This window comes from Bifidobacterium sp. MSTE12 (assembly GCF_000513015.1).
In the GTDB taxonomy this organism is placed as follows: Bacteria; Actinomycetota; Actinomycetes; order Actinomycetales; family Bifidobacteriaceae; genus Bifidobacterium; species Bifidobacterium dentium.
Genome location: NZ_AZYA01000035.1, coordinates 57,672 through 115,342, shown reverse-complemented (window position 1 = coordinate 115,342; position 57,671 = coordinate 57,672). Strand labels below are relative to the sequence as shown.

Annotated in this window: 42 protein-coding genes (2 of these 42 cut by a window edge); 11 read left to right on the top strand and 31 right to left on the bottom strand. The window is 59.6% G+C overall.

All coding sequences use genetic code 11. The features are described 5' to 3' along the window. On the bottom strand, positions 1–796 hold the start of the coding sequence (gene dnaX / locus HMPREF1494_RS08520; RefSeq protein ID WP_034522101.1) for a DNA polymerase III subunit gamma/tau. It extends 1,760 nt beyond the left edge of the window; only the first 796 of its 2,556 coding nucleotides appear in the window; it begins with the start codon at positions 794–796; its stop codon lies beyond the left edge, outside the window. Positions 797–1,052: 256 nt separating this feature from the next. Between dnaX and HMPREF1494_RS08515 the strand changes: the two genes are divergently transcribed. The 4 genes from HMPREF1494_RS08515 to HMPREF1494_RS08500 all read left to right on the top strand — a co-directional run bounded on the left by HMPREF1494_RS08515 (position 1,053) and on the right by HMPREF1494_RS08500 (position 6,165). Then, a complete protein-coding gene (locus HMPREF1494_RS08515; RefSeq protein WP_034522097.1) occupies positions 1,053–3,317 on the top strand; it encodes an alpha-galactosidase in 2,265 nt (754 codons plus the stop codon). A gap of 142 nt (positions 3,318–3,459) precedes the next feature. Continuing rightward, entirely contained in the window at positions 3,460–4,338 is an 879-nt protein-coding gene (locus tag HMPREF1494_RS08510) for an AraC family transcriptional regulator (RefSeq protein ID WP_034522090.1), read from the top strand. A gap of 202 nt (positions 4,339–4,540) precedes the next feature. Beyond that, positions 4,541–5,140, top strand: coding sequence for a TetR/AcrR family transcriptional regulator (locus tag HMPREF1494_RS08505; protein ID WP_003837739.1), 600 nt, complete (start codon positions 4,541–4,543; stop codon positions 5,138–5,140). A gap of 38 nt (positions 5,141–5,178) precedes the next feature. Then, on the top strand, positions 5,179–6,165 hold the full coding sequence (locus HMPREF1494_RS08500; RefSeq protein WP_003837742.1) for a DUF5692 family protein: 987 nt from the start codon (positions 5,179–5,181) through the stop codon (positions 6,163–6,165). Between the two features lie 163 nt (positions 6,166–6,328). On the opposite strand, the gene HMPREF1494_RS08495 is transcribed toward HMPREF1494_RS08500, so the two are convergent. From HMPREF1494_RS08495 to HMPREF1494_RS08415, 17 genes are all read right to left on the bottom strand, one after another. Next, complete coding sequence (locus tag HMPREF1494_RS08495) at positions 6,329–6,919, bottom strand: hypothetical protein (protein ID WP_231495385.1); 591 nt, start codon at positions 6,917–6,919, stop codon at positions 6,329–6,331. Continuing rightward, a complete protein-coding gene (locus tag HMPREF1494_RS08490) occupies positions 6,919–9,438 on the bottom strand; it encodes a glycoside hydrolase family 2 TIM barrel-domain containing protein (RefSeq protein WP_034522081.1) in 2,520 nt (839 codons plus the stop codon). The genes HMPREF1494_RS08495 and HMPREF1494_RS08490 overlap by 1 nt, the downstream gene beginning before the upstream one ends. A gap of 141 nt (positions 9,439–9,579) precedes the next feature. Further along, positions 9,580–10,038, bottom strand: coding sequence for a hypothetical protein (locus HMPREF1494_RS08485; RefSeq protein WP_003837747.1), 459 nt, complete (start codon positions 10,036–10,038; stop codon positions 9,580–9,582). 11 nt (positions 10,039–10,049) lie between these two features. Continuing rightward, positions 10,050–13,187 carry a glycoside hydrolase family 3 C-terminal domain-containing protein gene (locus tag HMPREF1494_RS08480; RefSeq protein ID WP_034522077.1) on the bottom strand — a complete coding sequence of 1,046 codons (3,138 nt, stop codon included), beginning with the start codon at positions 13,185–13,187 and terminating at the stop codon, positions 10,050–10,052. 163 nt (positions 13,188–13,350) lie between these two features. Further along, the gene (locus HMPREF1494_RS08475) at positions 13,351–14,649 is read right to left on the bottom strand and encodes an ATP-binding protein (RefSeq protein ID WP_034522074.1); all 1,299 of its coding nucleotides are present in this window, start codon (positions 14,647–14,649) and stop codon (positions 13,351–13,353) included. 43 nt (positions 14,650–14,692) lie between these two features. Beyond that, positions 14,693–15,409 (bottom strand): LytR/AlgR family response regulator transcription factor, encoded by a 717-nt coding sequence (locus HMPREF1494_RS08470; protein ID WP_034522071.1) that lies wholly within the window; start codon positions 15,407–15,409, stop codon positions 14,693–14,695. Between the two features lie 114 nt (positions 15,410–15,523). Further along, positions 15,524–16,747, bottom strand: coding sequence for a diacylglycerol/lipid kinase family protein (locus tag HMPREF1494_RS08465; RefSeq protein ID WP_034522068.1), 1,224 nt, complete (start codon positions 16,745–16,747; stop codon positions 15,524–15,526). 110 nt (positions 16,748–16,857) lie between these two features. Then, on the bottom strand, positions 16,858–17,262 hold the full coding sequence (locus tag HMPREF1494_RS08460; RefSeq protein WP_231495384.1) for an Rv3654c family TadE-like protein: 405 nt from the start codon (positions 17,260–17,262) through the stop codon (positions 16,858–16,860). Positions 17,263–17,306: 44 nt separating this feature from the next. Continuing rightward, positions 17,307–17,666: a TadE family type IV pilus minor pilin gene (locus tag HMPREF1494_RS08455; protein WP_034522065.1), complete on the bottom strand. Its 360-nt coding sequence runs from the start codon at positions 17,664–17,666 to the stop codon at positions 17,307–17,309. A gap of 6 nt (positions 17,667–17,672) precedes the next feature. Beyond that, positions 17,673–17,960, bottom strand: a complete 288-nt coding sequence (locus HMPREF1494_RS08450; RefSeq protein WP_034522062.1) for a DUF4244 domain-containing protein — start codon at positions 17,958–17,960, stop codon at positions 17,673–17,675. Between the two features lie 151 nt (positions 17,961–18,111). Continuing rightward, positions 18,112–18,627 (bottom strand): type II secretion system F family protein, encoded by a 516-nt coding sequence (locus HMPREF1494_RS08445; RefSeq protein ID WP_034522059.1) that lies wholly within the window; start codon positions 18,625–18,627, stop codon positions 18,112–18,114. Positions 18,628–18,673: 46 nt separating this feature from the next. Next, complete coding sequence (locus HMPREF1494_RS08440) at positions 18,674–19,486, bottom strand: type II secretion system F family protein (protein ID WP_034522173.1); 813 nt, start codon at positions 19,484–19,486, stop codon at positions 18,674–18,676. Continuing rightward, complete coding sequence (locus tag HMPREF1494_RS08435) at positions 19,483–20,472, bottom strand: CpaF family protein (protein ID WP_034522058.1); 990 nt, start codon at positions 20,470–20,472, stop codon at positions 19,483–19,485. The genes HMPREF1494_RS08440 and HMPREF1494_RS08435 overlap by 4 nt, the downstream gene beginning before the upstream one ends. Further along, positions 20,453–21,280: a P-loop NTPase gene (locus HMPREF1494_RS08430; RefSeq protein WP_034522055.1), complete on the bottom strand. Its 828-nt coding sequence runs from the start codon at positions 21,278–21,280 to the stop codon at positions 20,453–20,455. The genes HMPREF1494_RS08435 and HMPREF1494_RS08430 overlap by 20 nt, the downstream gene beginning before the upstream one ends. A 411-nt stretch (positions 21,281–21,691) precedes the next feature. Continuing rightward, positions 21,692–22,954 carry an MFS transporter gene (locus tag HMPREF1494_RS08425; RefSeq protein ID WP_003837781.1) on the bottom strand — a complete coding sequence of 421 codons (1,263 nt, stop codon included), beginning with the start codon at positions 22,952–22,954 and terminating at the stop codon, positions 21,692–21,694. Beyond that, a complete protein-coding gene (locus tag HMPREF1494_RS08420) occupies positions 22,951–25,113 on the bottom strand; it encodes a beta-glucosidase family protein (RefSeq protein ID WP_034522052.1) in 2,163 nt (720 codons plus the stop codon). Before HMPREF1494_RS08420 ends, HMPREF1494_RS08425 begins: the two co-directional genes overlap by 4 nt. A gap of 181 nt (positions 25,114–25,294) precedes the next feature. Then, positions 25,295–25,930: a TetR/AcrR family transcriptional regulator gene (locus HMPREF1494_RS08415; RefSeq protein WP_231495382.1), complete on the bottom strand. Its 636-nt coding sequence runs from the start codon at positions 25,928–25,930 to the stop codon at positions 25,295–25,297. A 620-nt stretch (positions 25,931–26,550) separates the two neighbouring features. On the opposite strand from HMPREF1494_RS08415, the gene HMPREF1494_RS08410 reads away from it, so the two are divergent. From HMPREF1494_RS08410 to upp, 4 genes are all read left to right on the top strand, one after another. Beyond that, the gene (locus tag HMPREF1494_RS08410) at positions 26,551–28,785 is read left to right on the top strand and encodes an RNA degradosome polyphosphate kinase (RefSeq protein WP_003837786.1); all 2,235 of its coding nucleotides are present in this window, start codon (positions 26,551–26,553) and stop codon (positions 28,783–28,785) included. An 81-nt stretch (positions 28,786–28,866) separates the two neighbouring features. After that, on the top strand, positions 28,867–29,964 hold the full coding sequence (locus HMPREF1494_RS08405; protein ID WP_034522047.1) for an NUDIX hydrolase: 1,098 nt from the start codon (positions 28,867–28,869) through the stop codon (positions 29,962–29,964). Between the two features lies 1 nt (position 29,965). Next, positions 29,966–30,682 (top strand): hypothetical protein, encoded by a 717-nt coding sequence (locus HMPREF1494_RS08400; RefSeq protein ID WP_034522043.1) that lies wholly within the window; start codon positions 29,966–29,968, stop codon positions 30,680–30,682. A 247-nt stretch (positions 30,683–30,929) separates the two neighbouring features. Next, entirely contained in the window at positions 30,930–31,571 is a 642-nt protein-coding gene (gene upp / locus HMPREF1494_RS08395; RefSeq protein ID WP_003837791.1) for a uracil phosphoribosyltransferase, read from the top strand. Positions 31,572–31,615: 44 nt separating this feature from the next. Here the strand turns inward: upp and HMPREF1494_RS08390 are convergent, their stop codons facing one another. From HMPREF1494_RS08390 to HMPREF1494_RS08330, 12 genes are all read right to left on the bottom strand, one after another. Beyond that, positions 31,616–32,680 (bottom strand): glycerophosphodiester phosphodiesterase family protein, encoded by a 1,065-nt coding sequence (locus HMPREF1494_RS08390; RefSeq protein WP_034522040.1) that lies wholly within the window; start codon positions 32,678–32,680, stop codon positions 31,616–31,618. Positions 32,681–33,037: 357 nt separating this feature from the next. Continuing rightward, a complete protein-coding gene (locus HMPREF1494_RS08380; RefSeq protein ID WP_034522035.1) occupies positions 33,038–34,780 on the bottom strand; it encodes an isopeptide-forming domain-containing fimbrial protein in 1,743 nt (580 codons plus the stop codon). A gap of 154 nt (positions 34,781–34,934) precedes the next feature. After that, a complete protein-coding gene (locus HMPREF1494_RS08375; protein ID WP_231495381.1) occupies positions 34,935–40,829 on the bottom strand; it encodes a Spy0128 family protein in 5,895 nt (1,964 codons plus the stop codon). 350 nt (positions 40,830–41,179) lie between these two features. After that, positions 41,180–42,166, bottom strand: coding sequence for a class C sortase (locus tag HMPREF1494_RS08370; RefSeq protein ID WP_034522028.1), 987 nt, complete (start codon positions 42,164–42,166; stop codon positions 41,180–41,182). A gap of 147 nt (positions 42,167–42,313) precedes the next feature. Beyond that, a complete protein-coding gene (locus HMPREF1494_RS08365) occupies positions 42,314–44,146 on the bottom strand; it encodes an ABC1 kinase family protein (protein WP_034522025.1) in 1,833 nt (610 codons plus the stop codon). Between the two features lie 70 nt (positions 44,147–44,216). Next, a complete protein-coding gene (locus tag HMPREF1494_RS08360) occupies positions 44,217–44,453 on the bottom strand; it encodes a phasin family protein (protein WP_003837802.1) in 237 nt (78 codons plus the stop codon). Positions 44,454–44,722: 269 nt separating this feature from the next. Beyond that, positions 44,723–45,481 (bottom strand): type 1 glutamine amidotransferase, encoded by a 759-nt coding sequence (locus HMPREF1494_RS08355; RefSeq protein ID WP_003837803.1) that lies wholly within the window; start codon positions 45,479–45,481, stop codon positions 44,723–44,725. Between the two features lie 18 nt (positions 45,482–45,499). Next, positions 45,500–47,074, bottom strand: coding sequence for a Mur ligase family protein (locus HMPREF1494_RS08350; RefSeq protein WP_034522020.1), 1,575 nt, complete (start codon positions 47,072–47,074; stop codon positions 45,500–45,502). Between the two features lies 1 nt (position 47,075). After that, a complete protein-coding gene (gene dnaB, locus HMPREF1494_RS08345) occupies positions 47,076–48,521 on the bottom strand; it encodes a replicative DNA helicase (RefSeq protein ID WP_034522018.1) in 1,446 nt (481 codons plus the stop codon). A gap of 495 nt (positions 48,522–49,016) precedes the next feature. Beyond that, positions 49,017–50,843, bottom strand: coding sequence for a nucleotidyltransferase domain-containing protein (locus tag HMPREF1494_RS08340; protein ID WP_003842854.1), 1,827 nt, complete (start codon positions 50,841–50,843; stop codon positions 49,017–49,019). A gap of 183 nt (positions 50,844–51,026) precedes the next feature. Continuing rightward, positions 51,027–51,365, bottom strand: a complete 339-nt coding sequence (locus tag HMPREF1494_RS08335) for a P-II family nitrogen regulator (RefSeq protein ID WP_003828096.1) — start codon at positions 51,363–51,365, stop codon at positions 51,027–51,029. Position 51,366: 1 nt separating this feature from the next. Next, positions 51,367–52,662, bottom strand: coding sequence for an ammonium transporter (locus tag HMPREF1494_RS08330; RefSeq protein WP_003842856.1), 1,296 nt, complete (start codon positions 52,660–52,662; stop codon positions 51,367–51,369). A 455-nt stretch (positions 52,663–53,117) separates the two neighbouring features. Between HMPREF1494_RS08330 and HMPREF1494_RS08325 the strand changes: the two genes are divergently transcribed. Further along, entirely contained in the window at positions 53,118–54,275 is a 1,158-nt protein-coding gene (locus HMPREF1494_RS08325; protein ID WP_012901806.1) for a cation:proton antiporter, read from the top strand. Positions 54,276–54,382: 107 nt separating this feature from the next. Here HMPREF1494_RS08325 and ftsY read toward each other — a convergent pair whose 3' ends face one another. Then, positions 54,383–55,579 carry a signal recognition particle-docking protein FtsY gene (gene ftsY, locus HMPREF1494_RS08320; protein ID WP_003837815.1) on the bottom strand — a complete coding sequence of 399 codons (1,197 nt, stop codon included), beginning with the start codon at positions 55,577–55,579 and terminating at the stop codon, positions 54,383–54,385. A gap of 264 nt (positions 55,580–55,843) precedes the next feature. Here ftsY and HMPREF1494_RS08315 point away from each other — a divergent pair, with 264 nt between their 5' ends. Next, entirely contained in the window at positions 55,844–56,599 is a 756-nt protein-coding gene (locus tag HMPREF1494_RS08315; protein WP_034522015.1) for a TetR/AcrR family transcriptional regulator, read from the top strand. Between the two features lie 223 nt (positions 56,600–56,822). Beyond that, positions 56,823–57,671, top strand: partial view of a glycosyltransferase family 2 protein gene (locus HMPREF1494_RS08310; protein WP_034522013.1) — the 5' portion only. 183 nt of this gene lie beyond the right edge of the window; the window shows 849 of its 1,032 coding nt (coding positions 1–849); it begins with the start codon at positions 56,823–56,825; its stop codon lies beyond the right edge, outside the window.

The following is a 57,671-nucleotide window of genomic DNA, read 5'->3' as shown; positions in this document are numbered from 1 at the left end:
ACGCTTCGCCGTTCTTGTCGATCACGGCATCGATCGCCTCGCCGATCAGCGCCTCGGGCGTGAAACCGAGCAATGCCACGGCGGAATCGTAGGGAATCACACCATCCACGGAACCGACCATGAGCTGGTCGAGCACGGACAGCGTATCGCGCACGGAGCCGCCGCCGGCACGCATGGCCAGCCGCAGCACACCCGGCTCGGCCTCGATATGCTCGTCGCTGCAGATTCGCTCCAGATAAGGCCCCATGACCTCCTGCGGCACCAAACGGAACGGATAATGGTGGGTGCGCGAGCGGATGGTGCCGATCACCTTGTCGGGTTCGGTGGTGGCGAAGATGAACATGACATGTTCCGGTGGCTCCTCCACGATTTTGAGCAGTGCGTTGAAGCCTTGCGGCGTGACCATGTGGGCCTCGTCGAGGATGAAGATCTTGTAGCGGTCGCGGGCCGGGGCGAAACCGGCGCGTTCGCGCAGTTCACGGGCGTCATCCACGCCGTTGTGCGAGGCGGCGTCGATTTCGACCACGTCGATGGAACCGGGACCGCCGGTGGCCAGATCGCGACAGCTCTCGCATTCGCCGCACGGATGCGAGGTCGGCCCCTTCTCGCAGTTCACGCATCGGGCCAGAATACGCGCGGACGACGTTTTGCCGCAACCGCGCGGGCCGGAAAAAAGATAGGCGTGCGTCAGCTTGCCTTCGTCAAGCGCGCGCATGAGCGGAACGGTGACCTGATCCTGCCCGATCACCCCGTCGAACGTATCGGGGCGATATCTTCTGTACAGTGCCAATGCCATAGCAAAATCCTTCCGCCGTAATGTCACTAGGCTACCGATTTCTTACGACACGATACGCCCCAGGCACAGTCCGTTTTCCAGCCGTCTCGCTCGACTCGCGGGCGAGCGCACCGACGAAGCGCGAGCCTCGCCACAAATCGTCATCGACAGCGCACAAACCGCCGGTTTCCGGCGCGGCATCGCACGCGTGCGCTCCCTACACTTGACCTCCAACCAATCCCAATCGACCATCAGCAAACGAACCAGCGAGGCCATCATGACCGACAACACCGCCGCCATCATCGTGCACGAGCATACTCGGCAGTTCCATCTGACCAACGGTCGGATCAGCTACGTCTTCCACGCCGACGGGCAGGGCAAGCTCATCAATCTGTATTTCGGCGCAGCCGTACCGGACCGTGAGGATTTCAGTTATCTGACGGAGGTGACGCATTCGCCCACCACCACATGCCGCATTCCCGGCAACCTCACCTACACGCTGGAAAGGATGCGTCAGGAATTCCCCGAATACGGTGGCGGCGACTACCGGCGGCCGGCGCTGGAAGTCCGGCAGGGCAACGGATCGACCCTCACCGATCTGACATACGCAGGCGGCTATCGCATCATCGCCGGCAAACCACGACTTGCGGGACTGCCGGCAACGTATGTGGAGCATGACGATGAGGCGACTACGTTGGAAATCGAGCTCATCGACCGGCCGACAGGTCTCACCGTAATCCTGCAATACACGATTTTCCGCGACCAGCCGGTCATCGCGCGCAGCGTGCGCATCACGAATGGCGGAGGCGAGCCGGTCAGCCTCGAACGCGTGATGAGTTTCAATCTCGACCTGCCCGACCGTAACTACACGATGACCGAATTCGCCGGAGCATGGGCCCGCGAGCGCCATCCACATACGCAACCGTTGCATTACGGTGTGCAGCAGATCGAATCGTTGCGCAATGCGAGCGGGCATTTTCTGAACCCGTGCGCGGTATTCGCGCGTCCGGCCACCACGGAGTCGCAGGGCGAGGCGATCGGCGTGGCCTTCGAGTATTCGGGCAATTTCGATCTGCATGCCGAAGTGGACACGTTCGACGTGACGCGCGTGCAAGTGGGCATCAATGATTTCGGCTTCTCATGGCGCCTTGCGCCGGGCGAGACGTTCCAGTCGCCGGAGGCGTTGCTCGCGTTTTCGGCCGAGGGCCTGACCGGCCTGAGCCATGCCTTCCACCGTACGGTGTTGGAGCATATCGTGCGCGGTCCTTGGAAGCGACGCGAGCGACCGGTGCTCATCAACAACTGGGAGGCGACGTATTTCGATTTCGATGAGGACAGGCTGGTCGACATCGCACGGACCGCACGGAATGCCGGCATCGAACTGTTCGTGCTGGATGATGGTTGGTTCGGCGCACGCAATGACGATACCGCAGGGTTGGGCGATTGGCGGCCGAATCCGCGGCGTCTGCCGAACGGATTGGCCTCGCTGGCCCGCCGCGTCAACGATCTGGGCATGCGTTTCGGCCTGTGGTTCGAGCCGGAGGCGGTGAATGCGGATTCCGACCTGTACCGTGCGCATCCGGATTGGGCGATTCGCACTCCCCACCGTAAGCCCAGCCATGGCCGTAATGAGTATCTGCTGAATTTCGCGGATGCCGCGGTGGTCGACAACATCTTCGAGCAGATGAGCGCGCTGCTGGGTTCCGCGAACATCTCATACATCAAGTGGGATATGAACCGTTTCGTCTCGGAAGGCTACGACCTGTCGCGCGATGCCGAACATCAGGGCGAGGCGTACCATCGCTACATTCTGGGCGTCTACGATTTGCTGGAGCGGCTGCTCACGGCCTTCCCGGAGCTCATCATCGAGGGTTGCGCGTCGGGCGGTGGCCGGTTCGACATGGGCATGCTGTTCTATACGCCGCAGATCTGGTGTTCGGATGATTCGGACGCCATCGAACGGCTGAAGATCCAGTATGGCACGAGCATGTTCTACCCGCTGAGCACGATGGGCGCGCATGTGTCGATCACGCCGAACCATCAGACGATGCGTTCGGCGCCGCTTGCCACGCGCGCGAACGTCGCCGCATTCGGCACGTTCGGCTATGAACTTGATCTGGGGCGTCTGTCGGCCGCCGAGTTGGATGAGGTCCACAGGCAGGTCGCATGGTTCAAGCGATACCGCGAAATACTGCATACCGGCGATTTCCACCGGCTGATCGCCCCGTACGGCAATGAGAAGGCTGCCTGGATGGTGGTTTCCCGTGATCGTCATACCGCGATCGTCGGCGATTACCGTCTGCTGATCACGCCGAACGGTGCGTTCACACGACTTGCGTTGCGCGGTTTGGATGCAGGACTGACATATAAGGTGGATTGCACCGGCGCTTCCAGCATTGCCGGCAGGTCGTTCACCGGTGCCGAACTCATGCGCATCGGTCTGGTCGATTCCGATGCCTCCTGCGGGCAGATGGATGACGTGAACCCGCTGGGCGTCACCACCGACTTCTCATCACGGTTGTTCGTGCTGACCGCCGACTGAGCGTCGCTGCCGGCTGTCGGCCGGTCAGTCGACCGGCGACCGACCGGTGGCCGGCACGGCAGGTCCGCCTATACTGTCTTCTACTGTCTTCAAACGGCCGGCAATCCGGTCGGCCGGCGCATTGAGACCGCAGGGAGGCGACATGGAGCACGCACAGGTCTACACGTTGCCCTCCTTCTGCCCGTTCACATCGGGCCATACGGACCCGCCCTCATCGGCGAATGGCGTATCGTTCGCGTTCTGCGGCATCTCGAGAACGGAACCGGGCCACGACGTAGGCCCGGCACTGCGCGATCACACCATCATCCATCTGGTGCTGTCCGGTAGCGGCGAATTGCACAGCCAAGGCGCGGTATTCCGGCTGAAAGCCCACGACGGGTTCATCATCCGGCCGGATTCGCCGGTCACCTATCAGGCTTGCGCAACCGATCCCTGGACCTACCTATGGCTGGGACTGGGCGGCAACGGCGTACAACGATGCCTGGCGGGAATCGGCCTGGCCCACGACCGCAACGCGTTCCATGTCGGCGACACCTCGGCGTTCCTGGCGTTGATTCAATCCTGTTTCGACTACACATCCGGCAGTTTCGCCGACGAGATCAAGCTCAACGCCATCACCCTGGAGTTCCTGCACCGGCTGGCGCTCGCCATGGCGACGGCGGGTGGCGCCACCACGCAATCACGGCCTGATGACGCGGGTGCCGGCGGTGCGCTCGCCACCGCCGCAGCGCAATACGTCGCCGAACATTATGCCGAATCCATCAATGTGGGCCGTGTGGCAGAGGCACTGCACACCGACCGCAGCCATCTGTCCCGCCGATTCAAAAGCGCGACCGGTTTGACGTTGAAGGACTATATCGACAACATCCGCATCGCTAAGGCCTGCGATCTGCTGAGCATGACCGACATGGAGGTGGCGCAGGTGGCGCGTGCCTGCGGCTTTTCCAGCCTCGAGGTCTTCTCACGCAAGTTCAAGATGGCGCGGTCGGTTTCGCCGGCCCGTTTCAGAAGCGGAACATGACACGCCGATAGACGCCGCACGACCCCTATGACCGACGGTTGCGTAACCTGTTGTCATACCAGTAATCGCCATGTGAGCGTCACCGACCCACCTCGGTTTGACACTGTGTCAATATTGGGCTTAGACTTGGTCGCGTCAAAAAATTGACAGAGTGTCAACGTGTCGCATCGATGGGACCGCCACTCAACGTGAGGAGAGCGCAATGAACGGACGGAACCAGATTTCCGTTGCAACGGCAGGAGACGCACGTCGCGCGCAAATCGTGCATGCGGCACGCGAAATCTGCCTGGAAAAAGGCTTCTCGAAGATTACGGTCAGCGATATCGCAGGCCGTGTCGGCATGACCCGATCGCTCTTCTATCACTATTTCCAAGACAAGGACCAGGTCGCCGACGCCGTACTGGACGACGTCATCGATGAAGTCATCACCGTTTTGGAGGAGTGGAATCGCAACCGCGAAGTGGGCAACATCTCGAAAGCACTCGACGACGTGGTGCGCCTGACGCGCGGCCTCATCAACGATGAGGGACCGTTCAGTCAGCGCATGATCGCAGACGGCAACGCGGAACTGTACATCAAGTTCATCGACCGCGCCGCCGATCGCATCGCCGAATACATCTGCGCCTCAACCGTGCGTGATTTCGAACGGTTGCACGGCATGCCGATCCGTAACGTGCATGAGACCTTCTACACGCTGATCGTCGGCCTGATTTCACTGATCAGGTTGCATCCCGACACCGATGACACCGTTGTCAGACAGGTTGCGGCGCAGACGCTGCACCTGGACCCGTACATTGAGTGAGCGGGGCTCACGCATGTACCCGAGTGAAAGGAAAAGCGATGTTGTTCCAAGTCTATGGCGACACCGCCGTATATCAGTGGATCGGCTGGATCCTTGTCTTCTGCTGCCTGATCGGCGCCAATGAGCTGGCCCGCCGCACCAAGACCGGCGGTATCGTGGCGTTCCTGGTCGTTCCTGCGATCCTGACCGTCTATTTCATCACCATCTATGTAGCCGCTGCCGCCGGCGCCGAATGGGCGCTGACCAACCCGACCTACGTGCACATGACCAGCTGGTTCCATTATGCGAAACTGTACGCAGCGACCGCGGGATGCATCGGCTTCATGGCACTCAAGTACAAGTGGGGCGCCATCGGCAAATCCGAATGGTTCAAATGCTTCCCGTTCGTAATCGTGGCCATCAACATCCTCATCGCCGTGGTTTCCGACTTCGAATCCGCGATCCGCGCATGGGGCACCACCTGGGTCTCCACCGAAGGCGTGACGCTCATGGGCGGCTGGCACAACGTGTTCAACGGCGTGGCGGGCCTCATCAACATCGCCTGCATGACCGGATGGTTCGGCATCTACGTGTCGAAGAGGAAGCAGGACATGCTCTGGCCCGACATGACGTGGGTGTTCATCGTAGCCTACGACCTGTGGAACTTCTGCTACACCTACAACTGCCTGCCCACCCACTCGTGGTACTGCGGTCTGGCGCTGCTGCTTGCACCGACCGTCGCCAACTTCTTCTGGAACAAGGGCGGCTGGATTCAGAACCGCGCCAACACACTCGCCATCTGGTGCATGTTCGCGCAGGTGTTCCCTGCCTTCCAGGACGAGTCCAAGTTCGCCGTGCAGTCGGTGAACAACCCGAACGTGAACCTGACCGTGTCGATCATCGCACTCGTGGCGAACGTGCTCGCATTCGGCTATATCATGTACCGTGCCAGGAAGCAGCACGTGAACCCGTGGCTGCAGGAGGTGTTCACGGGCACCAAGGACTTTGAGCAGGCCATGGCCCGCCGCGAAGATCTGGCGGCCTGAACCGTGCGGCCTGCATGGCGATAACGCCAATCCGACGACTGTACCCGAACTTCGCCTTGTCAATGGCGAAAGCGTCGGGTACAGTCCTTTCGCAGTCCGCTACAAGCTTCCGGTGCACATAGACGGACGCCATATCCGGCGCCTTCACCGACCGTCGAATCGGTTACTTCGCCTCACCCTCCGGAAAGATGATCTTGTAGATCGGAAAGTAAATCACCATCTGCACGCCGCCATTGATGACGGTAATGAGGATGTTGTACACGGCCGGCGCGAAAAACCGCTTGCACAACGGCACATACAGGCCCATCAGGAAGCTGCACACAATGGTGATGAGCACGAACGCCACCACATACCAGGCTATTTGGAACCACACGTTGCCATGTGATTTGAACGTGATGTTGCGCTGCATCGGAAAGTTCACGCACTGCGCCATGAACAGCGTGATGGCGAACGCCGCGAAATACCCCATGCCGCCCGTCGCATCACCAGTGACCGGATAGTCGAACACGTACGTATCGACCGGTCCAAGAGCCAGATGGATGAGTTGGCATGGTATATCGCACCAGTTGGTGTTCGCGTAGAACAGGTTGGGCAGGAACGTGAGCATCACGTACTGCAGTATGGTGACGAACAGTGAGAACGCATAGAACATCACGAACTGCGCGATCAGCCTATGCTTCGCCGCGAAGCGCCGCCACCACACGGCAATCGGACCGCCGTCGTGCCCACTGATGATTTCAGTCCGTTCGGGCATCATCCCTCCCACCTCGTCGAATCCGCACGATTCACGATGCCGATCGGCTCGACGCTCACCTGCGCCGATAGCCTGCCGTCGCTTATGTGCAGCACCGCCGTACCTTCTTGCGACTGCGGCATCCTCACCACGGCGAGCGCCTCGCCATAGTAGGTGCCAGTTTCGCCGGTGACGAAGCTGCCCTTGTTGCAAGGTGCGGCGCAACCGAAACCGAGCAGTTTCGCTCCGCCGACAGCTTCGTCAGTGTCTCCGCCGGCCCCGCCTCCCTTGCCGTCGGGACCGATCAGTGTCGCACGTAACGTGCCTCGCTCAAGTGGTTTGGTCACGCCGTGCCCATCGGTGTAGCGCACGCGCACGTACGCAAGTTCACGACCCGTATATTCCACGGATGCGCTCAATCGTGTTTCGGCAGAAGCGCTGACCAACTGATTGCGGCCGATTTCACGGCCGGATTCATCGTAGGCCACGGCTTCCAGCGTGCCCGGCTCGTATGTGCATGAGAAACAGGCGATGCAATCGTTGCGCATTGCCTTGCGTCCGATTTCACGGCCGTTGAGCACCAAGGAGACGGACGCGGCCCTCGCGTAGACCTCAACGTTCGCCTTGCGGCCTTCGCAGCCATTCCAGCTCCACGAGTCGATGGCGTTGCTCATCTTCCACGCGCTCGGCGAATGCTTGTCTCCCGTATGGTTCACCGGGCAGACAGCCAACCATGGTCCGGAAGCCTCCTCCAACGCCACACGCGTGTAATATGCCTCACCCAATGCGCGGCCGGTCAGGTCCACCCGTCCCGAACCGGCGGTCAGCCAACCGTATTCGATGTTCAAGGTCGCATAATCCTCGTACTCCCAGGCCCCCACGCCGGTTTCACCGATGTAATCCATGCCCGCCCATACGAAGTCGCCAATCAGCCGCGGTTCGCGTTTGGCGAGCTCGCGGAAGCGGTATGCATCGTTGCAGAAGGTTTCGGAGCCGAGAATCAGTCGATCCGGATACTTCTTCAGGTCGTGAACATATCGCTTGATGCCATAGTTGTAGCCGGCCACGTCCATCGCGGCGAACGCATCTCGCGTCACCCAATCGCAAAACGGCAGCGCAGCACCGGTCTTCATGAAATCGGCGCCCAGCACGCCGGCCATATTGTTGAAGAACTCACTGCCGACAGCCTTATGCTTGTCGGCGGCCTGTCCTGCGGCACGGCGCTTCTCGGCGGCCTCGGCCTCCTTCGCGGCCTTCTTGTCGGAATACTGGCCAAAGCCGATCGACGAAAGAAAATTGAAGAAGATGTTCACACCGCAGGTGACAGGACGGGAGTCGTCAAGCGCATGCAGATATTCAGTCATCGCACGCGTGAGCGCAATACCGCGCTTCTGCGCCGTTTCCGACACCTCATTACCGGTGGAGTACAGTATCACACTCGGATGGTTGCGATCCTTCATCACCATGTCGGCAAGATCACGACGCCACCATTCGTCGAAATAATCAACGTAATCATGCTGCGTCTTATGAATATACCAATGGTCGATATACTCATCCATCACCAGCACACCAAGTCGGTCACACGCCTCCAACAGTGCTTTCGAACACGGATTGTGCGCGGAACGGATGGCATTGTAGCCATTCGCCTTCATCAGACGAATCTTGCGCTCCTCGGCGTCGGCATACGCGCATGCGCCAAGCACGCCGTTGTCATGATGGATGCACGCGCCCTGGATGATCACGCGCTCGCCGTTGATCAGCAGTCCCCCGCTCCCCCATTCGAGCGTACGGATACCGAACGTGGTCGCAGCCTCGTCGGAATCCCCATGTTGCGTGGTGTAACGCGCGGTGCACACGTACAGTTCCGGACGGTTCACGGACCATGGTTTCGCGTCGGCAATGCCGAACTCATACCTGTTTACCCCAGCCTCGCATGGTTGCGTGACACTGGCTGCGATCCCGCCCGCCATGTCGGCGATTTCAATGTGCACACTGCCTGCCGCAGTCGTTTCTACCTCGACGCGGATACGTGCGGTGCCATTCGCCGGATCCGCGGCGATAGTACGCACGAAGAGACCGTCCACGGCGATATGCTCGGCGGGCGACGTCCACAACGTGACGGGACGGTAGATACCGGCTCCGGAGTACCAACGGGAATTCGGCTGATCGGCATTGCGTGCAATCACGCGAATCTCATTGTCTTCACCGAAACGAACGCGGTCGGTCAGATCAACGTAAAAATTGGTGTATCCGTACGGGCGAAACGCCGCCTTCTCACCGTTCACCCACACCTCGGCATGATGATAGACGCCCTCGAATTCAAGCAGCATCCGACTGCCGGCCATATCCCGTTCCGGCATGAAATGCTTGACGTATTCATAATCGCGACCTTCGAACCAGCCGGAATTCAATCCACTTGCCGCGAGCGCATGGCGCGGCTCATACAGCATCGCATCATGTGGAATCGTAACGGCGGTCCAATCCTCATCGGCGTCAAGATGGCGATAGGCCCAGCCTGCATTGAAATCTGCTGCCTGCATGATGATTCCTAAAATCTCCTCTGAAATTGCAACGTATGGCATGGCCACCGGCGACGTCTTTGCGAATCGCAATCACTGCGATCGGCGCTCGCCGCCGGATGGCCTGATGGTGGTGCCGCCCATGCGAACGGCATATGGTCGTTATTCGGCGGCCGGTTCCAGCATGACCGCCGTATGTTGTGCGTCCTTGGCGGTGAACGCCTTGACGACGAGCAGGAGGATGGCCACGAGGTAGCATGCCACACCGATCAGTGCGACATTGAGCGAGGTCTGCTCCGATGCCGGATAGTTAACCGGAATGAAGTAGATGTCGGCGGCAAGGCGCACGCGTTCAAGCACGAACTGCGCGAAGCTCACCAGTAACAGCACTTCGGCTCCGATCAGCAGTACGTCGTTCAGCACCGCCGGTAGACGGTTGCCTGCGAACGCACGGGCGGCGAGCGCCACGATCGCCACCACGCTCAGCGCGATGACCAGCGCGCTCAATCCTTGGCCGGCCATGTATCCGGTCGTCGAATTGACGAGGTAGACCATCAGTCCGATGAGCGTCGCCGCTGCGGCCGCAAGCTCGGAAACATGGGTTTTGATTGTCGTTGCCATGATCGTTCCTTTCACTTCGAAGCCGCCGTCGGACCGTTGGCCGCATTGCGGGCGGGACGGATGCGGGTCGTCGTATAACCGGCCAGGCCGATCAGGGTGACCACGCCGGAGGCGGCGATCACGCCGAGATAGACCGCACGCCACCACGTCATGACGTTTTCGGTGTGTGTGCTGGAGTTCACGCCGTTCATCGCGTTGGAGTTGGCGATGGCCCAGAGCGAATAGTGCATGTTCTGCTTGATGGCCAGGAGCATGTCACGGTCCTTGCTCAGCGTGGCGGCATCCCAATACTTCACGCCCTGATTGCCGAAGCCGCAGAAGGCTGATGTGCCTGCGAGCACGGATTCCTTCGGCGCCGCATGGGGCGAGACCGAGGTGAAGTCGGTGACGTTGTAGCCGGTGAAGCCCCACTCGTCGCGCAGGATGTTGACCATGACCGCGGCGTTGGCGCTGGAGGCGACCGCACCGATGCGGTTGTAGGAGGTCATCACGCCGAGCGCACCTTGGGTGTAGGTGTTTTTCTTGGCATCGTCGGATTCGAAGGAAGCCGGCTTGCCGTTGGCTTCGAAGGCCTGCTGGAAGTTGCGTAGTTCCATTTCGCGGGCTTTTTGCTCGCTCATGAACGTGGCTATGCCGGACCTGTTGATCTCCTGATCGTTGAATGCGAGATGCTTCACGTTCACCAGCACGCCCTTGGACTGCGCGCCCTGCACCACGGCGGAGCCGATGTATCCGGATAGGATCGGATCTTCCGAATAGTATTCGACGCCACGGGAGTTATAGGCGTGACGATGCAGATTCATGGCCGGTGCGATCATGATCGGCAGACGGAATACCAGGCTGCTTTCGCCCAGAATCACTTCGCCGTTGCGGTAGGCGAGCTCCTTGTTCCAGCTGTAGGCCAGGTTGGTGGGAGAAGGAGCCACTCGGGAGCTCTTGTCGGCGTAATCGTCGGCATCCGCATAGGCCTTCCCCTGATATTGACCCTCATTGAGATAATGGGAGTCGGATCCGCCTGGACCGTCATCCGTGGTCATTTCCTGCAGGCCAACGGAATCGATTGCGCCGATGGCGTGGAACGCGGTCTCCGCGAAATGCATGAACTCCTTGACGGAAACCTTGCTGGTCAGCTCGTCCCAACGCTCGTCATCGTAGGAAGCGCCCTTCATATCGTTGAGAGTCAGGCTGCTTGAGGTGTCGCCGATCGTGATGTCGGAGACGTCGCCGTCCGACTTCAGGTCGATGAAATCGTTGTTCAGCAGTTTGGAGACTTCCTCATTGGCGCTGATGCCGGAGTAGGTCTTCGGAAAGGTGCCGTTCCAGTCGGAACGGGTCAGATACGTGACCGCGCCCTTGTCAAAGGCGTTGTAATCGGTGGCGTACTTGCCGTCGGAGAGCTGGTTGGTGATCTTGGTTCCGGTGCTGGAGGTGGCGAAGGTATCGGCATCGACGTCGCCGTCCCACGACCACGTATAGGTCTTGGTCTTGTCTCCGGCGGCGGTCATGCCGTCGGATTCGGAGTATCCTTGCGCGGCAAGCACGTTGTTCAGGGCGTCATGCACGTCGTCGCCGATGGAGAAGTAGTAGTCACCCGGATCGACGATGTAGGTCTTGGCCTTGTTTGAGTCATAGCTGGCAAGGTTTGACAAGTCCACCGTCATGGTGATGGTCTGCGAGTCACCCGGCTTGAGGGCGTTGGTCTTCTCGAAATCCATGAGTTGGATCGCGGACTTCTCCACGCCGTTCTTCTTGTCGTAATCGGTGTATGGCACGGAAGCGTACAGCTGGATCACGGACTTGCCTTCCACGGAACCGGTGTTCTTCACGGTGACCGTGGCGACGGCGGTTTTCTTGTCGCCCTTGATCTCGACGCCGTCAAGCTTCTGTTCGAACGTCGTGTAGCTCAGGCCGTAGCCGAACGGATACACCACTTCGTTGGCGTAATCCCATGTACCATCCGCAGTCGCGACCGTGCCGTCGGAAGCGGCATAGGTTCCGGCCGAAGCCGTGTCACCGCCATTGCCCATGACGATGTCGGCGTAACGGGTTTCGTAGTAGCGGTAACCGGTGTAGATGCCTTCGGCCTCCATCAGATAGGAGTTGACGGCCGCATCTTCGGAAAAGTCGGAGGCGTTCTTCCAGGCCACGTTGCCATAGTTGCTCATGGCCGGCGCGACGGCACTGTTCTTGGCCATCACGTCACCCAGGTGGGCTGAAGGGGAAACCGTGCCGTTGAGCACGTCGGCCACACCATAGAAACCGTATGCGCCCGGATAGCCTATCCACATAATGGCATCGATGTCCGGATCGTCCTGCAGGTTGGCGATCTCCATCGGATTGGTGGAGTTGACGAGTACGATCACCTTGCTGAAATTGGCCTTGGCCTCGTTGACCAATGCCATTTCCTCATCACTCAGGGAAAGGATGTTGCCGGTCACGGTATTCACGCCGTCGGCCAGACCGTCCTGGCCCGGATAGTAGCCGTCGCCGTTCTCGCCAGCGGGACGGCCGACGACCACGATTGCGGCATCCTGATATTCGCCGTATTGCGACTTGTATTCGGGATTGAGCTTGGCCAGTTCGTCGAGGCTCAGCTCGCACGGGTCGTTGTACTTGGTGATGTCCTCATATTCGGGAAGGATGCCGCCGCCGAACTGCGGGGTGGTCCATTTCTTGTCTTTGAAATAATTCTGATAGGCCTTGAGCATGGAGGGATTGATCTGGAAGCCTTCCTCCTCGAACGCCTTGGTGATTTCGACGGTGGAATTGCCGTCGGTCACGGAACCGCCGGAGCTGCCATATACCGGGGCATAGCTGCGCACGCCGAACATGGTGATTTTCGCGCTCTTGGAAAGCGGCAGGGCGTTATCGCTGTTTTTCAGCAGCGCGTAGGTCTCCTGCGCCTCGTCCATGGCCGTCTTCTTAAAGCCCTCGTACGCTTCCTTGGCGGTTTTGTATTCGGATTTGTACGTCCAGCTATCGCCGCTGTCGGCGGACTGGTCCGTTACGGTTCTCTGGCTTCTGGTACCGACGAACGCGTCAAGGGACGTACGGTACGTCTCCATGATCGTTCCCGCCATGATGGCGACGGCGAGAAGCAATGCGCCCACAGCGGTGATACCGCGCCACAGGCCTGTACGCTCATGCATCTCTTACTCCTTGAGTTTCAGCATCTCTGCAGGAATCTTCGACGGTGAAAATCCCGTGCCTCCAGTGTGCTTGAACATTCGGCGGCGCATAAGCGTCACTTCGTGAACGGTCGACGAAACGCGCCGAACGACACCGCAGTCCGCGCATGGCCTGCAGACGGCGTTACTGAAGTGGCAGGATCACCGTCAATCTGAAGATGCCGTCGCGCGCGGAAATCGACATGTACCCGTGATATTGCCGGGCGATCATACGAATCGACCGCGTGCCGAAACCGTGATATTGCGTATCGCCTTTGGTGGTGACCGGCAATCCGTCGGAAAACGCAAGTTCCCCGGCAAACGGATTCTCGACGCGAATCATCGCCATCCCCTTGCTCTCGCATATCCGCACGGCAATGTATCTCTCCGCATCGTCCGGCAATGCCGATACCGCCTCCATCGCATTGTCGAGCGCGTTGCCGACCAGCGAGTAGATGTCGGAAGGTTTCATAAAGTCGAGCAGACCGCCGTCGACCATGCGGTCAAACGATATGCCGCGCTGTTCGCAAAGCAATGATTTGCTCGCCAACAGCACATCCAGCGTCTCATTGCCGGTACGCACGGAAGAATCGTAGATTTCAACAAGTTGCTGCAGCTCGCCCGCCTGCTCCTGCGAGATGGCGGGGCCAAGTTGCACGATCTGTTTTTTCAGATCATGCGTTTTCACATTGATCAGATCGATGGTCTCCTTCGTGCTTTCCATCTGCTGCTTCTGCTGTCGCAGCAGATGACGTAGCACCTCCCCTTCCGCATGGGCGCGCTGTTTGGAGACGAGTTCGATGGCGAGTTCGAGCATGAACACGCAGGTGACGAAATCGAACAGGCTGAACACGGTGAATGCCGCCGCGCCGGATGCCGGCGAGGCGAGGAAGTTGAACATGTTGGTGAATACGCTGACGCACAGCATCATGCCGACCATCATGGCGAACACCGATCGACCGCCCACCATCGAAATGTCCTTTTTCGCCATCGGTCGGGCGAATACGGCATAGGCAAGGCAGTAGAGCGGGATCTGCACGAACGAATACGCATAGGTGTCGATCCATGCACCATCCGGCCAGCAACGGTGCAGGCCCACCGACAACAGACGTGCACCGCGGTAGACGAGATGCTGCATGGCGCCGGACATGACGAAGTAGAACAACGCCTGACGGATGTTGACCTTCCAGCATTCACCGATCCACGCGATCAATAATGCGAACACGATGATGTTCTGCACGGTGACGGTCCACAGGTTCTCCGGCACATAGCCATGCCACAGCATCGATTCGACAAGCATCACGGCGGCACCGGTCAGTGCACGCCACCAGAACATGTCACGGCGTTCCAACCACCAGGTGAACAGCAGCGTGGAGACCATCAGCTCCACGACCATGCCATTGTCGGTGAAGAAAGCCAGTATCACGTCGATCGCCTGCACCATCGTTCATCCATTCCGTTGACCCGCGTCACACTGCAATATGCCTTTACATCACATTGCCATCGCCCATGCTTGCGGCGAGCGCCACCATGAAGGCCTTTCTGTATGTCCTGCCGATGGTCACGTTTTCACCGCCGGAAAGAGTCAGCCCGTTGCCTTTGACGGCGACGACATGACGACCGTTGACCACGAACGCCTTGCTGCAGCGCAGGAATCCACGGTCGCCGAGCTTGTCTTCCACATCCTGCAAGGTGCCGGTACCGGTCAGAATGCCGCGCTCGGTATGGTAGAGCAGATTATGATTCTTGACTTCGATATACTCGATGTCGCGTAGGAGCACACGTTGCGTTCCGGCTCGTTGCATGATCATGACGGACGCCGATTCCTCACCGCGAATGGCCACGGCACGGCGGAGCTTGCGTTCGAAGTCGTTGTAGGAAAACGGCTTGATGACGTAATCCAACGCATCCACCTCATACCCCTTGGCCGCGAACTGCGCCATGTTCGTCACGAACACCAGGGCGACCTGCCCGTCAAGGGCCCGAAGCCTGCGCGCGGCGGCCATGCCATCCATGTTCGGCATCTCGATGTCCATGAACACGACATCCCACACCGGCCGGTACCCCTCAAGCAGACGCGTCGGCTCCGAAAACACCGTCACATCGAACCGCACACCCGGATGATCCCGCGAATAACGCGCAAGACACGCCTCAAGCCTGCGCGCAGCATCGGCCTCATCCTCGACGACCGCCACCGTGAACATCCACACACCTCTTCGTTCGTACCGTCCGGAACCTCTCCCTGTTCACAGGATACCGTGTCTCCATATTCCGGTTCCGCGGGCGGCAGACGCTATCGGCATACCCATCAAGCCTTCCTAATCGAGAAAATTTCCGGTGAGGGGGTCACGATGGTCACGCGCAATGGCTTCGAGCGTCTGCTCTTCGCCGTCACGAGCCTGCGCCTCGGCGACCGCCGGCGGCACGAGCACACGCAATGCCCGGCTTTGCGCGGTGACCTTGACCGGCAGATGGCCGATGTATTCACCATCGGCCATGAACACCGGCGGCTCGTCACCGTCATCGGCACGACTGATCTCGATTTCGCGAATGCGCTGCCACCCAAATACCTTGCTGGCGAGAAGCCTGCCATTGTAGGCGTGCGAGATGGCCTCCGCGCATTCGACGAAGTTCGGCACATGATCCATCCATATCAGATCAAGCAAGCCGTCCGAGAATCGCGAATACGGCGAAACTTCGATGCCTCCGCCGATATGTCGCGAATTGGCGACCGTAAGCAGCGGAGAGATGATGTCACGCTCGTCCACCGAACCGTCGGCAAGCGTTGCCTTGATGTGGTAGCCATACCGTTTCATGTGGGTCAGTTCCACCAACACGGCCGCAAAATACCGTAGGGTACCGTTCGGCAGATGCGAATGGTTGGCACGATCGTTGATGCTGGCGTCCAGACCGCACGACAGCATGCCCGCATAGTAACGGTTGATATCGAGGCTGTTCGGCTCGCCTAGGTATTCGTCGGTGAAATCCAGTCCCATGTTCGATTGCAGCGGATCAACGGCCAGAAGGCCTCGTACGGTATGTGCGGTGACGGCTGCTTCCTGCACTCTCGGCAGTTCGTCACCGGTGCTGGAATCGACCGCATAGCCACCTGGCAACGATGTGACCAGACCCATGTCCACGTCGATATGCGAACCTCGCATCATGGCGCCGACGATGCCGTCGACGGCGGTTTCCACACGATTGACCGGCAGCTCGAGTCCACGCGCGAAGTCATTGCCGGAACCGGTAGCTACGATGCCCAGTGGCTTGCCGCTGCAACCGACCGCATTCGTACCCAGTGCGATCATGCCGTCGCCGCCGACCACCACCAGATAGTCGTATTCGTCCCGACGACTTTTCGCCTTAACCAAGGAGTCCTCGAAACTCGTGCCCGTCACATCGATGACTTCGAAACCGTGCCTGTCCCCGGCGGATTGCAGCAGGCTGATCACCTGTTCACCGGTTTTTGCTCCACGGCCTTTGTTCGATGTCGGGTTCCCCACCACGGCAACGGTCATATTCGAATGTGACGATTCGTTCATACCGTTACGATAACCGCCTTTGACCGCCACACGCTATCAGCGATATCGATTTGGCGCAATCGGCATGACCTGCTGCATCACCGCCACGGGCATGCGGGCCAAACGCACTCCTACTCGCATGCGACCGGCCCTGCACGGGAGGATTTGCTCACCTGAGACGCAAACGGCACGTTCGTACCCACTGCGACTGTGATTCGTGCATCTTCTCCGATGATTTCGCAGGATTGCAGCTCGGCGCCATTACCGCGCGTCGTTCGCGAAGCCACCTCACACGGCACTGCCGACCCTTCATGCAGCGCCGTCGCCGAAGCCACTGCGGCCAGGTCGGCAACATGTTGCGCCCGATGCAGGCAAATCAGCAGATTGCCGGCGGCCGCGACGACACCCAGCATCACCGCCGTTGCCGCAATCAGGGCGATTCCGGATACGGTGCCGGAACCTTCATCAGCCTTTGCGAATAGCCGCATGAATCGCCCGCATCTGGTCGTCCACCATTGTTTCACAAACTGTTTCACGATCTCCGTCTCCTTGCGTACGCGGCAATCCCGCCGCGCAAATCCTAGAGATATCGGGTTGCTTTGGCGGTCACGCGCGTTGGCAGGACACCGACCGGATCCGGAATCACCGGGCATTGCACGGTGATCGTGACGCTGTCGGCATTTCGAGAAAACGACACCCGCGCATCATTACCGGCAGCCGCCAAGGCGGCGCTCCGTGCACGGGATTCACCATCACGACCGGCAATCGTCATCGCATGCGCCGCGACGGCGGCCGCATCCTGGCAATCCATGGACACCACCACGGCCCGTCCAAGGCATAGCATCAACATCGCCACTGCGGCAACGGAGGGAAGCACCACCGCGAATTCCGCGGTGGCGGATCCCTCATCCGCATGGCGTTTCCACCATGAGGTCAGCATGGGCCGTCACCCCACACTGAGCGCTTTCTTGATGATGTTGGTCAGCATCGTCTTGACGGCATCGGATTTCATGATGCCGACCAGCACCGCGGCGAAACCGGTCGCGGCCACCAACACCACTGCATATTCGGCGGTTGCCGCCCCCTCTTCGGGCTCGGACGTCAGCGTCCGTATACGAGCATCGAGCAGGCAGACCATGCGGTCGGTCTGCTCTCGCAGTGCGAACATTCTGCGACCCACCCGCCCCAATACGTCGGGACGGCCATCGACATTGATTGACATTTCGGCGTTCATCGCGTTCCTTTCGTTTGATTCGGCCCGACCGGATGACCGGGTGGCTTCAGTGTCGCGGAATCCGGGATGCCTATGCCGCAAACGCGAGGGTTGTGGTCGGAGGACGGGCAGTTATCCACACCCTCGGCGTGTCATCCACCACTATCCACAGTCATCCAAGAAAGGAGGCGATCGCCGGAATGACACCGACCGCAATGAACGCCGGCAGAAAACACAATCCCGTCGGCAAGAGCAGTCGAATCGACAGTTTCGCGGCATCCCGCTCGATCTGCGAGCGCTCATCCCAATCCAACTGTTCGATAGCGGCATCCAATCGGTTCAGCGGCGAGGCCCCGCTTGACCATGAAGCGGCGAAGACGTCACGCACCAATGCGATGTCATCGCCTGACGGCCACGCCTGATCCCAGTCGACGCCTTGGTTCAGCGCACCTCCGACGGACGAGAGTCCTTCGCCAAAATCCCCGCCGACAATCCGCCCCACGACAATCAACGCATGCGGTATCGAGGCACCCCGTCGAATGGCGACGGCCAGCATTTCAAGCACCAGCGGCATCGGCAGTTCATGAGCGGCCTCTTCACCCGGCAACACCCGTGCAGGGCTCCAATACCACAACCAGACGGCCCCGGACGTGCAGCATGCGGAGGCAATCGCCCACGATTCCAGCATGGCCGCTCCCTTCTTCCGCTACGGTTCGCCCACCATTCCCGATCCGTCACGGATGATTCTCCCGTAGCAATACCCGAATCCACAGCAGGCCGATCGCATAGCATCCCAAGGCAAATCCCAAGCACAACAGCCCCTTGGCGTCACCGCACAGGAAGGCCAAAGGGCGGGCGCCCATGCCTTCGCCCAGCAATACCGTGAGCAATGGCAATGCCATCAGCAGTTTGACCGTGGCCTGAGGCATGGCAAAGGCGTTCCTGCGCAGGTCTTCCAGAAGTCGTTGCCTTTTCAGGGATGCCGAAACTGCAGCCAGGCAACGTGACGTTTCGCAGCCCAACGCCATGCTGAGCTGGCAGGCCGCATAAAGTTCCGCACTCAATCGGCGCATCTGTCCACCTTGTTCTTCGGGCGGGCAACGGCATCGCAACACCATCTCGATGCGCGAGCGAGTGAGTTCAGGAGTGGCAAACGCGCAGCCTCCCAGTTCTTCGAAGGCCTGCACCAACGTGGCGCCGCTACGTACGGAAGCCTGCAGGGCCGCCACACATGCCACGCTTGCCATATGGGGCAATGGCGCGCTCGCCACTGCGTTTCCGGTCGGCTCGCCGACAACGCTGCCCTCCCGCCCATCGGCTTGCGGCCTCTGCCCTGCCGGCGTCTGATCCTTCGGTCCTGCACCGCCATCGACGCACCCGTGCAGGTCCGACAGTCGGGATTGCCCGAATGGCTCATGGCGGCGCAGCCATAGCCACACGGCGAGCGTAGCCATCACTGCGGCACACCATGCCAACCATTTCATCACAGACTCCTTGTGTGTTTCCGAATCTCGCCATCGCCCGGCCTCGTACCGGCACGCTCTCATACGCCCCATCGCCGCATGAAATCCACCCATCGCTCGTTCGTTCGCACCTGCCCGCCATTCCAAAATGCCAAAGGGCTGCCTTGCAGCCTTCCATCCCGCACGGTAAGTTGACCGATCTGCGAGATTCTGCGATATCCTTGCGTTCGTTCCACATGCAGCACCACATCGAAAGCGTTTTCCGCGAGTGCGGCGGTGGCACGCGGATCCAGACCGGCGAGCAGCCCAAGCGCCACCAAACGCGATGGCACGGCTTCCACACCGTTCGCATGCAGGGTGGTCATGCCACCACGATGCCCGGAGTTGAGCGCCCTCAATAGATCCGCGATCTCCGCACCTCGGCATTCGCCCACTACCACACGGTCCGGCCGCATGCGTAGGGTCGCTGCGATCAATTGCGACAGATCTATGGCTCCGACGCCTTCCACATTGGCCTCTCTGGTGACCAACGACACATGATTGGCATGATGGAACATGCCCAGTTCGCGCACCTCTTCAACGGTGATGATGCGTTCCGTTGGCGGGCATTGCATAAGCAACGCCTTGAGCATGGTGGTTTTACCGGCTCCAGTACCGCCTGTGACCAGCATCGTCGCCTTGCGGCGTACCAATCCACGTAACAATGGCAGCCAAGCCGGCGGAAACATGCCGTGGTGCGCCAAGGATTCCAACCGGGGTGCGGTGGCGTCGGGCAGGCGGATGCTGATGGCCGCACCTTGCGGGACCAACGGTGCGATCACGGCATGCACGCGCACGCCGTCAACGGTGGAGGCGTCGGCTATCGGACAGGCGTCGTCGAGACGGCGGCCAAGTTGGGAACATAGTCGTACCGCGAAATTCCGAATGGACTGCGCGGAGTCGAACGGCACATGCAATCTGCGCAATCGCATGCCATCGCCGCCATCCACCCATACGGAACCGTCGCAGGTCACGGCGATATCGGTGACTCCCGGCTCGCGGGCCACTTCGCTAAGATGGCCGAGTTCCATGATCCGCCTGCTTTCCGCCACGCCTTTCCTGTACGCGATCGGCCAATCGTTCCAGGGCTTTGCGCATAGTCGTGTTCGGCTTGCGCAATCCCAGTCCTTCCAGGAGCGCACTGCACAGTTTGCCATCCGGCCGTATGACGATGCCGATTTCGCATTCCAAATACTCTTGCGCTTCGGCAATGCCAGTGGTTCCACGATTGCGTATGGTGCCGCGAGGTTCGATACCGACCAGAATCGGCGAGGATCCGCCATTGCCGTCAACCGTTCCGAGTGACTTCAGCCAGGTTTTCGCACGGGCCAGGCCGAGCACCGTCATCTCCACCGCAACGATGTGCAAGGCTCCCGCACAATCCTTCAGACCGTCAAGACCGATATGGTTCGCCATATCGACGATCACCGTCCTGCGTGTCTGTGCGAGTGCACGAATGCAGGCTTGGATCTCCCACCATTGCGGATTTTCGATCTTCCATGGATCGCAGGAAAGTACCGGCACACCATCCCAGACCGGCAGCTCGCGCAACAGCGCCTTGCCATCGACGTTGCCAAGCGGCGCATTGATGTCACCGAATCGGGAACCATCCTCATTTTCGATGCCGAGCAGCACATCCAATCCGCCACCCTGCAGGTCCGCATCCACCAGCACGCACTTGACGCCACGCTGCGTCAGCGTGCGGGCAAGCATGGCCGCCAACGTGCTGACTCCCACACCGGCGACTGCGGAGCTCAGCACCACCACGCCGTCCATATCGGCATGCTCCGCCACCGGATGCGCCGCATGCAGGCGTGCCACGGTACCGTGCACGGACATAGGCGGACTCGAATCGGCTTCAGACCACGGCGGCGGAACGGTGTCATCGTTTCCGTCGCCGACCACTCCGGGCGGAGTGTAGAAACGTTGCGGCGATATGGGTTGCCGCGAAGTCGCCGCTTGCGGAGGCAACGGCACCTCGGTGGGAATGGGTGGTACAGCGTTCATACCGCCGATTGAAAATCATTCGACGGTGAATCCGCAAGCGAAACCGACCCCTGTGGTCGAAGGACGCCAGGTTATCCACACCCCCGGCGTGTCATCCACCGCCGTCCACCGACCACCTCCCGCCACTCTGCCCACGCAACGCGTCAGGGTGCGGGCGGCAAGGACCGGTCCGCAGCTTCCAGGACCATGTCTCGCCGCCCGCACCCTGATTGATCGAAGCATCGATCATGGTGTCCGGGGCTTTTATTTCACCGACTTGATGAAGACGATCAACAGCGCGCCGAGCAGCGAGCAGACGGCAGCCAACGGGAAGAGCGCATGGTAGCCAAACATATTGATCAGCGTGGCGGCAAGCACCGGACCGAGCACCTGGCCACCGGTATTGGCAAGGTTCAGAATGCCCAGATCCTTGGCGGCGGTGTCCTTGGACGGCAACACCTCCACATTCAGCGCCTGATCCACGGCGTTGTAGGCGCCCATGCCGGTACCCGCGACCAATGCATACGCGATCATCATCTTCGGATCGTTGGAGAAGAACGGAATGATGGAGCCTACGGCAACCAGCAGGGAGCATGCAATCACCGGAATCTTACGGCTGCCGATCCTGTCGGAAATCGGCCCTGCGATCACCGTCATGGCGATGGCGGTCACCATCATGCACATGGAAATCACCGAAACGTAGTGTTTGGCCCCATCGGCGCTTTGCATCATGTAATCCGTAAGGATGTACAGCTGGAAACCGGAGATGGCGAACTTGGCCGCGACGATCAGGAACTTGCCGAACAATGCAAGATAGTAGTCACGGCAATGTCTCGTCGGGAAGGAGAAATGCTCCCAGAACATCTGCGCGGTGAATCGTTTCCTCGGCATGGCCAGGCTGGAACCTTCGCGCATGATCAGAGCGGCGAGAGGACCTCCGATCAGCGTAAGCACGGCGAGTACGGTAAAGCCCATGGATTGGTCCGTAAGGAATCGGGCGCCGATCATCTGACCACCGTAGATGCCAACCGAGTAGCCAAGCGCATACATGGCGCTGATGGTACCGCGGAACTTCGGTGCCGTACGGTCGGTGATCACGGCGATCAATGGCGCGACGATGGCGTTCAGGAAGCACTGATATACGCACCATCCCACGATGAGCAGCGGTACGGTCGGCGCCCAGCTCACGAACATCATGGCCGCCGCGGCAAGAACCGAACCACCGATGATCCAGGGGGAACGACGTCCGAAGCGGGAACGGGTCAAATCGGAAAGCGCACCGAAAATGATATTGGCAATGGCCGCGACGATCATGGCGCTGGTGGACAGCACTGCGACGACACTCGCCTTGCCATCTCCCGCCAGCAGCGCCGTCTTCGCGGGGAGCAGCACCACGTTTACGCCCATGTATGGTCCCATCCATAGGAATACACCCAAGACGAGCGCCACTCCGACGACCCAAGGCACCTTTGCCTGTTGTTCGTCACTCACCGTTCCCGTCCACACGGTCGGTTGTGCTGTATTCATAGTTCGACCTCCATTGTCGAAGCATCGGGATCGCCCCAGAACGAGGACGCCTCGATGTGGATTTTTCCTGTTTCGAGCGCGACTTTGCGCTCCTGTGCATTCCAACGGCCCAACGCCGAGAAATCCAGCGATATTGCGACGTCCACAGTCTGTCGCGCGGGAATGGACGCCGATGCGAAACCGAGCAGTTCACGTTCGCCTGCGCGCTCGCCCTCCTGCAAACTGCCATATACCTGAACGACATGGCGGCCGGCATGACCGCCCTCGTTGGTGACCGGAACGTGCAGGATCGCCGTCTGCCGCTCCCTATCGGAATCCGCAATCGCAGGTTCCCCAATTCCATATGACTGGTAGGACAGGCCGTACCCCAGAGGGAACAATGCTTGTGAACCGCGGTGTTGAATCAACCGTTGGCCATACCAGCGCGTGTACCGCACACTGGTCGCCTCACGGTCGAATGGGGGCAGGTCGTGTTCCGATCGCGCGATTGCATACGGCAACCGTCCGGACGGGTCGACCTTGCCGGTAATGATGTCGGCAAGCGCATGCCCACCCTCCATGCCGGAATACCAACCCATCATCACTGCGGCAGGCTCGTCCACCCATTCGTCCATCAGCACGGCACCAGCGGCGACCACTACGACGATCGTGCGCGGATTGGCTTCGGCGACGGCGTGGATGAGTTCCACGTCTTCCGGATTCAAATGCAGGCTTGCGCGATCGCCGCCTTCCGCATTGCCACCGAACGTGCTTACGCCTTCCTTCATGTAGGCTTGGCAGGCCTGCTTCGCCGCGCATTGTTCCGCAGTCACCGGTTCCGGCAGCAACGGCAGCATATCCGGGGAGACCACGCTCTTGAGGTATTCGCCCTCATCATTCGCCGTGTAGCCGACGACCACGATCGCGGCATCGGCATGACGTGCGCGACGCGCAGCCTCTGCGGGGTCGCATCCTTCCGCGTAATCCACCGCATCGTCGCCGAATGCCGTGCGCAGCCCCTCCAATGGCGTCACCGTGTACGGAGCTCTTACGTTCGAAGAGCCCTGATCACCGGTGTTCGCCGCATCCGCCAACCTGCCGGCTACCGTAATACGTGAGACGGCGGCAGGATCGAGCGGCAGTGCCCGCGCATCGTTTTTCAGCAGCACCATGGACTGCTCCGCCACTTCACGGGCGAGCGCCGCATGCTCTGCGCCGGCCATGGTTCCGGCGGGTTCCCGCATATCCCGTTGTGCATAGAATCTCAGTTGCGTATCGAGGATGCGCTCGCCAAGCTCGCGAATGTCATCCCAGGTCACATCGCCACGGCCGAGAGCCGCACGCAACTTGGCGTACCGCTGTTGATGGAACGGCTCCTCGATATTGAGACCCGCCTTCACCGATTTCGTCACATCACGCAGCCCCCATACAAAATCGGAGGCGACGATACCGGTAAAGCCCCAGTCCTTTCGCAGTGTCTGCCGAATGAGCCATGCGTTCTGCCCGCAGTACTCGCCATTCACGGAGTTGTATGCGGTCATGACCGCATCCGCACCGGCATCGATCACCGTTTTGAAATGCGGCCCGTACACCTCATGGAATGTGGCCTCATCAACCTTCACGTCGACCTTGAAACGCGCGTTTTCCATGGAATTGCAGGCAAAATGCTTGACACAGGCCATGGCATGCCGGCGTACGCCGCGCGTCAGCGCCGCACCCAGCGATCCCAGCAGCACCGGTTGGTCGGAATAAGTCTCCTGAATGCGGCCCCAAGCGGGATGCCGCGGAAGATTGATGCATACGCCACCGAAAAGGTTGCCTCCTTGCTCGCGTACCTCTTCTCCGATGGCTTCGCCGACGCGTTCCTCCAGAGCCTCGTTCCATGTCGCGCCGCGTGCCATGGACACCGGGAATGCGGTGCCATGCCCGCTGACGCACCCACGGGGACCATCCACGAACCGTATGCCCGGAATGCCGAGCCGATTCACGGCCCCCATGACGTATGGCGCGATATTGTAGCCATGCCGCACAATATCCAGTCGTCCCTGCCAGTAGTAGATGTCACCGTCCAGCAGATTCATCCGCTCGTCATCGGTGAGCTCACCATAGAGCTGTGCGGCGAGAGTTGCGCTATCTGAGCCCCGTCGGATTGTTTCGACCGCCTGATCGAATGCCGTCATCAGGTTCTCCCTTCCTCATCATCGAGCCAAGGTATGCCATTAATTAACTACATAGTTAATTATGTAAGTACCACTATAGCATGAATTAACTACGTAGTTAATTATCTGCACATGCCGCTCTTACGCAGCGATCGGAAAGATTGGCAAATCACGTCATTCGGCACGACACGCCGAACACGCATCACCACCAGCGAGCATCGGCATAGGCACGCCACAACGTCATCAGATCAACGTCTTCGGGGCTACGGAGCCATCGCAATTGAACACCATCCATCATGGCAAGAGCCAGGTATGCCTCCTGCTGAGGATGTTCCAGACCATCATGCTCGGCCGCACGCGTCAGCATCGCAATCACACGCCGCTCGCGCTTTTGGTAGTACTCATATGCCGGGTGATGATCGCTGAGCGACTCTCCTTGCAAAATGGTGTACAACCTCACGATTTCCGGCTGCTTGGCATTGCGCGCCATCAGCACATCGCAGATATCCCGAATGCCGAACCGCACATCGCCATTCCAAATCTGTTCAGGTTCCACGCCAAGAGAATGCGAATACTGCGCCATATCTTCGCGATCACGACGTTCCAGCACCGCAATCAGCAGGCCGACCTTGTTCTTGAAATGGTAGATGACCGCGGGTTCGGTCAGATCGCATTGCGCAGCCACCTGACGCACTGAGAATCCCCAAAATCCGTTGCGGGAAATAAGCTGCGAGGCAGCATCGATGATCTGCTCCCGCCGTTGCGCAGGCCCCAACCGAGGATGGGCAAGAGACTCCTCCGGTTCCTTCTCACTCCTGGCAGCCACCATAACCATCATCGCTTTCCACACTCGCGTCCACTGATTCGGCATAGCAATCATATCGAAGGAGCAACAAAAAAGAAGACCCGCCGAAGCGGGCCTTCTCTACAAGAAGCTTCAGAGCAGAATCGCAGCACAACATCCTCGTTGTAACGGTAAGTCTATCCAATGCCCGTTCAACGTAACAACCTATCTCGGTCATACACTCTTTGTGGGCTCTGCTCTGTTAAGTTGTTCTTGTACTTCGTAATTATGCTCAGCATCGACGGCTATGCAAACCGAAACGGGCCTATGTTGCGTTATTTGCCAAACTGTTCCCTTCCGATCGCCATAATCGGAGATTTGCATTATCTTGTGCGATTCTCACCTGAGGATTGTGCGATTGCGTGCGCTTCATGCCGCACTCCGGCGTGTCGTACGCAACCCACCATACGGCGACGTCGAACCGCCGGAACGCCAACCATCAGGCGAATGACGCCGAAGTCCACCTGACACGTCGCAATCACCCCTTTTCCCAATCGAAAATCGAACATTCACCGGTGTGCCCTTCGCAAATCCATCAAACTAATGTAAACTCCGGCTAAATTCTGCGTCGTTTTGTGGAATGTCACGACGAACACCGCTTAAAGTAGTGTGCTATGGCACAGATTTTTGACGCACCCTCAAAGGCGATTCTGCGCAGCCAGATTGCTGAGCACATCGCCGAGACCGATAAGAACGACAGGCGGGAGCTGCAGGCCGGTGAAGAACCGCTGCCGAACGACCGCTTCTTCGACCGCGAGTTGAGCTGGCTGAAGTTCAACAAGCGAGTCCTCGAGCTTGCTCAGGACGAGGATCTGCCGATCATCGAGCGCGCCAGCTTCGCCGCGATCTTCGCAAACAACCTCGACGAATTCTTCATGGTTCGCGTCGCAGGTCTGAAGCGCCGCATCGACACCGGCATCGCCGTCACGGCGGCCTCCGGCCTGAGCCCCCGACAGCAGTTGCGCGCCATCAGCGAGCAGGCCCACCGCCTGCAGGATGAGCATGCGCACTACATGATCGATCACATCCTGCCCGACCTGGCCAAGGAGAAGATCGTGCTGCTGAGCTGGGACAAGCTCACCGCGGCCGAGCAGGAGCGCCTTTCGCGTTACTACCGCCAGCAGGTCTTCCCCGTGCTGACGCCGCTCGCCGTGGATCCGGCCCACCCGTTCCCATATATCTCCGGCGGTTCCATCAACCTCGCCGTGCTCGTAGAGAACCCCGCCTCCGGCAAGTCCCACTTCGCACGCGTGAAGATCCCTGGCAACCTGAACCGTCTCGTGCCGGTCGACGACCTGACCGATGACGAGACCACCGATGTCCGCTACGGCTTCATCACCATGGAGAACCTGATTATCGCCCATCTGGAATCCCTGTTCCCGGGCATGATCATCAAGGAAGCCCGCTCCTTCCGCGTGACTCGTAACGAAGACATCGACGTGGAAGAGGATGATGCCGAGAACCTGCTCAACGCCATGGAGAAGGAGCTGCTGCGCCGTCGTTTCGGACCGCCGATCCGTCTGGAGATCTCCGACGAGACCAGCCCGTTCCTCTCCCAGCTGCTCGCCGACCAGTTGCGCGTGAGCGCCGACGAGGTGTACCGCCTGCCGGCACCGCTCGACGCGACCGTACTGTTCGAGCTCGGCGGCATCGATCGTCCGGACCTGAAATACCGCTCCTTCGTACCGACTACGAACCGACAGATCGCCGAGGTGGAGTCATCCCGCGCGCAAGACATCTTTGCAGCGATTCGCGAACGCGATATCCTCCTGCATCACCCGTATGATTCGTTCTCTACCTCCGTTCAGGCGTTCCTAGCGCAGGCGGCCGCCGATCCGAAGGTGCTCGCCATCAAGCAGACGCTGTACCGCACGTCCAGCAATTCGCCGATCATCGACGCCCTGATCGACGCCGCGCATGCCGGCAAGCAGGTGCTGGCATTGGTCGAAATCAAGGCCCGCTTCGACGAGGATGCCAACATCGCGTGGGCCCGCAAGCTCGAACGTGCAGGCGTGCACGTGGTGTACGGCATCGTAGGCCTGAAGACCCACTGCAAGCTGAGCCTCGTGGTACGTCAGGAAGCCGACGGCCTGCGCCGCTACTGCCATGTGGGCACCGGCAATTACAACCCGAAGACCGCACGAATCTACACCGATCTGGGTCTGCTGACCTGCGATCCGGTAGTCGGTCAGGATATGACCCGTCTGTTCAACCAGCTGTCCGGCTACGCTCCGAAGTCGAGTTTCCACCGCCTGCTGGTGGCCCCCCGCACCGTACGTTCCGGCCTGATCCAGCGCATCCGCCGCGAGGAGGATGCCGCACGCGCCGGCAAGGAGGCATGGATCAAGATCAAGGTCAACTCCATCGTCGACGAAAAGACCATCGATGCGCTGTACCGCGCCAGCCAGGCCGGCGTGAAGATCGACATCGTCGAACGTGGCATCTGCGCGCTCAAGCCGGGCGTTCCGGGCCTTTCCGAGAACATCCGCGTGCGTTCCATCCTCGGTCGCTTCCTCGAGCACAGCCGTATCTACGCCTTCGCCAACTCCGACGGCCCGCAGATCGGCGAAGGCCCGGCCGCCGGTCCTGAGGTGTGGATTGGTTCCGCCGATCTGATGCACCGCAATCTCGACCGCCGAGTCGAGGCACTGGTCCGCATCACCGCACCGGAGCAGATCGACGAGCTGATCAAGTACGTCGACCTGCAGATGGCCGATTCCACCGCCTCCTGGCACATGGAGGCCGATGGCACGTACGTCCGTCATTCGAAGGACGCCGAAGGCCGCCCGCTGGTTGACTGCCAGGAATACTTGATCAAGCGCCATACGCGCCGTCCGGCAACGCACTGAGTCGCACCGTTCCGTTGAGGGACCATCAGAAGATGGCCGATTCTGCACATCGCAGAGTCGGCCACTTTCGTCGCGCTTACAATGAAAGGCATGAGCGAGAAGATGAGACGTATCGTGGAAGCTGCGGGGGGTATCGTCTACCGCTGGAAGGTCGGCGGGCAAATCGCCGACAATCCTCAGATCGCAACGCGGAAGACAGCCAAGGAACTGCTCGACGACATTGAAGTCTGCATCGTGCATCGACCGAAATATGATGATTGGAGCTGGCCGAAAGGCAAGCTGGAGCAGGGCGAATCACACCGTCATGCGGCGGTTCGCGAAATCGGCGAGGAGACGGGCGTAAGCATTGCGCTCGGTCCGTACTTGGGCGAGGTCGAATACCCGTTGTCCGAGGAAGGCAAGAAGACCCGCCATTCGCACGACCGCACCGTCGACACCAAGCACACGCTGTACTGGATGGCACGTCCCATCACCGGAGAGGACGCCGAGCATCTCATCGACGCATTCGGCCCGGTGCATCGCGCGGACGTAGGCGAAATCAACGATATCGTGTGGGTGTCGGTACGTGAGGCACGCAAAATCCTGACGCATTCCACCGATAAGGACATTCTCGCGGCGTTCGTCGACCGTGTGCAGGAGGGCGCCGCGACCGCGCAGAATCTGCTGATCGTACGCCATGCGAAGGCCGAATCACGCAAATCATGGAAGGGCACCGACGCGAATCGTCCGATCACGCCGAAAGGTGCGGCCGCGGCGTTCGCACTCAACCGCGAGCTCGCCTGCTACAATCCCACCCGACTGGCCACGTCGCCGTGGATGCGCTGTCAGGAGACGCTACAGGTCCTCAGCTGGCAGACCGACCGGCCGATGGAGCATATCGATGCGTTGACGGAAGACGCATTCGCCGATCATCCGACTATGGCCTGGCTCGCGTTTCTGGACCAGATCAGGCAGACGTTGAACACGCGACAGACCACGGCCATCTGCATGCATCGACCGGTGATCGGCGGCATGTTCGACCATCTGCGTGGCATGTGCTCGCGCAAGCAACTCGCCAAACAGCTCATCGCCAAGTCTCCCTATATGCCTACCGGTACGGCCGTCGCAATGTTTATAATCGATACACCGCAAGGTCCCAACATCATCGATATTCAAAAGGTCACGCCACTTGTCTACTAACATGCACTACGGCTCCGGTTCCGTGATTCCCAGCCGTACCGCCGGTTTCACGAATACCGGTTCGCCACGCCCCTCACGCCCGGGCCAGCTCGACCAGATGATGGCCGACAATATCGCGGGCGGTGCGGATCCGGCGCAGATCAACGAGATGAGCCACGCTTCGGCGGCGGCTTTGCTTGATCGCGTGCATCACACGCAGGATGCGGCATTGGTGGAACGTGTGCTTACGCTGGTCGACCATGAAGGCGTTGACGTGATCGCGGAACTGTGGAGCCACGCCGAGCCGGATTCACTGCCGGGCATTCTGTGGCGTCTGTATCTGCTACGTACGTGGATGCGCAAGAACCGGGAGTCGATTGCGCGGTTGTGGCGCGTGGGCGAGCCGATTGCGACGACCGCTTCCGCGATTGCCGGAGTCGATCAGGCCCCGACGGAAGAGGATATCGCGCACACCGCGGATTCCATTCTGGCCGGCGCTTTTACAGGTGATTTCGCCGTTGCGCTGGAACGTGCCGCCGCCTTTACCGACGTGGTTGCGCTGGGATTGCGCATCGAGGCGAAGAAACTGACTTCGCGCGGAGCGCAATCCGCTGGAGATGCCGAAAAAACCGCCCGGGCAAAGGCCTCACGACTGCTGCACACCGCCGGCAACCTGTTTGCCACCGCCAAGGATTTCCGCCATGGTGCGAGCCTTTGGCGGCGCGGACGACTGGAGTAGGATTCCTCGAACTGCCGCCGTCATACCGGAGTGGAACCCACAAGCCCGAAACCGAAGCGATCCAACGCCTGCGGGGGGAACGCGACACGTGTTCACACCCCGTCCTCCACGCCTGTACAATGGGATTCGCGCCGGGCCATGCATAGCCCCGGGCTCCATTTTTTGCCGCTGCGAGCGGCCTTTGCGCCGACAGGCGCTTTCGTGGTTCGGCGCATTTCTTCGTTATCATGCACTAATCTTGGAAAGCATGGATATTCATGTGTTGAACCACCCGCTGGTGGACCATAAACTCACCGTTCTCCGTGACAAGAACACCGCCTCTTCCACCTTCCGCGAGCTCGTTTCCGAACTCGTGATGCTCGAGGCCTACGAAGCCACTCGCGACGTCGAAGTCGTCGACAAGCCGATCGAGACCCCGGTCTCCCCGATGATCGGCAAGCATATCGCCTCTCCGGCTCCGCTCATCGTGCCCGTGCTGCGCGCTGGCCTGGGCATGCTTGACGGCATGACCAAGATGATTCCATCCGCAGAGGTCGGCTTCCTCGGCATGAAACGCGACGAGGAGAATCCGACCCAGCAGATTACCTACGCGAACCGTCTGCCGGAGGATCTGACCGGCCGTCAGTGCTTCCTGATCGACCCGATGCTCGCCACCGGCGGCACGCTGGTTGCCGCCACGCATTATCTGGCCGAACGCGGTGCCAAAGACATCACCGCCGTGTGCATTTTGGGCGCTCCGGAGGGCCTGAAGTTCGTTGAGGAGCATCTCGACCCGTCCATCAAATTCAAGCTGGTGCTGTGCGCCGTCGATGAGAAGCTCAACGACAAGTGCTACATCGTGCCGGGTCTGGGCGATGCCGGCGATCGACTCTATGGCGTAATCGACTGATTGCCGGCCCAATCCAGCCCTGATCGGCTGGATTGGGCCTTGCATCAACGCTCGTCGGGAACGAACGCCTCAAAGATGTGGTGGTCGAACCAATCGACGCACTGCGCGAGCTCGTCACGGCTGCGCACGGTCCATGAGACCGGCACCGCGCCCATGAAACGGGCCAGACGCACCTGCGGGCTATTGCCGCCCTTCCAATCGTAGGCTACGAAGTCAGGGCGGGAAATCCAATCGAAGACCAGCGCTCCGGCCGCATACTCCTTGGCCAATGCCACCGGATCAGTCGGCGCGTCCTTGCCTTCCGGCCACCAAGATAGCTGTCCGCGGCATACTTCCGGACGGTTTTCCTTATACCAATTCACGGCGGCCGGATTGAACGATTCAACCACATATGCGCCGGAATAGGCCTGCAGCAACGCGTCGCCCTTTTCCATGAGTTCCACGTCGCGCGGATCCCACTTGGAATTGTCTTCGAACTTGTACTCCACAATCAACGGCACACGGCCGGCGACCACCTTGAGCACGTCGGCGAACAACGGCACATGCTGGTAGTAGCCTTCCGGCGCATGGTCCGGCGTGGTGACCAGCGGAGGCTTCTCGAGAGAGCCCGGCAACGGTGCGGCCTTGGAAGCACCCGGAGCGTCGGTCGGGAACAGCGGGATGCGGGTCAGCTCGTCATAGGTGAGATCCTTGATGCGGCGCGGATCCCCCGCAACACGCATCAGGTCATCATCATGCACCACTACGACTTCGCCGTCGGCGGTCATCTGCAGGTCGAGCTCAATGCCGTAACCGGCTTCGCAAGCGGCAGCGAAAGCGGCTAGGGAGTTTTCCGGCGCGATGGCGCCAAGCACGCTCGGATTGCCATAGCCGGCCTTCATGGCCATGCGGCGGGCGAGTGCCACGTACTCGCCGCTTTCGGCGGCGTATTGCGCGGTCAGACCGGAACCGGCGTCATGCAGACCGCGATGGGCGTACCATACGTCCGGAATGGCCGGCACGTAGTTGCGACGCTTGTCGGAAAAGGTGCGCGGCGCAATGGCCCACACCGCCGCTCCTGCGGCCACTGCGCCGCCGATCAACGCCTTCTTGAAGAACGAACTGGACATGGGCATGCTCCTTCACGATTGGCCCGACAACATTCCCCTGCACGAATTCGCTTGGTCTCGCGCACGGGGCATTCTCTATGAGAGTATCCCAGATTCACGCACTCTGCCCGGTTTTTACCTGAAATTCAGCAAATCGAGAGATGTCGGGGGTGCTAGGTCCATGCAGTATGCCGCCTTCCGGCAAATGCAGAAGACAGTCGGCAATATCTCTCGGACCCTTACATGAGATGTGAGGTTACGTAGAGCCCGTTGATACGCGACGAGGGCGATACGCTTGCCGAATGGCTTTGCGTATCGCCCTCTGGCGATCAGCGCTCACGAATCGGAGCAGCCTTCACAGGTCGGAGCCGGGAACCTTCAGGCCTGCAACTCGCGCTTGACGGCGCGAATACGCACGGTCGCGATTGCCGCGACGGCGATAAGCAACGCCGCGATCACGGAGAACAGGATGATGCCCGCGCCACCGGTGAGCGGCAGCTGCGTGAGGGACTTCACGTTCTTTACCTTGATTGACTTATCAGTGCCATCCTGGGAAGCCAGTTTCAGCCCATTATTATTCGACGTAAGGAGGAGCGTATTGCTCACCACGCCGCTGGTAACCGACAGATCCACACGGACAGTGAACACCGGCTTGACGGCATCCACGTTCATATAACCGCTCGGTGCCGCGGTTTCCTTCAGCGTATATACGCCATCGTCCTCGGACTCGGTACTCATGTGGCCCTTCAGACCGTATACCTTGACGTTGCCTTCGCTGTCGGATTCCACCTCGGTAACCGTTCCCGCCGGGTCATAGTAGTAATACGAGGTACCGTCCGCATTATCCACCTTGGTGAAGGTCAGCGGAGTTCCCGTAGCGCTCGTTCCTCCAAACACGTTGAACTTGGCTCCGGAAAGGGCCGCTTCAACGTTGTTGTCCACACCATACTTGAAGAAGGAGAAGCCGCCTACATACTGATGCGTGCTCGTGGTTTCCGACCAGTCGTTGCCGTTATGCTGCACCTTGGCGGAATTGCTGACGGTGACGGCATCTGCGGCTCCGGCATCCTTGTTCACGGTCGCGGAGTAGGAAATCCACAACTGGTTGCCAGCCCAATTATGGGCGTCGGTGAATGCCACCAGCATGGTGGTGGAGCCATCAGCGTTCGAAGTCGTCGTGACGGTATAGGCGGACGAATCGATCAGATGCTTGTCATCGGCGCTCGTCGACTTCATATCGCCCCAGTACGCCTTGATCTGAACGGCGCCGTCGGTCTCGTTGTAGGTCAGGCCCTTCGAGACGGTATCGCTGATCGTAATCGGATACGTGGTATAGCCGGCAGCGGCCTTCGACACGTTCGTCTGTACCACGTAGCACAGTTCAGTGCCGACGCTCACCGACTTGTCATCCATGGAATCGGTGTTCTTGGAGATATCCTCGCTGCACATGGTCTTGTCGTACACGTACTTGTTCGGCGCGTTCGGCTGGTTTTCGTCCTTCGGGTTGAACTGACCGAGCGCTATGACGTTCTTCTGACCATCGTCAAGGTCGAATTCCATCGTAGTGTAGCCATTAATCGTGGAAGCCACCACAGCAACACTGTCCGTCACGACAGCGCTATCTTCGGTGTGATGCTTGACGACGATATACCAGCCTTCTTCAGTCAGAGGAATCGCCGTATCCGCAGGAGAGCTGCCGGTGTTGGTGGCCGTCCCCTTGTTGAAATCGTTCAGATTGGTGATTTCGCTCAAGGAAGCCTTCATCTCATCTGCGAACGTGCGCAGTTCCGAAGCGCTGAACGTGGCGATCCATGCGGCGACATTATTTTTGTATTCCGCAGGAACGGTGGTGTTGTTCTTCGCGTCCTGTGCTGCAGTGGTGATGGTGGTTAGGAAAGAGCCGCTCGCCGTGGTAGCGATATCGATGGATGTAATCTTGGTGACACCCTGCGGGTTTGAGAATTCCGCAAACTTATACGCCGTATATGTACAGCCCTGCTGTGCGTTCAATGCGGTAATCGTCGCCGTGCCGTCGGCAACGGCAGTGGCGGCGCCGAATACGGCACCACCGATCAGGGTCGCTGCTGCGGCCACCACGGCGAATAGTTTTCTCATCTTCATGAGTCCTTCTTCTCTCGTTCGGTTGTTCGCGTCCCGCCGATCCATTTCGTTAGGACGCCACAAATTTCAATCGATTCGGTATTTCAGTTATGAAGTCTTCATTCCGGGATTCCGCAGCAAACACCTGCCGGAGCCGCTACGGGATGCCTTACGTCTATTCCAATAGCTGCTCCTTTCGCCGTTGCTTGTTCCACCACTCATGAATGCCCAGTCCGGCGAACACCGCCAGCAGTCCGACCACAAATCCTCCGACCAGGAAGTTTCTGGTCGTCAGGCCACCCGTCAACGGCAGACGCTCCGCGCTCTTGCACACATTCACGAATGCGGCACCGTCATTGGCGTCGGTAGCCGTCGGCGCATCATATCCAGGCGTGGTAACGATTACGGAATACACGCCCTTCATCTGGTTTTCCTCAACACGGAATCGCAGATAACGCACGTTGGCGGCGTAGGTGAGCGTGGTATCGTCACCGGCGACTTCCGTCACCTTGTACACGTAGGCACCCGGCTTGGAGAAGCTGAATGAGCCGAACCCAATCTTGGCGAAATTACCGGCCTTGGTCGGGACCACTTGGTCCTTACCTATAGTCACTGAAGAGCTTGAAGGCGAGGGAAGCGTGCTCAGCGCAGTGCCGTCACTCGTGCAGACGATGGAGCTCGCATCGCTGAACGAACCGGCGTTGGTGCTGTAGTTACACTTCTCCACCGTGAACGTGAACCGGTCTTTTTCGGAATCAGACCAGTCGCGGCCGGAGAGCTGCTTGTACAGCGGCGCGGATGCGGAAGTATCGTCGATTTCCGTCGCTTTCAGCGTTTCATACGTATTGACGAATGTGATGTCATCAGCCGTCGACGTCGAGCCGTCGCCTTTCACCACGCTCTTGGACGTACTCACGTTCAGCGTGCCGTCGCCGTTGTCACTCACCGTGACACTCACCAGGTACGTCCACTGCCTGAACCAGATACCGTCGATTTTCACATCCGTGGCCGTTTCGCCTGTCAGCTTCGTAGAATCCGAGTCCAACTTTGTATTCACCGCTCCGGTATTCGGATTGGTGTGTTGTGCTAGTTCCTTGACCACGAAACGGTAGGTCTTACCGACATCGGATTCGTTGAACACCAGATTGGAAAGCTTGGTCATGCCACTTACGGCATTGCCGTATTCCGTTGCGCTTTGTGCCTCACTGCCAGCGGCGTACCCGTTGGAGAATTTTCGGTCGCTCGCAAACGTTCCAGCCGAAATGCGTTGTGCCGACGCTTCATCGTCACCACTGATGGTGAAGGTGAATTCGCCCGCATACAGGTTGCGTGTAGTGCCGGCGTTCCTGTTGTGCAGTTCCTTGGTTACGGTGAGACCGGCAAACGTTGCGGTGGCGTGATACGCGTTGGTGAACGCGGCCGCATCCGTAACCTTGCGGTCGGCTTCGGTCGTGGCGGTGGCGTTGCTGTAGCTGACCTTCGCCACGTTCAGTCTGCCGGTATGCTTGCCGTTGGCATCTGTATCGGAGATGACGTAGGTGACCGTCGATATATGAGTGTCGTAGGTGATGCCACCGGCATTGCCGGATTGTTCCGCCACGTTGAAGGTGTAGGTTCCGGCTTTTCCGAACGTGAGTTGCGTGAACTCGAATGATTGCGCTTCACCGGATTCCGCCGTCACATTCGTTGAGGTCGCACTGGCGAGAATGCTTTCAACGGCACAGTCGTCTGCGCAGGCGGCGCCGCTGACGGTACCATTCGTCACGGCTTCCTGGGTGGCTTCGTCCGCCGCGGTCAGCGCAAAGGAGAAGGAGTCGCCGGCTGTGCGTGCGCGCCCGGTCAGCGTCTTGCTGCCCTGCGGAGTGGCGGAGACCGCCGAAGCCGCATACGTATTGGTGAACCGGACCGGATTCGAGCCGTCCGCAGGAATCTCCACCTTGGTCAGGGTGCCGGCTTCGTTCTTGTAGTACGAGATATCGGCGTTCACCATATCGTCGGTGACGGTGATGGCCACGAACACGTAATATTCAGTCGAATCGTAGGTCATGGCGGTCGCGTCGGCCACGGTTCCGCTGTTCTCCGTGATCTTGTACACGTAGGTGTTGTTGCCGGTACCGCCACCGAATGAGATCCGCGGGAAGCTGGCCGTGTGGAAATCATCGAAGTCGGCATCCATGCTGCCCGTGGAACTACCGGTAGGCATCGGCACCGAATCCGCATTATTCGGCAGCTCCGCCACCGTCGTCTTGGCTCCGCTGGCGGTCGCATAGCTGCCGATTGCCGTCAGCTTCGTGCTGAACATGCCGGCCTGATACGGGTAGCCGTTTTCCGTGTAGTTCTTGGTGGCGGAGAAGGTGACGGCTCGTGGGTCCTTGCTGTAGTTGTTGGTAAATACGGCCTGGTTCTCAGTAGCCGTTGCATCGGTCCCGGTCACGGCGGCGCCGGAATCGTCATATGTTCGGACCGTCTTGACGCCGGCCACCACAAGGTTGCCATCCTCAACCGCAACCGTGACCGTCACCACGTACTGCGCACGCGAATAGTTGAACCCTTGCAGAGCGCCGGAAGACGGCGTGATCTCAGACAACGAATATGTGTACGTGCCCGGCTTCGTGAAGGTGATGTCACCGAACGTCATGCTCTGCGATTGCTCACCCGAAGTCTGATACGTCAACGTCTTCTTCATGACATGATTGCCGTTGGCGTCCACATCGGAAACGGAACAGGTATCGGCGGTACCGCAGGTAGGCAGCGGCGTGCCCTGCGCGGCCTGTAGCTGGAATTCAAACGGATATGAGCCTGTTGCGCTACCAACCACTTTCTTCACGACCGTGACGAACCGTCCCGCAACCAACGTAATGCTGTTCGGCTGGTACACGTTGCCCACCACCGCGGCCGCAATGCCGGAGGAGCGCTGAATGGTACCGGTCAGGTTACTGGATTGCGCGCTTTCGAACACGTAACCGTTCGGCAGGCCCGTTTCCTTAATCGTGTATGTGACGCCGTCCGAAATATTGGCGATGCTGAGCGTCTGCTTGTTGGACAGCGTGATCGATGCGGTCTCTGCACACTTCTCCGCATCGGTGTCGCCATCCGCAACGCACTGGAGGAGCTTGCCGGAAGTAGCGGATTCGGAATCGCGATGCAGTTTCATGACGATCTGCTGATCGTCCTTCTTGCCGTCGCCGGTACCGCCGGAAATCGTGCCATGATAATAGTCGGTTGTGCCATCCTGCTGCAATGTGGCGGCGTCATCTGCGCTCAACGTGACGTCGAACGAGAACCGCTGCGTGTCAAAATCATCCGGTTTGTCGTAACCGTCACCCACCGTAACCTTCTTGGTGAGCGTCAGACTGGCCTTGCGCTTATCTTGCACGCGAATCACGTTCGCGCCGGTGAATATATGCGCCAGGTTGGAATTCTTCAGACTGAAACGAACGCCCTTCCCTTGGGAGCCATCGTCTTTGTCTTCGGCCTGGCTGACCTTGTAGTACGTCCAACCGGTCGTGTTGACGAAGCCGTTATCCGTCATGGTGCTTTGATCGGTCAGCGTGTAGTAGCCATTCTTGTAGTTGCCGGTCCAACTGACGTCCACGGACTTCCCATGTTCGGAGCCGATGGTTTCGGACCAGCTGCCATTGGTCACACATTCCTCATCCGCGCAACGCAACTGCGTGACCTTCAGATCGGAAAGCGTGCAATTGATATCGCGATTGGCCGCGAACTGTTTCAGCACCTCGTTCAACGTACCGATATGAGTCATGGTGGAGACACCATTATCTTCGGTGCCGGCGTCTGCGAAGATGCCGTTATCGGTGATGAGCAGTTTCACCAACGTGTCATTGATCTCATAACCCTCAGGTGCTTTGGTTTCCTTGACGTAATAGGTGCCGTTGTCCAGATCGACGCCACTGCCTTGCACACCTTCGGAAGACGAGCCCGCCATGCCGAACATGCACGAGCCCTTCATCTCGTACGGATAGCTCGTATTCGCCGTGACGCAGGTCTGCAATGCGGTCGCTCCCTCCAGCAGGCTCGTGCCGTCCGCATTGACCTGATCCGCGGCATAGAGGCTGAATTCCGCACCTTCCACTGGGTTACCGGCATCATCGACCTTCTGCACGATCGGATCGTTGCGCACATCGGTGATGGCGATCTGCACGCCGAAATTACGCAGGAACTGCCGGCCGTATGCGCCCGTCTCCGTAGTGTCCAGACGAACGGTGTTCGAGGCATTGATGCCGTCCGTGGAATCGGCCGTGGTGTAGTACACGCCCATGGCATACAGCGAATCAGCCTTTTCCTCGTCGGAGCGCATGAAATAGTAGGTGAAAATGTCACCGGGCAGGCTGGAAATCGAGGCCGAATACTTGCCTTCGGAATCCAGGCCGAAGAAATGCAGGTAGTTCGTGCTTCCGGCGCCATCCGACTTGGCCAGCTGGACGACGTCAGCCATACCATTCACCGCATCGGGCGATAGGTTCCAGCCTTCCAATGCGCTACCGGAAACCGCCCTCCACGCATCGGACTCCAGCGTGCCGGCGGCCGTCTTATCCCTGTGCATGATGACGGCGAAGACCTTGCCTTGAGTAACGTCATGGGATGTGCCGTTCATGTCGTAGACGGTGGCGCCGTCGGCCACGGTCATCGTTTCGTGGGCCACCGACCACGCGCCTGAATCCCATTTGCCGCTCTCATCGTTGCAGAGCAGCACGCCGTCTCCTGCGGGACTGATCTGGTAGCGCAAATGAATATCCGAAGATTTGCGGTATCCCGGCGGAGCTTTGGTCTCCTTCAGCACGTAATGCGTGATGCCCCGGCCGTTACGGGCGAGATCGGCGAAATTCACCGGCTTGCCGGTCTCGTGGTTGGTGAACGTATAGACGCCGTCCTTATCGGTGGTGCCCTTGCTAATCAGGTCGGCGGCAGTGTAGGAATAGTCGCTGCCCGCCTTGTACAGTTCGAAGTTCGCTCCGGCCACGCGGTTGCCTTGCTGGTCGAGTTTGACCAGGTTGTTTTCGGGAATGTCGGCGAGATTGTACTTGAGTTTCAGATTGGACTCGTTGTTGCCGCGTTCCAGATAGAAGAAGTCCAGCGTGTGGTAGGTGCTATCCGCGAAGGTGCTCGTGTTGGTCTGTGACCATTCTACGGATTGGAATTCGTCGGAATCCTCACCACCGTACGCGTTGGCGAACATCTCGCGAATCGTCGTATTGGTGTAGGTGCTGTTGCCGGATGCGTCCGTCACCTTCACGGAACCCGTCTGGAAGTCGATGTGCAAGGCGGCGCTGTTGTGGATGCCGCCGACATCGCCGACCAGCACGCCGTCGATGAACACCCATACGTCATCGTCGCCTTGGAAGTCGAAGGTCATCGCCTCGTCGTTGATGATGCCGTTGACCAGCTGCATGAACTCCGATTGGGAATGCACGCCGAAGTAATGGTTCAGCACGGAGTTCCTCGACGAAACCTTGTTCGACAACGACCCGTTGGAGTCCTCGAACACGTCTTCGGCAGAGTTGAAGGGGAAAAACTCACCAACGGAGCTGCCCCATTCCGCCCGCACACCCGGAGTATCGTACAAGGTCATGGAATATGACGATTTGCCCGACGTGGACTTGTCGTTCAATGTAGCGAAATTCTTGGTGCTATCGTACACATAGTAGCCGTTCTGCAGCTGCAGTAGGCCGGTTACGTTCGGATAGGCCTTCCTGGAATCGCTCTCGGTATTCTCGGTATCGAACAGGTATGCCAGCGATTGCGTACCGTCGGTTATCTTGCCGTCCCAGGAATACAGTTGGTCTGCCGCGATAACCGGATAGCCGTCCTGCAGCAGCGACTTGACCATTCTCTTGCGCGGCGAGGCGCTTCCCGTCCATTTGTTGATGGTGTTTTGGCCTTCGCCGTTATACGTGAAACGTAGCTGTTTACCTGCATTGATCCCCGTGTCGGAGTGGTTAAACGCTTGACCGTTGCAGTAGCTATCATCAATATCCGCGCACCCATACGGCTGCACCCAATAATCGAATAAATTGATGGTAGTGCCGGACGGGCTCACGGTATTACTCACCACATGATCCGAAAAAGGGACACTCGAAGTCTCATCGGCTTGTGCGGAAGGCGCCACGATCACCGTGACGAGGAGCATCACAACGGCCACCACGGCAGCAACGGGTTGCGGAACATTACTCAGAGCACCCTTGTTCGCCCCTCCACGCAAACAAGAGAACCCACCCATTATAAACCTTATCCTTAGCCTTATTCGCTACGTAAACACTGGTAGAACAAATCGTTATCCATACCTTACAAAGACATGCTGTTCGGAAGTCTACACCCTCCTTACAACAACCCCAAAACCACACAAAATACCCCCGTTAATAGGGGGGGCGGGATGACGGGCAGTGCATCTGCGCGACACAACTAAAGGTGAACGACCACATGCCGCATGATGCGAGGCCGTGGATTGCGGCGACGTCCCAGAATAAGGAAGAACAGCCAGCCGGGAACAAGCACACCCAGTACGGCGTATAACCCCATCCGCATGGGATCATGCATGGCGTTCGGATCAGGTGCGGGCACCGGGATCTTCACGCGATGGCCGGAGACCAACAGCCTGTGCGTATTCACGCCATATGGCGTGCAGGTCATGAGCGTTACACGGTCTTCGCCTTTGACCACACGCAGCCGGCTCGTCTCCGACGGCTCAATCACATCGATGCGATCCACCTCATACCCGAGGGTCTCCCCCATCACCTCGATGTAGAAGAAGTCACCCTCGCGCATCTCATCAAGCCTCGTGAACATGGCCGCCTCCACCAAGCCACGATGCCCGGTAATCACCGCATGCGAGCTTTTCCCTCCCACCGGAAGGCTTGTGCCATATAGATGCCCCGCGCCGGAAGCAAGCGCAGCATCCGACGTGCCATGATAAATCGGCAGTTTGATCGATACCTTCGGCACACGGATCGTACCCATCACGCCGTCGCCGGAATCCAGCAACGACTGATACTCACTATCTTTGGCGGCCAACGAATCCTTGCCGGAGGCATGCGAGCCGCCCGCCGTACTAGTGAACGGGTCTTCGGCCTCTCCAAGAACGGTCTGATCAGAAGCGGCAATCTTCCTGTTATATCGTTTCGCCGCAGCGAATGCCTCCTCGGCCTGCGGATACGGCCAACCCTCAACATGCTGCGCGGCCGCATCGGCCGTCTGCGCCGTGCGCAACGAGGCCCGCCACTGCAGCACGTAGGGGAATCCGGCGATATTGATTGCGGCAATCACCAGCGTGATCACAAACGCATACCATGCATGCAACTGCCGGCGCAACCGGCGCTTACGCGCCTCACCCGCCGAAATGTCAATCACCTCATCAAACGGCAGAGGACGCCAAGGTTCGGCTTCGGCCATATGGCACCTCCTACGGGATCGCGACTTGTGGGTCACTACGCCCACCAGGCATGACGCATGGGGTACACAATAGCGTTCGGAGGGGATGAAGCGGGGGCATAGGCCACCGACAGGGGAGGCATGGGGAACGGTAATGCGCAGGGCCGCTTACCGCTTCTTTGAGTTACGGCCCTTGAAGTAAATGTCGAAGACAATCCAGACGGAAAGAATGAAGGCGATCACGTACCCGAGGAAGCCTACGATCGGGATGCCGAAAATCACCGGCTTGATGCCCGCATAATACACAATCGACGAACCGATGAACAGGCCGACCACAATCAGAGCCATCGTCAACCGGTTCACCATGTTGGCAAGCAGGTGAATCGGCTCCTGAGAACCGACCATCTCCATATTCACACGCAACTGGCCGCGCGTAAGCATACGCGAGGCGACCTTAAGCTCGTTGGCGGCGGCAAGCAGGCTATGCAACGCCTGATGTCCTTCAATCGCCAGCGACTTCGTCTCCTCCTTGATGAAATCCTTCTTCGACGTACTCGCCGCAATATGGTCGGAAATAATCTGAATCATGTTCACGTCGGGAATGAACTCGTCCAGCAATCCCTCCAACGTGACCAGCGCACGGCCGACCGTAGTGACGGTACTCGGCACCTCGATGCCGTGACGCTGCGCCATCTGCGTCAGCGCGGTCAGCATCGCGGCAATATCAAGCTCCACCAAATCAACGGTGCCGAATTCCTTGACGATCACATCCAAATCGGCAAGCAGCGCCGGGTAATCCTCCGGATCGGCCTCCGCGCCGGCGAAACGCAGCAGACCGTCGGCGAGCGCGGGCGAATCCTGTTCGGCCACCGCGAAGATCATATCCTTCAGCACGGAGCGGGTCTTCGCGTTCAGCCGGCCGGTCATGCCAAGGTCGAGCAACACGATCCGCCCGCCGCTCACCATGATGTTGCCGGGGTGCGGATCCGCATGGAAGAAGCCTTCGTCAAGCACTTGCGTGGCATAGTTGTCGACCAGTTTGGTGCCGATCTCCTTCAGATCGTAGCCGGCCTCGAGCAACTGGTCGGGATGCGAGACGGAGATGCCCTCCACATAGTCCATCACGACCACATGCTCGGTGCACAGGTCAATGTATGGCTTCGGGCAATCCATGTACTTGTACCGTTCGCAGAAACGGTTGAATTCGCTCAGGTTCCTCGCTTCCACCAAGAAGTCGGTTTCGGATTCGAACGTGTCCCACAGCTCTTCGACCACACCGGACAGGTCCACCACCTGTGCGCTGTGCATGGTCCTTGTGGCCACTTTGGCGATGGAACGCATGATGGACACATCCTGCGCCATGGTTTCGCGCACGCCCGGACGCTGCACCTTGATGGCCACGTCTTCGCCCGACGTCAGCTTCGCACGATGCACCTGTGCAAGGCTGGCCGAACCAAGCGGCGTGGCATCGATATGGTCGAAGATCTCGTCGACCGGCCGACCGTACTCGTCTTCAAGCACCTGCAACACCGTACTGTACGGCATCGGATCGGCATCGGCACGCAACTTGGCAAGCTCGTCGCAGAACGGCTGCGGCAGAATCTCGGAACGCATCGACAGAATCTGGCCGACCTTCACGAACGTCGGTCCGAGCGCTTCCAGCATAAGCCGCATTTTGACCGGCGTCAGGCCATGCAGAACATCAAAATGATTGGCGATCTGCGCAATCTGCTTCAGTCGCTTCAGCTTGCCGCGCCGCGTAAGATGATAGCGCGTGGAAAATGTGTCCTTGCGTGGACCGAACAGTCCGATCGTTTCGATGGACGTCTGCCACTGCGTGGATTGCGGAACCCCCGACTTTGCGGCAGCCGTCGCGGCCGCATCCGGCGACGGGTCGGCGGCGGGATTGATCACCGCGTTGACTCGGTCGGACAGGGTGACCGGTTCCACGCTTTCCGGACGCGCATTATCCGATCTATCTGACTGGGCATTCACAGACATATCACCACTCGCACAACACGACTTCGCCGTCCGGGCGCCTATGCGCGGCAGACGGCGAATCGAACGAATGCTACTCGGCCTTGGTTTCCGTTTCGGCTTCGGGCTTGGCCTCTTCCGAAGCTTCCTTGGCCTCCTGGACCTTGTGCTTGAGTTCGGCGTTGAGGGCCTTGCCCTGCTCCACGGTCAGCTCGCCCTTCTTGACAAGATCGTCTACGATCTCCTGGCTCTTTTCAACGGTGGTCGCCAGAGCACCGACGCCGGCGAGAAAAACCTTGCGCAGGCCGTCACCAAAATCAAAATCAGCCATGATTACCTCCCTTGGGTGATGGTGGTACCACTCTATCGCACTTTCTTCACACCCGCATTGAATGAAACTGGCCAATCCTCCTGATTACGGCCTATTTCTAGCAAGCAACGCTCCATTTCCACAAATACTGGCCTGTTTATGATGGCTGGGTGTCATAGATAGATTGGTATTTGTGGGAACGGAGCGGTTTCACGTGGAAATGAGCCGGTTTTCGTGGGAACCAGCGAGCTTCCGTAGGAACCAGCCCGAACCGTCAGACCGACCGCCACCTAGCGCGGGCGGGACATAGCCACGCGGCGCGCACGTTGCGCAACCTCGTTGATACGGTTCAGCGCAGCCTTCTGTGCGGAGGTCTGACCGACCGCGACCGGATCGAACGTGCCGTAGCGGCGCTCGACCGCGGTACGAATCAGAAAGTCCGCAATGGCCGGATTCTTCGGTAGCAACGAACCGTGCATGTATGTGCCGATCACATTGTTCACGCGGGCTCCCTCGGTATGATCCTCACCGTTGTTGCCGGTGCCGTCCGCTTCGACATGGCCGAGCGGCTGCACCCCCTCGCGCAGGAACGTCTGGCCGGAATGGTTTTCGTAGCCGACGATCTTGCCGAAGTCGTCGGACGTTTCGGTCAGATTGCCGATCATACGCACTTCCCGACCGACCGTATAGGCGCCAATCACGCCGATGCCGTCCAGCCGGGAGCCGTCGACCGTCTCGAAATATTCGCCGAACAACTGGTACAGGCCGCAGATCATGAGCATCGGCATACCGTCGGCCGCAAGTGAGCGCAGCAGATCGGCGCGCATGAAGAAGTCGCCGATGATTTTCTTCTGACCGGTGTCCTGGCCGCCGCCGCCGAGAATCATGTCGACGTGCTCGGGCCACTCGTCGCCCTGATTGTAGGCATGCACGTGCGGTTCGTAGCCGTATAGCGCGAGACGCCGCTGGATGGTGAGTACGTTGCCGGAGTCGCCGTAGATGTTCATGTCTTTCGGGTACAGCGACACGATGTCGATTGCCTGACTCATATTCCTCGCCCTCCCTTATTATTTGCCCACGCCCGCGTCGGAGACGTCGGCGATCCTACCCAGGGCAGCGCGCACCTTGAGCATGGCGGTGTATGTGCAGTAGATGTGCTTGCGCGTACCGGGGTTCGCGTTTACGAATGCCGTGACGGACTCTTCGAGCTCGGTGCTGACGGCCTCGACCGGCACCTGATCGTATTCGAGACGCAGGGCCATGTCCCACGCGCGTACGCCGGAAACCATCCTGACACCGGTGCCGCGCAAGGAGGTGAAGTCCACGTCCCACAGCCAGCTCATGTCGCGACCGTCGGCATATTCGTCGTTGATGCAGATCATGGTGTCGCAGCCTTCCGGCTTGAAGGAGGCGAGCGACAGGCGGAATCCCATGGGATTCTTGACGAGCAGCAGTTCCACGGGAGAGCCGTTCACATCGATGACTTCGCCGCGGCCGAATGCCGGCGTGACCTGCGCCGCCGCGTCGATCATGGCCTGCGTGGTGGACCGTGCGAAATCTACGATGCGCGGCGAAATACCAAGCTTGCGCAGGGTCTTGGCAGACGGCACGTCGACTTCCGGCGACTCGATCGGGCCGGTGGAATAGACGGCCTGCGTGGCGAAGTCTGCGGCTGAATCCCCGGAGTCGTTGGCATCCGCACCGAGGAACGGCAGGAACATGGCGTTCGCATCGGCGGCGACGGCACGCACGACGGCAAGCGCTGCCGCCGCGTTATACAGGTTGTAGACGCCTTCCAGCCTGACGTCGGTTTCGTAGGTTTTGCCGTCGATGCCGAAACTTGCGCGGTGGTCGCCGACGGCGAGCAACGTCACGTCCGCCGATGGTTCGGCGGCATCTGCGATTTCGGTTGACTCGACGGATGACGCAACCGACTTATCCACATCCTGCGGTGGATTGATGTGGGTTGCGTTCGCCGCGGATTCCCCGCTTTCCGTGTCGACGGTCGTCTGCATGTCGTCATCGGACGGGAAGAAGCCGCGCAATGACGCATCAAGACCGAAATAGCGCACTTCCACACCGTCTTCGGCATGCACGACGTCCGCAAGCCGTGCGATGCGCGGATCCTCGCGATTGAGTACGACGGTTCCGGTGGTCGCTTCCGCGGCCTTGCTCAACAATCGTGCGGTGTTGTCGATTTCGCCGAAGCGGTCGAGCTGGTCGCGCATCACATTGAGCAGCAGACAGTAATCGGGCTGCACCTGCCTGACGAAATGTACGGCATATGCCTCATCGAGTTCCAAAACCGCGATATCCGCATCCAGCTTGCCGGAAAGCGAGACCTCACTCAGCAGCGACGAGACCACACCACGTGTGAAGTTCGAGCCGGTCGGGTTCGTGAATACCTTCAATCCCAACGATTCCAGCATGCTCGCCACCATGCGCGTGGTGGTCGTCTTGCCGTTCGTGCCGGAGACCAGCACCACGCCAAGCGGCAGGCGGTCCAGCGTACGTGCCAGAAAGCCGGGGTCGATCCGTTCGACGATCTTGCCCGGGAACGCGCTGCCGCCACCATGTGCGAGACGGGAGGCCGCGCGAACGGCCTTGCCGATCAATGGCGTCGCAAAGGAGTTCCAAGCCATATCACACCTCCTGCTGGTAGTCCTGCGGCATGTCCTTGAACTTCGAATACGCGCCAAGGAACGCCAGATGGAACGTGTCGGTCGGGCCGTTACGGTGCTTCGCCATGATGATGTCGGCCTCGCCCGGGCGGTCCTCCTTGTCGTAGAAGTCCGGCCTGTGCACGAGGAACACCACATCGGCATCCTGTTCGATGGAGCCGGATTCACGAAGATCGGACAGCTGCGGCTTCTTGTCGTTACGCATTTCCGGGCCACGGTTCAGCTGGCTCAGCGCCACCACCGGCACCTCAAGCTCTTTGGCGAGCAGTTTCAGCGCACGCGAAAAGTCGGACACCTCCTGCTGTCGGCTTTCCACGGCCTTGCCGGAGGTCATGAGCTGCAGGTAGTCGATCACGACGAGTTTCAGATCGTTCGTCTGCTTGAGGCGGCGGCATTTCGCGCGGATCTCCATCAGGCTCATGTTCGGACTGTCGTCGATGAACAGCGGCGCGTTCTGCAGGGCGTCCTGCAGATTGTTGAGCATGTTCCAGCGTTCCGGCGTGATATCGTCGGCGCGGCGCATGGCGGCCAGCGGAATATTCGCTTCGGCGGCGATGATACGTTGCGCCAGTTCGGTTTTGCTCATTTCCAAGCTGAAGATGACGGTGGTCATGCCGTGGTGCAGCGACGCCGCACGCGCGAAATCGACGCCGAGCGTGGACTTGCCCATGGCCGGTCGGCCCGCCACGACGATCATCTGTCCCGGCTGCAGACCCTGCGTCACATCGTCGATGTCACGAAATCCGGTCGGCACGCCGCGTGAGACCTCACCGTTCTGCAGACGTTCGATCTGGTCGAGGGTGTCGCCGATTACCGGGCCGATGGCCGCATAATCCTGTCGCACTTTACCGGTGGACATCTCATAGACTTCGGCCTGCGCCAGATTGACGACGTCTTCCGCCTGGGAGCCTTCCGCGGTATAGCCGAGCTGTGCGATTTTGGTGCCGGCCGCGATCACGTTGCGCAGGATGGCGCGCTGATGGATGATGTCGGCATAGAACGTCGCGTTCGCGGCGGTCGGTACGGAAGCGACGAGACTATGCAGATAGTCGCTTCCCCCCACTTTTTCGAGATCGCCGTCTTTCAGTAGCTGGTTGGCCACGAGCACCGCGTCGACCGGTTGCGAGGCGGCGAACAGGCTGATGATCGCCTCGTAGACGGTCTGGTTGCGCGGCTGGTAGAAATCGGTGACGTCGATGGTCTGGGAGACTTCGCCGATGGCGTCCTTGCTCATCAGCATGCCGCCGAGCACGGCCATTTCCGCGTCATCGTCGTGCGGTGGGATGCGGTCGAAAATCATGTCGCGTACGGCATTGCCGCCGCTGAAGCCGTTGCCTCCGCTCGGCGTGAATCCGCCGTTTCGCCGACCCTGTGCAGGGGCGCCGTTCCAAGTAGTCTCTTCTGCCATGCTCACCAACCGCAATTATCAGTGCTTCCTCGGTATCGATTCGATACCGAGGAAAACCATAATACCTGTGCATAGTCACGAACGGTGGTGTGGATGGATTGCGTCCGAATCTCCCCATGTTCGATTGCGTGTGGATGGCGTGCGCTTTCGTTTCCCTTGTCTCCATGCCTGATGGGGCCGCGACACGCTACGCAAGGGGTATTGTGGATAACGAATCCGGAAATCAGCGAGTTATGCACATTTTGGGGATAACTACGTGGACAAGCGGCATGGTTTTCCACAACATGGGGACAACTGAGTGGATAACTTGGGGACAATCCACCGAATCTGGAGAGTGCGTCAGCGGCCGATTTGCCGAAGTGAACGGAAGGTGCTATGTTCCCCACATTTTGGTGAATCGGCGTTGCACGACGTTTCACGGCGCAACGCACGAAAGCCTTCGCCATGAAACGTCATGTTCGAATCAAGAATCGCGACGGCGCGGAAACTGCCGGCTCACATGTGGTAGCGGGTGGCGTTGTACATGTTGCGCACAAGCGATTCGCGCCACTTGCTCCAACCGTACTGTTTGGAAATGGTCTCGCCCGAAGTGGCGCCGAGCGAGGAGCCGTCGGCGCGGGTCAGGTCGAACAGCATGTCGAGCAGCACCGGATCATGATCTATGCGAGAGGCCAGTTCGTCGCCGACCGTCGGATCGTTGGGATTCTGCCCGGTCGCGAATTCCGAGAGCGTCAGATGCTCACGGACCAGCAACGTGACCCACCAGATGATGTCACGGTCGAAACCCATGCGCTTAAGCACCGTGGAGGCATGACGTGCACCCTCGGACGCATGGTTCGTAACGCCCGGGCGCTTGCCGATGTCATGCAGGATGCCGGCCAGCAGCAGGGCCGTGTAATGCCTGTCGTCATACCGGTTGCCGCGTGGGGTTTCGCGACCAAGGCGCGTGGTCACCTCAACCATATGACGGTCGATGGTGTATCGGTGCGCGGCCGAAGCGCTTGGGCGGTTGCGCACGCCCAGCCATTCGGGAATCCAACGGCCGGGAATGTCCACGAAATCGATCTCCTCCCACACGTTGAGCAGTTCCGGGCCGGTGGCGAGCAGGCGCACGAACAGCTTGCGGGATTCCTCATCCCAATCACGGTCGCGAATGGGGCAGTTCCTGAGATTCTGCAACGTGCCAGGTGCGATCGGCAGCCCGAACTCGGCGGATGCGACGGCAACACGCAACGCGAGTTTCGCGTCGGTCTTCGGATCGGCACCGGGGGCCAGCACGATCTCCTCCTCATGCTTGGCCACGCCGGGGGCGATCACATCGAAGGTCGGCGCCTGCCGCCTGCCGCCGCCGCGTGGCTGGAACACCTGGAAGAAAGCGAATCTCGGCTTCTCATGGGTGAGGGAATGCTCGGCCCGCGAGGCGGTGGAATCCAAGGAAAACGCGATTTGGCGACCGACCCGGGCAAGCAGCGTCTGCAAATCGTCGATCGACTTGGCTTCGCGTTCGCCATCCGGCAACGTCGGGTCGGCAAGGCCCAGCATTGCGGACACCTTGGCCTGATAGGGCGAAAGCAGCATGTTCGTGTCTTTGTTGGCGACCAGATGAATGCAGTCACGCACGTCGAGCAGGCGTTCGACGGCATCGTCGTACCGGCCGTGCGGACGGTCGGCCAGCCAGGAGGCGGCAAGCGCCGCGACCAGCACCGAATCGCGCAGACCACCACGGGCCTCCTTGATATCGGGTTGGTTGATGTAGGCCATACGGCCGAATTCGTTGAGTCGGGACGTGGCGGAACCGAGCAGTTCCGGCAAACGCTTGCGGGCGGCCTTGCGCCATCGTTCGAGAATGGAGGTGGCCGTGGTTTCGATGAGCTGCGTATCTCCCGCAATCGGCACCACGTCAAGCCATCCCATGGCCGCAGGCAGATCATGGTCAGTGACGGCCTCGCATTGGGTACGGGTGCGGACGGACTGGTCGAGGTCAAGCCCTGAATCCCAAATCGGGTACCACAGTTTGTTGGCGAGCTCGTTGAGTTGCCGATCGGTCAGGGCGTGCGGTTCATAAATGACCACCAGATCAAGGTCGGAGCCCGGTCCAACCTGACCGCGAGCCAACGAGCCGACCGCGCCAAGGCCGATGCCAGTGGCGGGCACTTCGAAGGAGACCGCATCGAGAGCCTCCTGCCAGAGCTGTTTGAGGCAAGCCATGGCCAGATCGGTACGGGCCTTGCGTTTCGCCGCACCATCGCGGTACACGCCGTCGGCATCCGGCTGGCTCATGGCCATGAAACGTTGCTTGAGACCATCGACTGCAGAAGTCATAGTGCAAGTCCTTTTGACGATTGCGCCCCTCCGCCGCGCCCCGTACGGCGTCTCGCCATCAGAAGGAGGATGGAGGGAAACGAAAATCCCCGCACGGCACATAGCACGTACGGGGATCTGTCTTATTGATAACCCGAGAATAACCCGGGGGTCTTTAATACGGCCTATCCGAACCGATGCGGATCAGATGGCAGCCGAGCCAGTCTCGCCGGTGCGCACGCGGGTCACCGAGTCGAGCGGTGCAACCCACACCTTGCCGTCACCGATGGTGCCGGAGCCGGCGGACTTGACGATCACACCGACCAGCGTCTCGGCGTCGGCGTCATCGGCCAGCACCTCGATGCGGATCTTCGGAATCAGGTCCACAGTGTATTCGGCGCCACGATAGACCTCGGTGTGGCCACGCTGACGGCCGTAACCGTTGGCTTCGGACACGGTCAGACCGTGCACGCCTGCGGCAGCGAGGGCTTCCTTGACATCGTCAAGCTTATGCGGCTGGATGATAGCGGTAATGAGCTTCATCTCACTTCACCTCCTTGAGAACAGAGCTTGCGGTACCAGCAAAATCGTAAGCACGTTCGCCCTGGTCGGCAAGATCGATGCCGCCGACTTCCTGGGCTTCGGTGACGCGCCAGCCGATGGTCTTCTCCAGAGCGAAGGCGATGATGCCGGTGATGACGGCGGACCAGATGATGGCCACGATCGCCACGAGCAGCTGCACGACCAGCTGACGCCAATCACCGCCAGCGAACAGGCCGGTGCCCTCACCGAAGAAACCGATGAGCACGGTGCCGGTGAAGCCGCCGACGCCGTGGACGCCGACAACATCAAGCGAATCGTCATAGCCGAACTTGAACTTCAGGCCGCAGGCGAGGCAGGTGAGCACGCCCGCGATGCCGCCCAGCACGATGGCCCACAGCGGGGAGACCACATCGGCGGCCGGGGTGATGGCGACCAGACCGGCGACGATACCGGAAGCGGCACCCATAGCGGTGTAGTGGCCGGTACGGATCTTCTCGGTGAAGCCCCAGGTAAGCATTGCGGCAGCGGTTGCGGCAGAGGTGGAAACCCAGGCGTAGCCGGCGGTGCCGTCGGCGGCGAAGGCGGAACCTGCGTTGAAGCCGAACCAGCCGAACCACAGCAGGAAGGCGCCGAGCATGACGAACGGAACATTGTGCGGGCGGAACGGCTGAGTGCCGAAGCCCTTACGCTTGCCGATAATCAGTACGATGACGAGAGCGGCGACTGCGGCGTTGATGTGAACGACCGTACCACCTGCGAAGTCGTGGGCGGCAGCGCCGATGGCCTGGGAGATGGCGCCGTCAGCGGACAGCAGGCCACCGTTCCACACCATGTGGGCGAGCGGAGCGTAATCGAACGTAATCCACAGTGCGACGAAGATCATCCAAGTGCTGTACTTGACACGCTCGGCGATGGCGCCGCAGATCAGGGCGACGGTGATCATGGCGAACGCGGACTGGAACGCCACATCCACGCTGACCGGATAGTTGTTGGAGTTCAGCGCGGCCGAACCGAAGACGCCGTCATCGGCAACCATCGTGTCCTTCAGCAGGAAGCCGGTTGCCGGATCACCGAAGATGCCGCCGACCGAAGAGCCTGCGTAGGCGATGGACCAGCCCCACAGCACCCACATGATCATGGTGACGGACAATGCGGCCGCCTCCATGATCATCATATTCAATACGGCCTTCGCACGAACCATGCCACCATAGAAGAACGCCACACCAGGCGTCATGAGGAACACAAGGGACGCGGAAGTCAAAATCCACGCAGCATTTCCAGAATCAAGCTGGCCCATGTCACCCTCCCTCTCTTTTCTTTACCTAATTCGAAAATTTCCGACCCCATCGTGTGGGGTTGACAGAACGGTATGGAACGCCGCCCTCGTTTTGAAAACGTTACGAAGTGTTACGGAGACGTAACGCCATATACGGCAATCTAGCAGATTACCTTTGGCATACCCCCGCGAAACATACCGCGAAAAAGGCGGAAAACCAACCTTGAACAACCCCTCACGATCATGGCCGCAGCGAATGTTTCATCTATTTTTCGTATCGGCAATCGTATGGAATCAGGATTCTCATACAATGTGACCTGGCGGAGGGCAGGAGTACGCACGAATCCCATGACATCGCAACAGACCCCCGTTTACGGCATGGCCGAAATACGTTGCGGGGAGACAGGCATCACGGAATATCCGCAAGAACGGCAGTGCACAAGGCACTGTCGTACCGTGAGGAAGACGGAGAAAATATGGCGACGTTCATCGTCTCGTTGTGCGCCATGTTGGCGCTGACCACCTGTTCAGGACTGGTCTGCAGAAAACTGCAGTTGCCGGAGGTGATCGGACAGATTCTCGTAGGCATCGTCTGCGGGCCGGCATTGCTGAATGTGCTGCACTCAAGCGACTACATTTCGCTGTTCAGCGATCTCGGCATCATCATTCTGATGTTCTTGGGCGGCGTCGGCTGTGATCTGCAGCTGCTGAAGAAATACTCGAAGGCGGCGATCATCATCGCATGCATGGGCGTGGTGTTCCCGGTGGTCGTCATGGGCGGGGTGAGCCTCGCGTTCGGATTCGAGCCGATTCCTGCGGCGTTCATCGGCGTGGTGTTCTCCGCGACGTCCGTGTCGATTTCGGTGGCGGTGCTGAAGGAGGCAGGACTGCTCGATTCGAAGGAAGGCGTGTCGATTCTGGGCGCGGCCGTGGCCGACGACGTGATCGGCGTGATCCTGCTGTCCGTAATGTGCACGCTGGTGAACACCGGTAGCGTGAACGTGGCCGACCTGGGACTCATCATCCTGAAGCAGGCGGCGTTCTTCGTAGGGGCCGTGGTGGTGATCGTATGGATCGCACCGGCGCTCATGACGCTTGCGGGCGTGCTGAAGGCGCCGTCCGGCATCGCGGTGATGGCGGTGATCATCTGCCTTGCGATGGCGTGGGCTTCGGATCTTGCCGGACTGAGCTACGCGGTCGGCGCATTCTTCGCCGGCATCGCGGTAAGCAACAGCGACTATGCCGAAGAAACGGACCGTTATATAGAGCCGGTCGGGGATACGCTGTTCGTACCGGTCTTTTTCGTGGGCATCGGCTTGAATACGACCGCGGTCGATGATTCACGCATGATCGTATTCATCGTGATCATGACGATTCTCGGCGTGATTACGAAAATCGTCGGTTGCGGCCTGGGCGGCGCAATGGCCGGCTTCGGTGCGGCCTCGTCGGTGATGATCGGCGCCGGCATGGTGCCGCGTGGCGAAATGGCGCTGATCACGGCGCAAATCGGCTTCAACGAGCATGTGCTCGGCAATGAGTATTACTCGACGATCATCTTCATCATTTCACTGGTCACGCTGGTCGCTCCGCTGTTGCTGAAACTTACCATCAAGCGCATACCGGCACAGGCATAGCAGCGAGGGCATGGCAGGCAAGGCCGTTCCGAAGAACTGCACAAGATGCCAAACGGCCGACCGTGCTTCACGCAGGGTCGGCCGTTTGCATTCGGGGCGTCCGTCCTTCAGGCGAGGATGCCGTCGACGAAGCCTTCCGGATCGAACGGAGCGAGATCATCCGGACCTTCGCCCAAGCCGACGAGCTTGACCGGAACGCCGAGCTCCTTCTGTACGGAAATCACGATGCCGCCCTTGGCGGAACCGTCCAGCTTGGACAGCACCACGCCGGTAATGCCAATCGCTTCGGCGAACACCTTCGCCTGCGCCATGCCGTTCTGGCCGGTGGTGGCGTCGAGTACGAGCAACACTTCGTCGACCGGCAGGTTCTTTTCGGTGACGCGGCGGATCTTGCCCAGCTCGTCCATGAGATTCGCCTTGTTCTGCAAGCGGCCGGCGGTATCGATGATGAGTACGTCGGCGTGCGTTTCCTTGGCTTGTTCACTGGCCTCAAATGCGACGGACGCCGGGTCGGCACCATCCTTGTCGGAACGTACGACCGGTACGCCCACCTTCGCGCCCCAGGTTTCGAGCTGATCGGCGGCCGCCGCACGGAACGTATCGGCGGCGCCCATCATCACCTGCTTGCCGTCGGCCACGAACAGACGAGCCAGCTTGCCCGCAGTGGTGGTCTTACCGGTGCCGTTCACGCCGACCATGATGATGACGCTCGGCTTGTTCGCACCTTCCTTGTCGGCGTTAAGACGACGATCCGTATCGGTGCCGACCAGCTTGAGCAGTTTGTCTTTCAAGGCTTTGCGCACTTCGGACGGATCGGACTGACCGCTGATGCGGGCATCGTTACGCAGTTCCTCAACCAACTGTTCGCTGGCCTCGGCGCCGACGTCAGCAAGTAGCAGGGTGTCTTCGACATCCTCCCAATCGGACTCGGAAAGATGGTCCTTGGCGAGGATGTTGAACAATACCTTGCCAAAAGGATTGCCTGACTTGGCCAGCTTGGCCTTGAGACGCTGAATGCGCGAGCCCGTGGACTCCGGGGTTTCCACTGCCGGCGCGGCCTTCGCCTCTTCCGTCGAGGCGATCGGAGGGACTTCGGCCGCTACTTCCTGGACTTCCTCGGCTTCTTGGGCCGTCTCAGCTTTCTGGACTTCTTGGGCAAGACGCTTATCAGCCTTGGCCTTGGCATCCTCAACGGACTTGTCTACGGCTTTCTTGCGCGACTTGCCGAACCACCAACCACCAAGCAGCAACAGCGCTGCAATCACAACAATGGCGACAATCGCGATAATCACATTGGTATCCATAATCCCAGCCTAAAAACCGCAACGGACACATCGCCCCATCCTCACCTGTCCGATTCTCCAGAATCGGACACTCGGAGGCACATGCAGGCATCCTACATGTCCGATTCTCCAGAATCAGACAAACAGATACGCTCCGCTTCCCCACAGTTGTCCGATTCTCCAGAATCGGACATGCAAGGGCGTGTGCGGGTACCTTATGTGTCCGATTCTGGAGAATCGGACACTCGGAGGAGCTCATCCACGGGGCGTGAAAAACTGGACAGCATGGCCAGTACATCCAGGATGACGTCATTTCAAAGACGTGAGCAGCTCATCGAAATCGGTCGGTCGCTGTTCGCGTCGAAGGGGTTCGAAGCGGTAAGCGTAGAGGAGATTGCCGCGACCGCGAAGGTATCGAAGCCCATCGTCTATGAACATTTCGGCGGCAAGGAAGGCCTGTACGCCGTAGTGGTGGACCGTGAGATGCGCGCACTCACCGACACACTCGTCAACGCGCTGTCCGACCAACAGGCGCACCCTCGTCAAATCGTGGAACGTGCCGCACTGGCCCTGCTCACCTATGTGGAGGAGAACGCCAAAGGATTTCGCGTGCTCACCCGAGATTCGCCGAAAACCGATCCGGCCGGATCGTTCAGCTCACTGCTCGGCGATATCAGCATTCGCGTGGAAGACCTGCTCACCGAATCGTTCAAACGCCAGCATCTGCCCGCCAAGGGCGTGCCATATTATGCGCAGATGCTCATCGGCATGACCGTATACACCTGCCAGTATTGGGCCGACCAGCGCAAGCTCAGCAAGGAGCAGCTGGCCGCGCACATCGTGAATCTCGCCTGGTACGGCCTGAGCCGCATGGAAGCCAAGCCGGAGCTGCGTTTCGAAGGGGACAAGGCGCAACGGGAGGCGGAAAAACGCATGGAGAGGGAAGAAAGAAAAGCCGTAAAAGGGCCGAAATCCGAGAATCCCCTCCCCCAGTCATCCCCGGTGGCGACTTCTTCGCCGGAAGAGACGGAAGCGGACTGACGGCTACCGCAGTCGCAAGGATTGACGTTAAGCGAACAAACGTCAACGAATGTACCGAAGGTATCCCTAGGGGGAATTTCAGGTGCAGTTTACGACTTTCGGGGTACCGATTGTGCATAACGGGTACCCCGAAAGCGCACAAGGTGCTACGTTAGTTTCGTTATGCGGCAATCGGACGATCCGCTACCGTAACCGACGCCTTTGGCTTTACCCAAGGAAGAATATGCAGGAGAAGAAGACGCTCACCTTCGTGGTGCCCGCGTACAACATGGAAACGTATCTGGGGCGGTGCGTCGAGTCGCTGATTGCCGCGAAACGCAACGATGACATCGAAGTGCTGATCATCGACGACGGTTCGTCCGACGGTACGCTTGCCATGGCGAAGTCCTTCGAACAGCGGCATCCCGGCGTGGTGCGCGCGATCCATCAGGACAACAAGGGGCATGGCGGCGCGGTGAACACCGGCATCGCGGCGGCGAGCGGCATGTACGTGAAGGTCGTGGACGCGGACGATTGGGTGGGGGCCGAATCGCTTGAGCTCGTAATGGCCACACTACGCGAGGAGGCCGAGCGCACCGATCCGATTGACATGCTGGTGACCAACTACGTGTACGACAAGGTCGGCAAGATCGTGAAGCACGTGGTGAACTTCCGTCGCGCCATGAAGTCCGACGAACGACTGACCTGGAACGATCTGGGCCATTTCGGATTGGCGGAATACATTCTCATGCATGCGCTGACCTTCCGCACCGCGGTGGTGCGCGCATCCGGCATGCAGCTGCCCGAGCACACCTTCTACGTGGATTTCATCTACGCTTACCAGCCATTCCCGTGGGTGAAGACGATCAAGTACCTGGACACGCCGTTCTACCACTATTTCATCGGCCGTGACGGCCAAAGCGTACAGACCGACGTGATGATTCGCCGCGTGGACCAGCTGCGCCTGGTGAACCAGTACATGGTGCGGGCGACCCCGGAACGCGGGACCGTGCCGGAAGGCCTGTACCGTTACATGATTCATTTCCTGGCGATTGAGACTTCCGTGGCGAGCGTGTTCATGATCCTGTCTCGC

Excerpts from the sequence above, each read along its gene's own strand:
- HMPREF1494_RS08515 (WP_034522097.1), top strand. The coding sequence starts at position 1,053 with ATGACCGACAACACCGCCGCCATCATCGTGCACGAGCATACTCGGCAG.
- HMPREF1494_RS08510 (WP_034522090.1), top strand. The coding sequence starts at position 3,460 with ATGGAGCACGCACAGGTCTACACGTTGCCCTCCTTCTGCCCGTTCACA.
- HMPREF1494_RS08505 (WP_003837739.1), top strand. The coding sequence starts at position 4,541 with ATGAACGGACGGAACCAGATTTCCGTTGCAACGGCAGGAGACGCACGT.
- HMPREF1494_RS08500 (WP_003837742.1), top strand. The coding sequence starts at position 5,179 with ATGTTGTTCCAAGTCTATGGCGACACCGCCGTATATCAGTGGATCGGC.
- HMPREF1494_RS08495 (WP_231495385.1), bottom strand. The coding sequence starts at position 6,919 with ATGCCCGAACGGACTGAAATCATCAGTGGGCACGACGGCGGTCCGATT.
- HMPREF1494_RS08490 (WP_034522081.1), bottom strand. The coding sequence starts at position 9,438 with ATGCAGGCAGCAGATTTCAATGCAGGCTGGGCCTATCGCCATCTTGAC.
- HMPREF1494_RS08485 (WP_003837747.1), bottom strand. The coding sequence starts at position 10,038 with ATGGCAACGACAATCAAAACCCATGTTTCCGAGCTTGCGGCCGCAGCG.
- HMPREF1494_RS08480 (WP_034522077.1), bottom strand. The coding sequence starts at position 13,187 with ATGCATGAGCGTACAGGCCTGTGGCGCGGTATCACCGCTGTGGGCGCA.
- HMPREF1494_RS08475 (WP_034522074.1), bottom strand. The coding sequence starts at position 14,649 with ATGGTGCAGGCGATCGACGTGATACTGGCTTTCTTCACCGACAATGGC.
- HMPREF1494_RS08470 (WP_034522071.1), bottom strand. The coding sequence starts at position 15,409 with ATGTTCACGGTGGCGGTCGTCGAGGATGAGGCCGATGCTGCGCGCAGG.
- HMPREF1494_RS08465 (WP_034522068.1), bottom strand. The coding sequence starts at position 16,747 with ATGAACGAATCGTCACATTCGAATATGACCGTTGCCGTGGTGGGGAAC.
- HMPREF1494_RS08455 (WP_034522065.1), bottom strand. The coding sequence starts at position 17,666 with ATGCTGACCTCATGGTGGAAACGCCATGCGGATGAGGGATCCGCCACC.
- HMPREF1494_RS08450 (WP_034522062.1), bottom strand. The coding sequence starts at position 17,960 with ATGAACGCCGAAATGTCAATCAATGTCGATGGCCGTCCCGACGTATTG.
- HMPREF1494_RS08445 (WP_034522059.1), bottom strand. The coding sequence starts at position 18,627 with ATGCTGGAATCGTGGGCGATTGCCTCCGCATGCTGCACGTCCGGGGCC.
- HMPREF1494_RS08440 (WP_034522173.1), bottom strand. The coding sequence starts at position 19,486 with ATGAGAGCGTGCCGGTACGAGGCCGGGCGATGGCGAGATTCGGAAACA.
- HMPREF1494_RS08435 (WP_034522058.1), bottom strand. The coding sequence starts at position 20,472 with ATGGAACTCGGCCATCTTAGCGAAGTGGCCCGCGAGCCGGGAGTCACC.
- HMPREF1494_RS08430 (WP_034522055.1), bottom strand. The coding sequence starts at position 21,280 with ATGTCCGTGCACGGTACCGTGGCACGCCTGCATGCGGCGCATCCGGTG.
- HMPREF1494_RS08425 (WP_003837781.1), bottom strand. The coding sequence starts at position 22,954 with ATGAATACAGCACAACCGACCGTGTGGACGGGAACGGTGAGTGACGAA.
- HMPREF1494_RS08420 (WP_034522052.1), bottom strand. The coding sequence starts at position 25,113 with ATGACGGCATTCGATCAGGCGGTCGAAACAATCCGACGGGGCTCAGAT.
- HMPREF1494_RS08415 (WP_231495382.1), bottom strand. The coding sequence starts at position 25,930 with ATGATGGTTATGGTGGCTGCCAGGAGTGAGAAGGAACCGGAGGAGTCT.
- HMPREF1494_RS08410 (WP_003837786.1), top strand. The coding sequence starts at position 26,551 with ATGGCACAGATTTTTGACGCACCCTCAAAGGCGATTCTGCGCAGCCAG.
- HMPREF1494_RS08405 (WP_034522047.1), top strand. The coding sequence starts at position 28,867 with ATGAAAGGCATGAGCGAGAAGATGAGACGTATCGTGGAAGCTGCGGGG.
- HMPREF1494_RS08400 (WP_034522043.1), top strand. The coding sequence starts at position 29,966 with ATGCACTACGGCTCCGGTTCCGTGATTCCCAGCCGTACCGCCGGTTTC.
- upp (WP_003837791.1), top strand. The coding sequence starts at position 30,930 with ATGGATATTCATGTGTTGAACCACCCGCTGGTGGACCATAAACTCACC.
- HMPREF1494_RS08390 (WP_034522040.1), bottom strand. The coding sequence starts at position 32,680 with ATGTCCAGTTCGTTCTTCAAGAAGGCGTTGATCGGCGGCGCAGTGGCC.
- HMPREF1494_RS08380 (WP_034522035.1), bottom strand. The coding sequence starts at position 34,780 with ATGAAGATGAGAAAACTATTCGCCGTGGTGGCCGCAGCAGCGACCCTG.
- HMPREF1494_RS08370 (WP_034522028.1), bottom strand. The coding sequence starts at position 42,166 with ATGGCCGAAGCCGAACCTTGGCGTCCTCTGCCGTTTGATGAGGTGATT.
- HMPREF1494_RS08365 (WP_034522025.1), bottom strand. The coding sequence starts at position 44,146 with ATGTCTGTGAATGCCCAGTCAGATAGATCGGATAATGCGCGTCCGGAA.
- HMPREF1494_RS08360 (WP_003837802.1), bottom strand. The coding sequence starts at position 44,453 with ATGGCTGATTTTGATTTTGGTGACGGCCTGCGCAAGGTTTTTCTCGCC.
- HMPREF1494_RS08355 (WP_003837803.1), bottom strand. The coding sequence starts at position 45,481 with ATGAGTCAGGCAATCGACATCGTGTCGCTGTACCCGAAAGACATGAAC.
- HMPREF1494_RS08350 (WP_034522020.1), bottom strand. The coding sequence starts at position 47,074 with ATGGCTTGGAACTCCTTTGCGACGCCATTGATCGGCAAGGCCGTTCGC.
- dnaB (WP_034522018.1), bottom strand. The coding sequence starts at position 48,521 with ATGGCAGAAGAGACTACTTGGAACGGCGCCCCTGCACAGGGTCGGCGA.
- HMPREF1494_RS08340 (WP_003842854.1), bottom strand. The coding sequence starts at position 50,843 with ATGACTTCTGCAGTCGATGGTCTCAAGCAACGTTTCATGGCCATGAGC.
- HMPREF1494_RS08335 (WP_003828096.1), bottom strand. The coding sequence starts at position 51,365 with ATGAAGCTCATTACCGCTATCATCCAGCCGCATAAGCTTGACGATGTC.
- HMPREF1494_RS08330 (WP_003842856.1), bottom strand. The coding sequence starts at position 52,662 with ATGGGCCAGCTTGATTCTGGAAATGCTGCGTGGATTTTGACTTCCGCG.
- HMPREF1494_RS08325 (WP_012901806.1), top strand. The coding sequence starts at position 53,118 with ATGGCGACGTTCATCGTCTCGTTGTGCGCCATGTTGGCGCTGACCACC.
- ftsY (WP_003837815.1), bottom strand. The coding sequence starts at position 55,579 with ATGGATACCAATGTGATTATCGCGATTGTCGCCATTGTTGTGATTGCA.
- HMPREF1494_RS08315 (WP_034522015.1), top strand. The coding sequence starts at position 55,844 with ATGGCCAGTACATCCAGGATGACGTCATTTCAAAGACGTGAGCAGCTC.